This window comes from Wolbachia endosymbiont (group A) of Clivina fossor (assembly GCF_964026865.1).
Lineage (GTDB): Bacteria > Pseudomonadota > Alphaproteobacteria > Rickettsiales > Anaplasmataceae > Wolbachia.
In genome coordinates, this window is sequence record NZ_OZ034707.1 from 749,730 (window position 1) to 807,400 (window position 57,671).

Consider the following 57,671-nt stretch of genomic DNA (forward strand, 5'->3'; position numbering starts at 1 on the left):
TTAGAAGCTGTTAAGCTGGTTAAAGAAACAGAAGTAAAAAAATAGCAAAAGATCTAGGCATAGATGGCAGTATGTTAAGTAAATGGGTAAGAAAATATGATGGAAAAATGTCAGAAGCATACGCATTTCCAGACAAAGGCTCCTTATGACAAAGAAAGATTTGATCTAAAAAAAGAACTAGCAAGAGTAACAAGAGAAAGAGACATTTAAAAAAAAGCCCTGGCCAAACAAAAAGAGTAAAGTATTCTTTTATATAGAAATTGCTATAAAATACAGGAACTATGTAGGGTTTTAGACATATCTGCTGGTGGTTATTATAAATGGGTTGCTAAGGGAAAAAGCAGTAAGGAATTAGCAAGAGATGGGCTTCTAGCAGATATTCAAAAAAAGCATCCAAATGCAGATCCCTAAAATTCACGCTGAATTAAAAGCTTTAGGCAAAAATTAAAACAGTACAAAGTGTTATGCAAGCATCGAACAGACGAAATCTGTCAAATCAGAAAGAAACACACAAATTTAAGTTTTTAGTAGTTTTCAAGTATAGTTGTACAGGGAGCGCCTCTGCAGTTATGACCGACATTTTCAATGGTGCCTAAGTGCCCGTATGCAAGCATGGTTTTGGAAGGAACGGTCAAATCATTGATGGAGTCATTTAGACTACCTCGGTTAGGAGATTGTACTATCAACCGTTCCAAGCTGAAGCGTTTCCCTATTACAAATTATATGTAGGAGTTACCATGAAAAAAGCAAAAAGTAAATTAGAAATAGTGAATCCTAATGCAGCAGGAATAGACATTGGTTCAGCTGTACACTATGTGTGTGTACCTGAAGGAAGAGATGAACAACGCGTTCAGAAATTTGGCTGCTTTACTGAAGACCTTCATAACTTAGCACAGTGGTTGAAAAAGTGTAAAGTTACAACAGTAGCTATGGAATCAACAGGAGTATACTGGATTCCTTTATTTCAAATACTTGAGTCATACAAATTCGAGGTAATACCAATTCCTAAAAATAAATAGACGAATAAAGAAAAATTTCTAAAATAGAATAATTTAAGAATTAGTGGGGAGTTATGGCAGGAAAAAGTAAAGCAATAGGAGAAGAATTATATAATAAGTGTAACCTGGAATTAAAGAAGCACGGCATAAGAGGAGAGATAGGAAGAAGATTACAGGCAATAATATCTGCAAAAGAATATGGAATAACAAAAGTTGCTCAAATATACCGAATTACTAGAACTACATTGATGAAGTGGATTACAAGATTTAAGGAAGGAGGAGTCAATGCGTTTAAAATACAACCAGGACGTGGAGTAAAGCCGAAGTTGAGCTACAAGCAGCAAGAAGAAATTAAAAATGTCATAGCAGAAGAAGGAGCCAACCTAACGGCTAAGAAATTAAAAATCATAATTGAGAAAATGTTTTCTATTGAGGTAAGTAAGTCTACAGCACATAGACTGATGCAAAAGTTAGGTTTTTCGTATATTACTCCAAGGCCTGTGCACAATAAACAGGATAAAAATAAACAAGAAGAGTTTAAAAAAAAATCTTAATGAAACTATTGTCACGTATCCCGAAAAAGAGCTATTTTTCTTCGATGAGTCGCGGTTTGGCACACATTCAAAGATTGGACACGGGTGGTTTAAAAAAGGCATTAGGACACAGGTTAAGGTAAAATTAGGTAGGCAAAACTTTTATCTCTATAGTGCAGTTAATCCTAGAAATGGAGAGAGTTCTAGCTTATTCGTACCAAACGTCAATACTGATTGTATGAATATATTCCTTGAGCAGATGTCACAATATTTAGGAACAAGGGAGGCATTTCTTGTTGTGGATTGTGCAGGATGGCATAGATCCAAAGGTTTAAAAATACCACAAAATATTACCTTAATCTATTTACCTCCATATTCACCAGAGTTAAATCCAGTAGAGCGTTTATGGCAATATTTGAAAGACAATCTCATTAAAAATAGAATATATGACTCTGTTAGTTTATTGGAGGATACTGTATGTGCATTCATTCGTAATATTACGGAAAGTTCGATCAAAACCATTTGTTCTGTGAGTTATTTGCCTACTTATTTATGAGATTTAGTATAAGATTGGTAAATGCACGGCATGTAAAGAATGTACCTGGTAGGAAGTCTGACGTTCAAGATTGCCAATGGCTCCAACAACTGCATAGCTACGGACTGCTTCATGGATCGTTTAGGCCAGATAATCAGATGTGTGTATTGCGCAGTTACGTGCGGCAACGCAAAAATCTCACTGAAAGTGCATCTACACATATTCTGCGTATGCAGAAGGCATTAATTCAAATGAATATACAATTACACAAGGTTATTAGTCATATTACTGGGATAACTGGTATGAAAATCATTGAAGCTATAATTGAAGGCGAAAGAGATTCTGAAAAATTAGCAGAATTCAGGGACGTGCGAATGAAAAATGATCAGTCTACTATTGCAAAAGCGTTAGCTGGTGACTATAGAGAGGAACACTTATTCACGCTAAAGCAAGAATTTGAATTATATAATATTTATCAAGAAAAAATAGCAGAATGTGATAGAAATATTGAAGCCTATTATAAAACGTTTGAAACAAAGTCTTGTGAAAGCAAACAGCTAAGTAAGCAAAAGAATAAAAATAGCAAAAGTAAGCCAAGCTTTGCTTTGTATGAGGAACTGCACCGAATAACTGGTATGGATTTCACTAAAATTCCTGGATTTGATGTATTAAGTATACAAACCATAATTTCAGAAGTTGGTATAAACCATAGTAAATGGCCAACAGAAAAGCACTTTTCGTCGTGGTTGGGACTCAGTCCTGCTAATAAAGTTACAGGGGAAAAAGTGTTTAACACAAGAACACGTAAAGTCATTAACCGTGCTGCGAATGCTTTGCGAATAGCTGCTCATTCTGTAGGAAATAGTAAAAGTGCGTTGGGTGCATACTACAGAAGATTGAAAAAACGACTAGGAGCACCAAAAGCAATAACAGCTACTGCAAGAAAAATGGCATGCATATTTTATAGTATGCTCAAATACGGACAGGAATATGTAGAAAAAGGAATGGAATACTATGAAACACGCTATAAAGATAGAACTGTAAAAAATTTGATCAAAAAAGCGAGCGAATTTGGCTACATATTAGTTCAACAAGAAGAGTTAGTTGAGTGAGTTTCTTAGGAGAAAATGGCATTAAAGCCAAACTTAGACGAAGGTTCAAAAATAAAAAACAGCAAATAAGCAACCGAGTTGTGGCTCCGAACACATTGGATCAAAAATTCACCACTGATCAGCCAAATAAAGTTTGGGTAACCGATATTACTTATATAAAAACCAAAGAAGGATGGCTATATTTGGCAGGATCTATATTCACGCATGGTAGTTAATGAGCAGTTCAATAAATAAACAATTGATTATTGACTCTTTATTGATGGCCGTTAATAAGCACAAACCCGATAAAAATCTGCTGTTACATAGCGATCAAGGGTCACAGTATACCTCTCAAAATTACCAATTTCTATTGAATACAAAAAACATCATTTCCAGCATGAGCCATAAGGGATGTTGTTACGATAACTCTGTTGCAGAAAAGTTCACTCAAAAGGGAGCTGCTTATTGATACTTCTCGCTCAACAAACCAGAACTGCCATATTTGAATACATAGAAATCTTTTATAACAAACAACGTAGGCATTCTACTATTAATTATTGCATTCCTGCACAATTTATTCTCATGACAAAAACGTCTTAACTTTCTCTCTACTTTTTCTGGGTAAGGTCAGTCTGAAAGAACGAGAAAATTAATAGAAAGTGTTGGATGTAAAGTTTTATTTTTGCCGCCATACTCGCCTGATTTAAATCCAATTGAGAAGTTCTGGTTTGCCATCAAGCATGCCATAAAAAAAAGCGCTGCCAAGCTTTTGGCCCGATATCAATTCGGCTATTGATTTTGTTTTTCAGCACTCGGGGAAACCTTACTTAGGTTAGCTATATACAGCATATTTATAAGTATAATAAGATTATATTAAAATTTACTTACTTATTGATATGCTTAATTAGGTATAGACAAAATGTCATATGAGATGGCTTTGTTAGCTGCTTTAGGTGGTGATAAATGGATAGTCAAGCAAAATTACATTTGTAACTTTACTTGACTTGTCCGTTTTTTTATATCTTTATTACAATCATAACCTCTAGCCCTAAATTACACCTCTTGCTGTATTAGATGGACGTAGAACAGGACCCAATTTTGCGTTTAGTTGTTCTGGAAGACTTTCTAAAAGATCCATAACTAGTTTTGGCTGCTCAGGCTCAGCAGAATCAAGATTACTGCTTGGTTGTGAATCTTTCGGTTGCACGGTAGAGCAAGCTTCTTCGTATGATGGTGGTTGTTGTACTTCTGAAAGATTTGGGTACAATCTTGGCTGCTTAGGTCCATCGTATGGTGGTGCCGAAGGTTTTTTACCATAATCGCCTACTTCTGTTTCTTCTTGTTCTAATTTCTTCACATCTTCAGTATTAGTTGCTTTATCTACATATTTTGGTCCTTCTATAAAGTCTTGCATTTCTTTTGCAAAACTATGCTCTAGATAACAACTTGCTAAGTAAGCTACACCTGCTATTATAAGTGCTAACGTTGCAACAACCAAAAATGGAGTTGCTGTATACATAAGAGCCTCTAAAAAACCACCACCTTTAGTCGTTACATCAAATGCCATCAATGCTATCAATGCTATCAATGGAACAATCAATAAAGACATTGCGACAAAACCAGAAGTACAAAGTGTACGATATACTATTTTATTATAATGCTTTATTTTCTTTATTTTACTGTTAAGGCTTTGATATATTTCGTGAATGTTAGTGTTGTTAACATAATCTTCTAGTTCTTCTGAAATCTCAGCCTCTAATTCTTTAACATCATTTTTTAGTATAGAATAGTATTTTTGCTTCAATTGAACACTCAATACTGATTTACCACCATCCAGAACATTTAAAATATCTTTTTTGCATAACTCAATTTCTTTAGAAATTTCAGAATTGTGTTGTAGCTGAGCTTCTTGTATATCTTGATCCATTTTGGCCTGTAATTTTTTACTGATCTCACCAAAATCTTTGGATAAATCCCTATGAGCAAGATATTTTAATATAACAGGTAAAGCTAGTGCATTTCCTCTATAAAGTGAAGATAAAAGCTGCAAAGCGAAAGAATTAGGTATTGCTTCTCTTGGTAGAGTTAAAGTTAAAGTTGAATCGTAGGGATACTCGATAACTAACTTTACTGAAGAATCTTTGAATCCTTTTCGATCATCTATATGAAATACCCTTTCAGCAAAGAAGTTTTCTAATTTCTCAAAAGGACAACAGTTTTTCTCTAATTTTACTTTTATAATACTTCTTAACATCGTAACCTCATTAATTATTTTATGCACGCAGTTTAACACTATTTTAATTACTTGTCAAGAAAGTGTAATTATTAACTATAATATTTAATTAATAAAGCTTTGTTTTTTTAATAAAAAGCAATCTAAGAAACTCTCATCGCTGCCTTTTTGTTAACAGTGGTATTAGACTTCAAGTTACTGCAAAAAATGTTTTAAAACATAATTGACTTTATCTAGTTAATACTCCAAATTATAAAAAACAGATAGTTCTATGACAACAAGTCTATTACAAGGCAAAAAGGGATTAATAACCGGAATAATAAATAAGAGATCAATAGCATACGGTATAGCAAAAACTCTCTCAGAGCACGGAGCAGAACTTGCAATCACCTACCAGAATGAAATAATAAAAGAAAAACTATCACCAATAGCAGATGAATTAAATGTGGAGCTAATATTACACTGTGACGTTTCAAATGAAAAAATCATAGATAACGCTTTTGAAATAATAGAGAAAAAATGGGGTACTCTTGACTTTTTGGTACATGCAATAGCATTCTCCGATAAAAATGAGTTAGATGGTAAATATGTCAATACTTCACTGAATAACTTCCTCAATGCAATGCATATATCGTGCTATTCTTTCACTGCTTTAGCGCAAAGAGCTGAAAAAATGATGTCAGGTGGTGGTAGTTTACTTACTTTATCTTATTATGGCGCTGAAAAAGTTATGCCAAATTATAACGTTATGGGTTTATGTAAAGCAGCACTTGAAGCAAGTGTAAAATATATAGCATGTGATCTCGGGCCACAAAATATCAGAGTAAATGCAATTTCCGCTGGTCCAATCAGAACTTTAGCATCTTCTGGAATAAGCGATTTTCACTTCATATCAGAATGGAATAGAAATAATTCTCCGCTTAGACGCAATGTTACAATAGAGGATGTTGGCAAGGCAGCGTTATACTTATTAAGCGACTTAAGTAGTGGCACTACTGGAGAAATTTTGCACGTCGATTCAGGATATAACGTTGTGGGAATGAAGGTGATTGACTAACAAAGCACTAGTTCCTTCGGGTTCATACACAACTCTATCAGGAGTTTTGTGACTGTGATTGCAGAAAACATCGAACATAAAATTCCTATTGATAAAGTGACAGAAAAGCCTCTAATTGCTCCGCTGCCAATAATGAACATTATTCCTGCAGCAATGAGTGTTGTGATATTTGAATCCAGTATTGTCTTTATAGCGTTTTTAAACCCTTCTTCAATAGCACGTTCCACTCTCTTGCCAGATTTGATTTCCTCGCGAATTCGCTCAAATATTAAAACATTTGCATCCACCGCCATACCGACAGTGAGTGCAATACCTGCAATTCCAGGTAAAGTTAGAGTTGCTTCAAGCAGAGTGAGAATTGATAATATAAGAATTACATTAGAAAAAAGCGCAACAGAAGCTAATATACCTAATTTGCCGTAAGTGATAATTATAAATAAAGCCACGGCTATAATAGAGATTGTTGCTGCCATTTCCCCTGCCTTTATTGATTCTTCTCCAAGGCTTGGGCCAATGTTTTTTTCTTCAATTATTTTAAGTGGTGCTGGCAGTGCTCCAGATTTTAAAAGTATTGCAAGTTCGCTTGCTTGTTTTTCAGTGAAATTACCGCTAATTTCTCCCTCTCCATTTAAAATTGGCTCACGTATTGTAGGTACTGTTAAGACTGTGTTATCCAGAACAATTGCAAAAGGTTTTCCCACATTTTCTTTAGTGATTTTCGCGAATCTTTTACTCGCTATGCTGTCAAATTTAAAATGCACTGTTGGTTTACCTAAGTGACCAAATCTAACTGATGCGTTAACCAGCGAATCGCCACCTATTTCAGTTTTGCGGAATATTGGATAAGAATTACCTAAAGAATCCTTGAGCATGACAGTAGTTTCGTGATCTATATCCTGCACCTTGGCTATGTTAGTGTTTGCCAAATGAAAAGCTAGCTTAGCAGTTTTGCCAAGCAGAGATTTTATCTGCTCGGTGTCTTCTACTCCAGGCACCTGCACTAATATTTTATTCTGCCCTTGTTTTTGAACGCTGACTTCCTTTGTGCCAAGTTTGTCCAAACGGCGCTGGACATTGTTTATTGATTCTGCAGCTACTTCACTGATCAAAGAATTTTTATAATGGGGTTTATACGAAATGAGAATTGAAGAATCTTTTCTATTTAGCTCTAAATTTGGATTTATCGCATTAATCAACACAGATGCTTTTTTATAATCATCAATATTATTTAAAGTTACAATTACTTGTTCGCTATTTTGTACGTTAGATTCAATATTTTTTGTTAGCAATGTCTCTTTTATCTCACCTGCTAGCATGCCTAGCTTTTCCTTAAAATAGAAGTCTAAGTCTATGTTTAGAAGCAAAGATGCCCCTCCTTTCAGGTCAAGGCCTAAGTTTATTCTTTTTTTCGAAATAAAAAGCTTATTATCAAAGAAATTTGGCAGCGTTATGTATAAAGCAAATAAACAGATGCATAATACTGAAAAAGATTTGACTATAAGCCTGTTGTACATAAGTTGTAGGTTTAAAATTGCAGTGTAAGTTAAAAATAGATTTTTGTAAAATTCTCTGTTGCCTAAATAACCTATCCAAGTAGCTATAGAAACGAAAAACTTCCTTGACAAGTTTCGCCAGCCCCCTTATCATGATGTGTATAACAATGTTACAAAAAATAATATCATAGAATTCAGTAGGATTATTCCTAGGGTGTTTCTATGTTCCAAAAGAGGAAACTTAAATAACAAAATAAATACCCTTTAATATACACAGAAGGCATTCTATAGCTAACTTAAGTAACCAGATACAACTATAACTTTTATTGTTTAGTAACATTTGTGCCATTCTCTCTAACTTGAGCTTATGGTTTAAAGTATAGCTCTTTTCATAATAGTCCAAACGAGGTAAAATAAGTTTTTATAGTAGTGAAGGTAAGTATGCCAGCAGCATATAGTTATGATTTAAGAAAAAAAGCAATGGAAGTGCTAGAAGAAGGGGAAAGCAGAGAAACAGTGGCAGCAAGATTTAAAATTGGAAAAACTACATTATGGGAGTGGCAGCAAAGAAAAAAAGAAACAGGAGATTTTCAGTCAAAAAAACTTGGAAATGGAGACAAAATTACCGACAGGAATAAATTTACTGAATTTGCCAAAAAACATGGTGGAAAAACTCTATCGGAAATGGCTAAGCTTTGGAGCAATGTTAGTATCCCAACGATCCATCGAGCTCTTAAAAAAATTGGACTCACACGCAAAAAAAGACCTATGGATACAAAGAAAGGAACGAAGAAAAACGCGCTGAATTTTTGAAAATTATAGCAACAAAAGAACCTCAAAACTTAGTGTATATAGATGAGTCTGGCATTGATAGCACTGAGTTATGGATATTGCCAGAAGGGACAGCGGTTTTATGCTCTAAAATCTGGTAAAAAAATTCAACGAATCAGTATGATTGCAGCCTTAAACGGCAGAAAAATAGTTGTTCCGTTAACATTTGAAGGCCACTGTAATATGGATATCTTTAATAAATGGTTTGAGCAGTTTCTGACACCGATTTTGAAACCTGGACAAACTTGATAATGCTACTTTCCATAAGTCTAATAAGATTTGCTAAAGGAGTTGGTGCAGAAATTTTATATCTACCGCCTTATTCTCCCGATTTTAACAAAATTGAGCATCATTGCTTTGCTATAAAAAACAGAGCTAGAAAAAACATCCCTCTATTCACATCTTTTCGTCATGCTGTTGATTCTGCTTTTCTATAAGCTTTTCGGACTATTATGAAAAGAGCTATACTTAATGACCAAGAGCATAATTATTACTACAAATAGGTGGTCTTAGGCTTTCAAGATGACTATTTATAGCCCTTCTCATAATAGTCCAAAAAGGTCATGAGAAAGAAGAATCGACAGCATGACGAAAAGATTTGAATAAAGGAATGTTTTTCCTGGTTCTGTTTTTTATAGCAAACCAATAATGTTCAATTTTGTTAAAATCTGGAGAATATGGAGGAAGATATAAAATTTCTGCACCAACTCCTTTAGCAAATCTTATTAGACTTATGGAAAGTAGCATTATCAAGTTTGTCCAGGTTTCAAAATCGGTGTCAGAAACTGCTCAAACCATTTATTAAAGATATCCATATTGCAGTGGCCTTCAAAGGTTAACGGAGCAATTATTTTTCTTCCACTTAAGGCTGCAACCATGCTAATTCGTTGAGTTTTCTTCCCAGATTTTAGGGCATAAAACCGCTGTCCTTTCTGGCAATACCCATAGGGGTAGTCTTCAGTGTTATCAATGCCAGACTCATCTATATACACTAATTCTTTAGGTTCTTTTGTTGCTATAACCCTTGCAAATTGAGCTCGCTTTTCCTCATTTCTTTCTTTGTATCCATAGGTCTTTTTTTTCTTGTGAATCCTATATTTTTAAGTGCTCGATGAATTGTTTGTCTACTAATATTGCCCCAAAGCCTAGCCATCTCTGACTGAGTTTTGCCACCTTGCTCATTTGCAAATTCGGCAAATGCATTCCAGTCGGTAATTTTATGGTTATAGCCCACGCTTCCAGGCTTTTTTGACTGAAAATCTCCCGTTTTCTCACGTCTTTTCTTCCACTCATATAAAGTTGTTTTTCCGATCTTAAATCTCTTGGCAACAGTTTCTCCACTCTCTCCTTCATCCAATGCTTCCATTACCTTTTTTCTTAAGTCATAACTATATGCTACTAGCATCCTTGCCTTCACTACTATCAATCCATATCTTACTCTTTTTGGACTATTATGAGAAGGGCTATACTTTCAGCGAATCGTCCAAATCATGCTCTATTTTTTGTGTTTTTATCTCGAATTTAAATCCTAATTTTTCGCAGAATTTTTGAAAATATTCTTTAATAACATCAAACAAGTTTCTACTTTCCCCTTTATAATTTTTTAGTTCCTTAGGAATAGTAAGTAATAATTTGGCATCTTTATAGGTTACACCATCTTTACCATCTTGAGACTCAAGTACAAATTCAAGTGAAGTCGATAGATCGCATATTTTTTCTCCTGGGTTATCAAACTTCGTTACGAACACTAACATATCAGATTTTACTTTTGTACTGATTGGATCAGCACAATCAATACACATTGTTTTATTCTTGCTATATTCCCCTTTTAATCCATATTCCAAGAGTGAACTTTCAAGAATAGGGATGCTTACAGTAAATTCATACCCCGCTTGGTTACAATTAGTGATTATTTCTTCTAAAATAGAGTCATTTGGAACACTTGCTTCTGCGTATTGGAACATTTCCTTAAAAACTTCTTTTACAAATGGGCGATAGTTCTTATTCTCATCTCCTACTTTTAGTAATAGATGCAGATGCTCTCTTCCAGCATTGTAAAATCTCTCGAAATCTTTCCAATATGAGTTGGTTTTCTGATTATCAGGAATTTCAGAATCTTTGCAGTGACTTTCCCATAATTCACATAATGCATTATATGCAAGTTCTTTTTCAAGATCCTTGAGGACTGAATCAACAAAAGCTCTACCATAATCTGTATCTATTTCTCTTTGTTTTTTTCTTGCAGTTTCATTACTGTATATATCATAACTATTAAAAAGGTTGCTTTTGCGATATTGAGCTCCTTCCATTAACGCAGAGGTTAAAACTGTATCTATAATTTTTCCATTAATAACAAAGTTCATTCTTGGAAAATCGAAATACATTGTTTCACCAGAGTTTGCTGATTTATTGCTCTCACCAGCCTTTAATTCACTAAAACCACATTCTTTAATTTTAGCCTTCAATGTAACTATTGGATTTGCCTCACTCATACTCCCTCTTTCTTCAAAGTCAATTATACCATAAGAGTTATTAATAGATTATTGACAATATGTAAGCGTAACAAAGGCTTTACACTATCTGTATAATAAATACGCTAAGACAAAAATTTAGATCTAGAAAAGATAATTGGACTTTATTACATTCCATCTATAATAATTTAAAGTAGCAAGCCTCAAACTAGAAGCCTGCTATTACTTACTGGTTACTTTACATCAATTCTCTTGATATGTTTCTCCGACTTAGGTACGGTTACGTGCAATACTCCATCTGAAAAATTAGCAGACACTTTATCTTGCTCTACATTTACTGGAAGCTGAATAGACCTATAGAAAGATCCATAGTATCTTTCTCGATGGTAAAACTGCTTATCTTTTGACTCGTTATTACACGTCTTTTCACCCTTCACTATTAAGCTGTCGCCAGATATACTAATGTCTATGCTTTCTTTGGAAATACCTGGTAGCTCTAGCGAGAGACAATAGCTTTCTTTTGTTTCATAAAAATCGCAAGCTGGTAATAGACTACTACCTCTTCTGGAAAGCTCTGAGTCCCATCCTGTAAAGAAGCTATCAAATATGTTATCAACGGCTCTTTGTAGTCCTCTTACACTAAAGTTATCACGGTTATTGTTTTTATTTGAATGAACTATATTACTCATGTTGTACCTCCTTTCACTAATATATGCATTACGTAATCATTCTACTTACTAATTTCAATCCTAAATCTAAAGTCAGAGCTTTTGTTAGATGTGAAAAGTTGTTCCAATTTACTATGACTTGATTATGAGAAAAAAATCTTATTTGGATTACCATGGGTAATGCTATAAACTAGATTAATTGTAGTACGTAGAGTTATTACATTCCTCCCATTTCTGCGATTATTTTCTTCATCTTCATTTGATAAGTATTTTACTTTTCAAACTTACCTCCAATGATTTATTTAATATTCCCCAACTTTGAGTGCACTAAATTTGCTCATTTTCCCTTAACTTGACACGTATACTTTTTTGAATATTCCCATAAAACCTTTAAAATAATCTTTAAATTACTAAAGCCATTACTTAATGTTGAAAGTAGCTTGTTCTGCTATTTTTCCTTAACTTAAACGTACTGTACTTGAGATGTACTTGAGGTAATCACTACATCGTTAATATTAGTATTAGGATTACTGATGCTAAGAGGTTTACAAACATCCATCAAAATTTTTAAGTCTTCGTTACTCAGGTAACTAAATATTTTTTCAGTACAGTCATATGGTAACTCAGGAAAATTGTTAAAGAGAAAATGGAAAATTTTATTGCCTTGTTCAAGTAACTCTTTTCTTTCCATACCCTTTCTGAAATGACTTTCGATCATACTAGCATATATTGGAAATTTTGTTTTATAGTCGTCTGATTTTAAAACCTGCACTATATTTTCATTCCTCATATATATTGCTAATGAGCTTGTACCCTTCGCCAAGATATCATAAAATGAAATGTTAGGATTATTAATCTTCTCACTCTTCATGCTTGCTATTTCTTCCTCACATTCATCCTGAAAACCACTTATTTCACCACTGCTACTCATTGATAGTAAATTTTTTTCACTTACATATAAATTTGCGGTTTTCATTTTAACTATGTGGCGTTTCAGAGCTTCAGCAGTTACTTCACACGAACAGACACCACGATCAGGATCGTAATAACCATCATCATCAGAGCTATAGTTGTTGAGTTGACTATAGAACGACCTTATTCCAGATATAGCATGATCAAGAGGTGTATGATTATTTCTACTTGTAATATTAATATCAGAGCCATACTCCAGAAGAGTGACAACAACTTCTACGTGTCCTTCTTGAGAAGCAATGTGAAGTGCTGTTCTGCCATACTCATCTCTAGAGTCAATATTAGCACCAAATTTCAAGATAGTCTCAATAATTTCCTGATAACCTTTTTTAGCACCTAAGTGCAGTGGTGTAATGTCACTTTTAATTTTAGAATCAACTTTGGCACCGCATTCTAGCAATACTTTTACAACCTCTTTATGACCCTTTTGAGTTGCAATGTGCAGTGCAGTGATTCCATCCTTTTGCTTAGCATTTACATTAGCTCCTTTATTCGAAAGCATCGTGCTAATTTCTTCATTTCCTCTTTGAGCAGAAAGATGGAGCGGTGTAATGTCACTTTTTACTCCAGAGTTAACATTTGCATTGTATTTCAAAAGAGCTTCAACAACTTTTACATATCCTTTTTGAATAGCAGCATGAAGTGTTGTTACACCATTTTTAGTTTGAGCATCTACATTAGCACCTTTACTCAGAAGCAGTTTAGCAATTTCTCCCTTAATATTAATATCAGGATCTTCATTAGTGAGAAATCCAAAAAAACCTTCACTTTCACTTAAAGCAGTAAAATGCAATGCTGTTCTTCCATATTTGTCACTAGCATTAATATCAGCATCATGTTGCAAAAGAGCTTCAACGATTTCTATGCATTCCTTCTTAACAGCAATATTCAATAGATCAGGACTATCTTTTATATTAGCTCTATTAGTTAAAAGTAGCTTGGTAACTTTTAAATCGGCATTCTCAATAGCATAAAATATTGGAGTTTTTCCGGTTTTATCTTGAGCATTTATATCAGCTTCATAGCTTATCAACAATTTAGCTACTTCTTCCTGTTTGTTTTTGGCTGCACTATGTAAAGGTGTAAAACCTCCTTTAAATGTTGAATTGTATAACGTATTAACATCAGCACCATACTTTAATAGGTCTTCAATAATTTTCAAATATCCTTTTTCAACAGCAGCATGTAATAACTTAGGATTATTTGCATCTTCTGGGTTAACAATAAGGCCATATTCTAGAAGAGCCTCAACAATCTTTTTATACTCTTCTCCATAGCCGTGCACTGCGATTTTAAGAGAGCTTCTGTTACTTTGATCATTAATATCAGGACAGTACCTAAAACATCCTCAACAATTGTTAAATATCCTTTTTCAACAGCGAGGTGTAGTGTGGTTTTGCCATCTTTATCCTGATTATCAACTTTAGCTCCATGTTGTAAGAGCAGTTTTACAACTATTTTACGTCCTGTTTTGGTAGCAATATGAAGCGGCGTTAAATTACCATTTGTGCTAGCATTAATATCAGCACCTTTATTCAAGAATAATTTCACAGCTTCTTCATTGCCTAGTTCAGAAGCAAAATGTAGTGGCGTATATCCTTCCTTCAATGTGAAAGAATGAGTACAAGCACCATGGTTTAGAAGATCTTCGGCAATATGCATATATCCTTTCTTAGCAGCAATATGAAGAGGGGTTATACTATCTTCCCCTTTAACATCAACATTAGCACCTCTACTTAAAAGCAACGTGATAACTTCTTTACTACCTTTTTCAACAGCAAAGTGCAGTGGTGCATAACCTTTTTTCCATGTTGAAGTACACACACAATTAACATAAGCTCCATATTTTAAAAGATGCTCAACAATTTGTAAACATCCTATCTCAACTGCAACATGAAGTAGACTTGTACCATTATTGTCTCTGGCATTAACATCAGCTCTATGCTTTAAAAGTAATTCAGTAACTTCCATTTTCTTATTTTCAATTGCATTGTGAAGTGGAGTTCTACCATATTGATTTTTAGCATTAATATTAGCACCTTTGTCTAGAATCATCTTAACAATTTCTATGTCACCATTTATAACAGCAAAATGAAGAGGAGTATTAGAATGCTTTTTATTTTTGCTGTTAACTTTAGAACCGCTTGTTAAAAGTAGCTTAGCAACTGCTGCATGTTTGTTCTTAACAGCATCACAAAGTAAAACATATCCTTCTGACCATGCTTGTGAGTAAGACAGCCCAAAAGAATTGATTAACTCCCTTGCTCTTTCTAGTCTTCCTTCACGAACCGCAGAAATTAAACTGTAGTTTATATCCTGATTACCTAGCATAACTACTTGCCCTCCAGATTATAACATTTTCCTTATATTAATATAATTATAAATAGATGATATATTATCCACAGTATATAATATAAGTCAAACTAGTTTAAACATAATATTTTTACTATCTTGCAATGTTTTAGTTTCTGTAATGAATTCAGGTGTTTACATACACTCCTTTAACGCAATAAATATGTCTAATAGAATCAAATGGTAAACTTGTAGCTGTGATGCGGAGTATAAAGTAGCCCATGTACCAAAAACTTGTACTTTTTTCTACAATCTACTTTCCCTTAATTTGACTCTATGGCTTGCTGAAACTCAGATATTGTAACTGATTTAAGTATAATATAACATTAACTTAGGTTATATATAAATATTTCAATAGTATTATTCAAAGTTTCAAACTTTTAACTCCACTTTCTATATTGACGTCTTGTAAATTTTGATCTGGCTTTTTTAGCATTTCTAACAATTTACTCGCAACATTCTTATGTCCATTAGCTATAGCAACTTGCAATAATGTATTCCCTTGATTATTACGGGCGCTCGTTACAGCTAAAAATTCATCTTGCTTTACTACCCTTAACTTGTTGATAATCCCAACATTACCTTTTTTTGTATCTTCAAACAATTCTTCAACTAATTTCAGAAAGTTAGCAATTTTCTGATCTTTGGAAAGATTAATAGGTGTTTTGCCTTCTTTATTCTCAATGTTGTAAGTTGCACCATGTTTTAATAAAGATTTTACAACTTCTAAGAAGCCATTTTTAGCAGCAACATGAAGTGATGTAGTACCACCAGAAGTTGTTCTAGCATTAATAAAGTCATTTAATTCATTACGACTTACATATTGTAATAAAACTTCAACAACTTCTCTGTACCCTTTGGAAGAAGCTATATGTAATGACGTATTGCCCTTGTTAGTAATTTGAGCAACTTCAGCTCCATTTTTTAATAAGGTACTTACAACATCTATGTTGCCGTTGTTAACAGCATGGTGTAATGGTGTTCTTCCATCGATATCTTTGAAGTTAACAACTACTCCCCTTTTGATGCAATTCTCAACCGCTAAAGGATTGTCATTTTCTATGGCCTGAAGTAACTTTTCAGAAAAAGCAGACTGTAATCTCTGCTTGATTGACTCTAAAAACCTTTTTACAGGAATGTCAATATTAAGTTCAACCATTTCTATAAACGATCTTACATCTTTCTTTAACTCACTATGCAATAACTTATAATATTTTGTACCTTGCCCTTTGGAAACAAAGCATTTAGCCTTTCCACCGTAAGCTTCATCTGTATACCCTGACGTTATGTGTTTTGGATCAAATTCTAGTGCTACTAGCATATCATTTACTGACTGTATGCTTTTATTATCTATTGAACCAGGTACACAATCTTTGTATACCTCAACTAAGCGATATGCATTTCCTAGGTAATAAGAACCTTCCTTAAGAGTTTTCCAAGGAGAAGTATTTTTTTCTGAACTATATGGTTGCGACATGCTACGCAACATAGGAAGGTAAAGCTCAGAAAAACGGATATGCACCTCTGTAGCACTTTTAAGCTTCTCAAGTTGATCCAACTCACATTCAGGGCTAAACTGTGATTGAACTTGATCTGGCTCTTTCAGCATTTTTAACAATTTACTTGCGATATTCTTATGTTTATTGGCTATAGCAACTTGTAATAATGTATTCCCTTGATTATTACGAGCATTTGTTATAGCTAAGAACTCATCAGGTTTTACTGTTCTTAGCTTGCTGATAGATTCAACATTACCATTTTTTATATCTCTAAACAATTCTTCAATTAATTTCAGTAGGTTAGTAACTTTTTGGTCCTTAGAAAGATCAATAGGTATTTTACCTTCTTTGTTCTCAATGTTATAAATTGCACCATGTTTTAATAAAGATTTTACAACTTCCAAGGAGCCACCTTTAGCTGCAACATGAAGTGATGTAGTGCCACTAGAAGTAGTTTTGGCATTAACAAAGTCATTTAATTTATCACGACTGATATGTTGTAACAGAACCTCAACAATTTCTTTGTAATATTTGGAAGTAGCAGTGTGTAATGGTGTATTACCTTTATTAGTAACTTGACTAACATTAGCTCCATTTGTTAGTAAGATGTTTACAATATCTATGTGTCCATTGCTAACAGCGTAATGCAACGGTGTTCTTCCATCAATATCTTTATCGTTGGCATCAGCTCCATCTTTTAACAGACGCTGAACAGTTCGTATATCACCTTTACTAGCAGCAATGTTGATATCTTTCTGCAGATGCTGGAGAACCTCTGATGCTTCGCTACCCTCAAGCTTAAATCTAAAATTAATCATCTCTATCTTTTTTAAAATATCTAAAACACTCGGATGACTTGGTCCAAAAACAGCTTTTCTTTGATCAAAACTTTCTCTGTAGACTTTAAGTGCGCTGATCCATTTGCCTTGAGCAAAAAGTACATTTGCTATGTTGTATTGAGTATTCAAGGTTTCTGGGTGATTTTGTTGTAAAGCTTTTTTCTGTATATTTAAAACCTCTTGAAAAGCTTTCAAGGCTTCATGATATTTATTTTGATTGAAGAGTACCCCAGCAATGTTATGTAACGTTCTCAAGGTATCAGCATGATTAATACCTAAAATTATTTTCTTCTTTTCAAAAACCTCTTTATAGATTTTTAAGGACTCTTCGTATTTACCTTGGTTAGCTAGTACCATTGCTATATTATTTTTGGCACTCACAGTGGCTAGATCATGTGTACCTAGTGTTTCTTTCCTCTTTTCAAAAACTGCCCTATTGATATTTAACGCTTCTTCATATTTTCCCTGTCTATCTAATACTAATGCCATGTGAAACTGAGTATTTAAGGTATCTGAATGATTTGACCCTAGTATCTCCTTTTGTCTCTGATAGACTTCTTGATAAATATTAAAAGCTTTTTCATCTTTCCCCTGTCTATGCAGCACTAAAGCGATTGTACTTCTTGTACTTAAAGTATCCTTATCATTTAAACCCAGCATTTCTTTTTGTTTCTGAAAAATCTCTTCAAGCACATTTAAAGCTTCTTGGTAAATTCCTTGCTTATATAGCACTTTGGCTATATATGTCTGAATATCTAAAGTACCAGGATTATCTGGTCCTAGTATTTCTTTTCTTCTTTCAAATGCGCTTCTGAAAATACTTAAGGCTTTTTGGTAATTACCTTGATTCAAGAGCACTAAAGCTGTATCAATCTGAGCAGATACGTCTCTTTGCAATATCTGCTTTAACTGCTCGACTTTTGAAAAGTTACTATGTACTGCAGCAACTACTAACGTTTTGTTCTCTCTATTACGAGCACTCATCACTGCTTTTACTGTATTAATATCCTTTATCTTATTTAGGTCATTAATAACTTGAGCATTACCTTCTTTAACTTTTTTAAATGATTCACTAATTAACTTAAATAAACTAGTTATATCTCTATCTACAGTGAAGTCTGATGGTGTTTTACCGCCGTCAGAAACAGCATTATATACTGCACCATAGGACAGTAAAGCTTTTACAATTTTTAAATGTGAGAACTTAGCAGCATAATGTATAGGAGTAAATCTCTTGCTACCAACCGCATTAGGATTGGCTTTATTCTGTAATAAAATCTTGACAACTTCGTCATAGCCTTTCCATGCAGCATAATGTAATGACGTTCCACTATCAGCATTTTTTGCATTAACAAATGCTCCTGCTTTAATACAATTCTCTACCTCTAAAGAGCTATTACGTTTTACAGACTCAAATAATTCTTCAGTTGATGCTAATAAATTGATAACATCTTTGTTGTTAGCCATTTCTAAAGGTCTTCTATAAAGCTTGTCAACAGCATTATAAATTGCACCATTTTTTAATAAAACTTCAATAACGTCTTTATAACCAAAGTTAGCAGCAATATGCACAGGACTTGAGCCATTAGCATCTTTGGCGTTGACGTCAGCACCTTGCGCTATCAAATACTTTACAACTTCTAAATGACCCTTCATTGCAGCATAGTGCAGTAATGTTTGATTAGCTGCGCCAGAGTCATTAATACTTAACCCCTTACTAAGGAAAAATTCTACAGTATCTTTATGACCTTCTCTAGCTGCAATATGTATAGGCTTTGAGCCAGAGGCATTTTTAGCATTAATATTAGACCCTTCATCTACTAGACATTTTACCATTTCTAAGTTATTTTCCTGTGAAGCAATGTGCAGTATCGTCCAATCATCGCTGCCTTTAGCGTTCATATCTACTTTTTTATACTGCAGTAACATTTTCACCACTTGCAAATGACCATGTGCAACTGCTAATTCTAAAGGTGTTCTGCTCTTATTGTCCTTAACATTAACTTTTGCTCCATTACTTAATAGGACTTCAATAACATTAACATGGCCGTGTCCTGCAGCTATATGTAGTGGAGCACCTTCAACATTTACAACGTTAACGTTAGCCCTGTTTGCTATCAAAATTTCAGCAACTTCTTCATGGCCTTCTTGTGCCGCAAGATATAATGGTGTTGTACTATTAATAGTCATAGCATCAACATTGGCTCCCCTTGCTATCAGAGCATTTACTATTTCCTTGTGGCCTCTTTTAGCAGCCAAATGTAATAGTGTAGCATCTTCAGGACCTTTCATATTAATACGGGCCTTGTTTTTTAGCAAAATCTCTACAATATCCCTATAACCAGCGAGCACTGCTAATGATAAAGGTTCACCACCTTCTGCATTAACACTAGCTCCATTTTCTACAAGAACTTCAACGATCTCCTTATGATTATGCTTAATAGCAGAAAGCAATGGTGTTAGGTTGTTACTCTTAACATTAACATTGGCTCTATTTGCTACCAAAATTCCAACGATTTCTTTATAACCTCCCTCCACAGCTACATGTAATGGTGTACTACCTGCAATACCTTCCATATTAACTTTGGCTTCATTTTTTATTAAAAGGTTCACAATATCTTTGTGACCCCCTACAATAGCTGCATGTAAAGGTGTAAGACCATAATTAGCACTAGTATTGACTTCAGCTTTACTTTTGATTAGAAAAGCAATAGCGTCTTTATGTCCACTTAGAGCAGCTACATGCAATGGCGTCATGCCATCATTAGTTCTAGCATCAACTTCAGCTTTATTTTTTATTAGAAGATCAATAATATCTTTGCTACCATTCATTGCAGCTGCATGTAATGGTGTACTACCCTTAATGTCTTGAGCTCTAACTTCAGCTTTATTTCTTATTAGGAGTTCAATAATATCTTTGTGACCTTTCAGAGCAGCTACATGTAATGGTGTTAGATTATTATTGGCTTTATCATTGATTTCTACTCCATTTTTTATTAAAAGCTCAGCAACTGCCTTATGACCACTCTCTGCTGCATAGTGTAATGGCGTAGCATTATTTTTATCTTTAGCGCGAATGTTAACCCCATGCTCGAGAAGAGCAACAACTATCTTCAAGTGGCCACTCTGCACTGCAAAATGTAGTGGGGTTATACCTTCCACAGTGGCAATACTAGCATTTGCCTTATTTGTCAGTAAAGCCTTAACAATTTTCTCATGTCCATCTTTTGCTGCGTAGTGCAAAGGTGTGTTATTATAGGTTTTGTCAACAACATTAACATTAGCTCCATGCTTCAATAAAATATTAGCTATCTTTTCATGACCGTTTTCTATTGCATAGTGTAATGGTGTACAACCATCTATAACTCTGGAGTTAACATCGGCTCCTTTGAGAATTAAAGCATTCACTACTTCTAGGTGGCCATTTAGTGCTGCTGTATGTAATGGTATTCCCTCCTTATCGTTTCTTGCATTAACATTTGCCTCATTTTTCAGTAAAAAATTAACTAGCCCTAGATAACCACTTTCTGCAGCTATATGTAGTGAAGTAAAGCCACCCATAGTTTCGTTGATGTCAACATTCGCTTCTTTTTCCAGCATAATCTTAGCAACATCAATATGATTGTTTTTTATTGCATAGTGTAAAGGTGAAAAACCAGCTATATCTTTGGTATTAGTATTAGCATTATTTTTTAGTAGAATTTCAACAGCATCTTTGTGACCATTTTTAGCTGCAATATGTAGTGATGTTTTGCCACTATTATCTAGATCATCAACATATACACCTGTTTTTCCTATAAAAAATTCCACAATATTTTTCCTTCCATATGCAGCAGCAATATGTAGTGGGCTTTGACCATTAATATCTTTAACATTAACGTCTAAATTTTGATTAAGAACAAATTTTATAATTTCAAGACTAGGTCCCTTAGCAGCAAAATGTAATGTAGTCCATGAGTTAATACTTCTAGCATTGATGTCTGCTCCTTTTTTGAGATAACTCTTTAAGTCTTCAAGATTTCCTTCTTCCAACGCAGCAAACATTTTTTCCTGATTAGTAATAGTGATAAGGTTTTGATCGTATTTATCTTTCAGCTTGGAAGGATCATCTCTTACCGACTTGCCAATTTTCTTCTTACTTTTTATTACATTTTCTGAAATAAGTTTTTTAGCGTTCAAGATAACTGCTATTGAGGGATCAGATAACAATACATCAACTAAGGTATTATCGTGTGCTAAATGATTACGCAAACATTTTCCAGTTAATAAAGGAGTGTTATCATCTAAAAAAAGTAGATTGTTTTCTAGATGCTTCTCTGATCTACCTAAGATTGACATTATATCCAGAACAAGCATTTCTACTACTGCTTGCAACTTTTTATTCCTCTTGTAGGAAGGGAGCTTTTCAGTTAACTTGCCACTTAATGCGTTATCCCTCAAAATACTTTTCAGTTCAGATAACTTCAGTTCAAGCTGGTTATTGTATTTTTCTTCTGTTATATTGTAAGCCTTCCTTTGTTTATATGTAGGAATAAACGAACCTTTCTCATTCAACTTGTTCCTTAATTCCTCAATCCATTTAAGGTCACCTGTTCCAAGTTCAGCAATGTAAAAAATCTCACAAGTTAATCTATTTACTTTATCAAGGTTGTCATCCTGTATTCTTGACCTAACACTATGAGAAATTTTCATTGATAGTTCGGCAATTTCTTTAAGATTGTGAGACTCTATTTGGAAAGGAATATTCTCTAGTGTTTTATTAGCAAAGAATTTTATTCCTCTAATAACATTATGGTCAATCTTATTGTCGTTCAAACCAACATCTAAGCTCTTTAATGATATAAACGCCGTAACATAATCAGTTCTGATATTTTTTGATTTAGTTTTTACAAAATTGATTATGTTATCAATTTTATTAAATAGCTCCTTTTCATAATTCGTCTTGTCAGTTATATTATTGCTTAATTCTTTTATGAGTTTTTCAAGCTTATCATGTTCCATCACTTTAAAACTCTCTGTAATCATCTCATCTAATTCAACGTTACTAAATATTCCAGCAACTTCTTTTATCTCGTCTAAGCTTTCACTACTGGTAATTTTCTTTAGCAATATTCTGATCATTTTAATCTTGTTGTTGTAAAGAATGCCAGTAATTACATTATCGATCCTTTTAGTATCATTTTGAACACCAATAAAAAAGCTAACATCTGTATTTTCTTCAATCTCTGTTCTCTTAGAGAGCGAGTAAGCATGTGATAGTGAATTACGTAAATCTATAATGACTTCTCTTGTGTTCCTTGGTAATGATAGTAGAAGAAGCTCGCTTGTAGTGCTAGATAACTTAGGAGATTCTAGGGTGTTTTTTAAATATTCACCAATAACTTGTAAAACCCTTGTAATAATTAACTGCCCTTCCCTTTGTTTAGGATCAGCTGATAACGCCAACTTTATATAATCACTTATTTTCTCTAAAGAATGAATATCTCTAATTTGTTGATAATCGCTATACAACTCTCCAAATTGAGGATAATTTCTAACGATCTCTGCAACAACCCTCTCACGTTTTAACTTTGGGAGATCAGCAAATTTACCAATGTCCACACCTTCTATAATATCTTTTTCTTCTTTAAGTTTCTTTGCAAAATTTTCTAAGTGGTTTAGTATTTTACTTTTATTCAATGTGGCATTATAGAATAGATTCATTTCCTGTCGTTTTATGTGAGAAGAAACAAAACTGATCAAACAAAATTCCATTTCTTCCCAAGGTAGTCTATCGTAGGTTGATTTCAACTGCCGCTTTAATATATGAATATTTTGTGCAATAAACTTTGCTATGAATAAAAACTTTTCATCTACTTTTTCTGTGTTTGAATACTCTGCCTTTAACAGGCTAATATTTTGAAGTACTAACTCAATCCGCTCTCTGATGTTATTAAGATAACTCTTCACATTCTGATCTTGTCCAGAAGCACTAGAGAAAAAACGGAGGTTTATCAACTTATTTTCAACAAAAATTTCTATCTCTTCTGACAAGAATACGTTCTTTAGTTTTAATTCCTCATAAGATCGTGAAAGAATTTCATCTAATTCCCTGAAATGAACAGCAAAATAATTGCCTGGCCATTTATTAATGAGTGTATCAAGAAGTTCAACATTACCTGAACGTATAGCATAATAACACGCATTATGGCATGTTTCATCCTCATCATCTGGTAATATAGTAGTTTCTCTGATGCCAACAGATAAATTACTGAGAATTTTACTATTATTGCCAAGTAGGTATTCTAAAATCTTTACCTTATTGTGTTTACAAGCTAAGATAACTAAGTTAGTACTCTTAACAGGGTTGTTAGCATTATCATAATAGTCTCTCAAAGTTACTTGATCTTCTGCATCACTTATGTAATCAATAAAATTGCTTAATTTTTTTAAGCTATCGACATTACCATCTGATATTGCCTCTTCGAGTTCAGTTAAAACCAGGAGATAAAGTTCTTCAGCTTTTGCTTTTCTGCGGTAGAGCTTTTTATATTCTCTAATAAACTCCTCTTTTGATGTGTAAGAACGTGATAAAAACTGTTTATCTTCTTGATAAAAACTGGTTTGTTGTTTAGGTACATGCATAAACCCTCTCTGAGATATATTTACACCAGTATTAGAATAGCAAAGTTTACTTAATATGGCAAAATTTAAAATAGCATCTTTTGTTAATAAAATATTTTTGAGAGAATATCTACTAATCCTGCAATTTCAGGACGAAAAGCCTTCACAACATTTGGTTTTGGGTGTGGGAAATGTGTTGGTTGTTTAAATTTTTAGTAACACCTACTAATAATAACCCGTTTGAAAACAACAAAGAGAAATGATGATCAACTTACATAAAAAAGCACTAAGTTTAGTGTTTTGGCATTATAGCAATCTCTTATGTATCACCTCTCTGGAACCATACGACTAATTGTTGTTCATAAAAAACTCTAGTACTGACAAAAAATGTATTTATTCTAATCTTGCACGTTTGGTATCATTACTTATAGAAGTTTCATAAAGTCTTGTACCAGGCTCTACGAGATTATTTAAGGAACTTAAAGATTGAAAAGTACGTTTATTGGAATCATCAAACGCTACTATAAAGTTTAACAAGTTATCATTAGATAGATATTCAGTTATATTATATGTAGAATCATGGTCCAGAATAATTTTCTTTTCTTTGGCATCTTGATCTGCCACATCTAATTTAGTATAAAATTGTATCTTACTTAACTTATTTAACAAATCTGCTCTTTCTAAAAAAGGTTTTACCTTATCTAATATGATATCATTATATATAGGATAGCGTATGGAATAATCAATTTTTGCTAGTCTTACAGATAATTGATTATTATATAGTACATGTATGTTGAAGTTATTTGTAACAAATTCATATAGTGGAAGGCTATCTTTTATTTCATCTGTTTTCATTTGAAGAATTTCACAAACACAGTCATCTAGATAACTTGATAATTTACTGTAATTACTGCATCCTTTATAAGGAGATAAGTCAATAATTTTTCCGTAATCCTTATTGAAGTTCCTTACTAAAGTAAATTTAATCAACAATTTAGCGCATGCTAGATCACTTACAGCGTTATCTAAAGATGTGGAACAATTATCATAAAGCCGTCGTTCACGATTTCTTATGTTAATATCAGCTCCATATTCTAATAGTTCTTTAACTACTCCCAGATTTTTACCACTTTTTTTTACAGCATGGTTCAGTGCAGTATTGCCTTTACGGTTTGTTGCATTTACATCAGCACCATGTTTCAGAAGTTCTCTAACTAATTCTAATTCCTTCCCCAGTGTTATAGCAGAATGTAGTGGAGTTTCACTATACATGTTTCTTGAATTGACTTCGGCACCACCTAACAAAAGCTCTTTAGTAATTTCTACACTACTAGTAGTATGAAGTAACGTATCTCTATTCCTTTCTACTCTAAGGTTAGCATTAGCACCTGCAGACAAAAGAGCTTTAACTTTTTCTAAGTTTCGTTCATAGACTGCTTTTTCTAATTCTTTGTTAATATTATTATTTAGCATATTTTTAAAATCCTCCTAAATTTCACTATTTTGTAACAAAATTTTTGTATATTTTCTAGATCTTGGCACCCTCATTAGAGTTTCATTTAAGAGAGCTATAACTTTAAACTCTTTACTCGATTTTCTACGCTGACATCTTGTAAACTCTGATCTGGACTTTTTAATATTTCTAATAATCTACTTGCAAGGTTTGAGTGTTTATTGATTACTGCAACCTGGACTAATGACTTGTCTTGATCATTACGAGCATTTGTTACAGCTACGCGCTCATCAGGTTTTATTGCTTTCAGCTTACTGATAATTTCAACATTACCATTTTTTGCATTCTCAAACAGCTCTTCTACTAATTTCAATAGGTTAGTAATATTCTGGTCTCGAGAAAGATCAAGTGGTATTTTACCTTCCTTATTCTTGATGTTATAAATTGCACCATGTTTCAACAAAGACTTTACAGCTTCAAAAAAGCTATTTTCAGTAGCAACATGCAACGATGCAGTGCCTTTAACTATTGTTTTAGCATTAATAAAATCACTCAATTTATTGTGGCTTACACGTTGTAACAAAGCTTCAATAATTTCTTTATGACCTTTGGAAGCAGCAGTGTGTAATGGTGTATTACCTTTGTTAGTAACTTTAGTAGCATCAGCTCCATTTGCTAGCAAGATATTTACAACTTTTATGTGCCCATTATTAACAGCATAATGTAATGGCGTTCTTCCATCCACGTTTTTCGAATCAATTATTGCTCCATTTCTAATGGAACTCTCAATTCCTAAATAATTATTATCTTCTATAGCCTTAAATAACTTCTCAACCAATTTTAGTAATTTTATGACTTCTGGGTTTCCTCTTCTTTCCGCAAAGTGTAATGGTAAAACATATCTACCTCCTTCAGCTCTAGCATTAAAGTATGCTCCGCTAATAAGCAGAGACCTAACTATATCTAAATTACCAATTTGTGCCCCTAAGTGTAAAGGTGTAGCATTTTTATCCATTTTTGCATTAACATCTGCTCCACTTATAATAAGAGTTTTGACTACCTTAGGATGACCATATTGAGCTGCAAGATGTAGGGCTGTGCCTTTATTTTGATTTTCTTTTACATTTACATCAGCACCATGTTTCAATAGAACGGTTGCTATCTGATCATAACCTTTTTCTGCTGCAAAATGTAAAGGAGTCCAATTTGTGTGATCTAGAGCATTAACTTCTGCCCCTTTTTTTAAGAGCAATTCAACCACCTCTAAATGATCATGGTCTACTGCAAAGTGTAGAGGTGTAGTACTTTTAACTGTTTTAGCATTAATGTCTGCTCCTTTATTAAGCAAAGATTTAGCAACTTCTAAATTACCATCATATGCTGCACAATGTAGAGGAGTCCAACTTCTGTTATCTAGAGCATTAACATCTGCTCCATTTTCAATCAAGAAATTCATTATTTCCAAGTAATTATGTTCTGCTGCTAAATGTAGAGCTCTTCTACCATCATCCATCTTTGCATTTATATTTGCTCCTTTTGCAATTAAGCTCTCTACTATTTTTAAAGAAAAACCATTATATGCTGCATTATGTAAAGGAGTCCAATTCTGATCATCCACGGTGTTAATGTTTGCTCCATTTTTAATTAAAAAATCACTCACCTCGAAATGACTTTGCTGCATTGCTAGATGTAAAGGTGTAAAACCTTCGTTTTTTTTAGCATTAACATTGGCTTTTTTCTCTATTAGTAACTTCACTACTTCTAAGTGACCATTCTGAGATCCTATATGTAAAGCTGTGGAATTATCGTAGTCCTTAGCATTAACATCAATTCCCTTTACGAGAAGAAGAGACTTAACTACTCCAAAGTGATTACGTTCTGCTGCTAAATGTAGAGGTGTAAGATTCTCATAATCCTTAGCATTAACATTAGATTTTGCTTTTAGTAAAATGTCTACTAACTCTAAAAAGCCATTTTGAGACGCTAAATGTAGAGGTGTAATCTTATCATCTGTTTTTGCATTAACGTTTGCTCCCGCTTCAAGCAGAACTTTAACTATATCTAACCTACCAGTTTGTGTTCCCAGATGTAAGGGTGTAATGTTTGCATCAACTTTACGATTACCTATGCCTGAAGATCCAGCGTTAATATTAGACCCTTGTGAAATAAGAGCTTTAACTACTTCGAGGTTACCATTTTGTACTGCAGAATGCAAAGGTCTTGCTCGATCATTATTTACAGCATTAACATCTAATCCCTTTTCAATAAAAACATTTACTATATCTAGATGACCATTCTCTGCTGCTAGGTGTAAAGGTGTATTAAGTTTATCTGTTTTAGTACTAAGATCTGCTCCATTTGCAATCAAGGTGTTGACTATATCTAAATATCCTTGCTGGGATGCAAAACTTAAAGGTGTAAAGCCTAGAATGGTCTTATGGTTTACATCTGCTCCATGAGCAATAAGAAAGTTAACCATCTCTAAGCGATTTTTTGCAATTGCAAAATACAGTGGCGTAAAGCCATCGTACTTAATCTCTGAGTTAATATCTAAACCCTCTCCTAATAAAGTGTTGACTAAATCCAACTGACCATTTCCTGCTGCTAAATGTAGTGGTGTAAGACTAAGATGTTTCTGAGTTTCATAATTTTCATTTAAAAACTCTACAAAAAATTGTAGCTGATCCAGATTATTAGATATTCTATTAGTAAACATAAAGGCCTCGCATGAAGAATTTATGTAAAATATAGTATCTACAAGTTTTTAAGCAAGATAAATCTTCTTCTTAAAAAAGATACTGTAATCCAATCTGTGTGCTTATAACTTTTTTATTTGATCATGAGTGATCAGCTGTCTCAGCTGCAATAGAGACACCTGCCTTAAGTAGTTACATCAATTTTCTCTGTTTTTTTGCCCTTTTTTTTCGCTGATGATGATGTCTTCATTCTTCTCAGTAGCCAACATTCTTTTTAAAGTATAATCGTTACGTGCACCAAGGAACTTAGAAAGAACAATAGGAAATCCACTTAAAAAGCATTAATAATTATACATAATTCTAATGATCTTCATGAAAGGGCTTAGAATAGAATTTAATAGACAATCTGATTTTAATTGATATTAAACTGATCAGACTGAGAGTTGAAAATATGGCAATAATTCTTTTAGACACAAAAACTATAAATCGTATAGCAGCAGGAGAGGTAATAGAGAGGCCAGCAAGTGTAGTAAAGGAATTAGTAGAAAATGCAATAGATGCTGGAAGTTCAGAAATAGAGATCAAAATAGAAAGTGGTGGGCGCAATCTTATAACTGTGACAGATAATGGAAATGGAATAGAAAAGGAAGATTTGGAACTTGCGTTTATGCGCCACGCTACTTCAAAATTAAGCGATAGTGAGTTAATAGAAATCAAGCACCTTGGGTTCAGAGGAGAAGCTTTACCTTCAATTGCAGCAGTAAGTAGAATGAAATTATCGTCTAAGGCAAGTGGAGCAAAGGAAGCATGGTCTATAAGGTATGAGGGAGGAGAAAAAATAGAAGAGGTTATTCCTTGTTCTTTGCTACAGGGTACATATATTGAAGTTCGTGACTTATTTTTTGCCACACCAAATAGACTAAAATTTCTAAAAACCGAGAGGGCAGAAACACAAAGCATTGTTGACATTGTAAATAACTTAGCAATGATTAACTACAGTATTGGGTTTACTCTCACTTCCAGTAATAAAAAGCTCTTAAAATATGCTAAACAAACTTCATTCTTTAACAGACTATGTGAAACAGAAGAAGAATTTCAGAGCAATTCGCTGGAAGTTAAAGAGGAAGAAGAAGGAATCAAACTTACGGGACACATCTGTAAACCAACTATTAGTCGTGGCAATTCAACTCAGATCTATACGTTTGTTAATGGAAGGCCAATAAAAGACAATCTACTTATTGGTGCAATTAGATATGCGTATCAAGATTTTATTCTAAGTGGGAGGTATCCTTTTGCAGTGTTGCACTTAGAGATACCATACGATCAAGTAGATGTAAATGTGCATCCAAATAAATCAGAAGTAAGATTTCAGAATAAAAGGTCAATATATGAAATAGTGAGAAGAGGGATAATAAAAGCATTATCGACGAGAATAGGCACGTTCGCAGCAAGTGATGTTAAGTCTCAAAGTATTGAAGAGTTTGATAGTCAAGAGAAGGTTAATAGTGAAGAGAAAAAAAATCAAAAAGAGTTTTATGAGAAGAGGCCAAGTCTTTTAGAAAATCGTCTAATGAAAGAATTCAATGCACCAGACGAAAGAAAGCAAAGCTTATCAGGAAGTTTTAAGTATGAAGGTATAGAGAAATCTACACCACAGAAAGGAGTTATGGTTCTAGAAAGAGAGCAAATTGATTTAATAGCGGATCATCCTCTAGGGTATGCACGCTGTCAGGTCTACAATACTTATATTATTGCTGAGGCTAAAGGCAAATTGATTATAGTAGATCAGCACGCAGCTCATGAGAGATTGATATACGAGTGCTTAAAGCAAAAATCAAGCATAAAAAGACAAAAACTTCTTCTTCCTGAAACAGTTGAAATTAAAAACCAAGCTGGAATGGAGATGGTTGAAACTTATAAAGATGAGCTTTTTAAAATGGGTTTTGATATTGAAATAGAATCAGAAGATAAAGTAAGGGTGAAAGAAATACCTGCAATCTTTGGAACAATAGATGTAAAAGAGATGCTAATTGATATAATAGATAAGTTAATGGAAATGGAAGATACGTTGCCAATAGGGGATAAGGTGAATAAAATATCAGCCACAATCGCTTGCCATGGAGCAGGAAGAAAAATGAAATTGGAAGAGATGAATGAGATACTAAGACAAATTGAGAAAACTCCATATTCTGGTCATGAAAGACCAACGTATATAGAAATGAAACTAAGTGATATAGAAAAATTGTTTGAAAGGAGATGAGTTCAGTTTGTCAAAAAGGTTCCCAATTAAGTATACGTAACAGCTCTTCTGGTTATGGAGTATAAAATGTGAAAAAAGAGAATAAATGCTCTAATTTTTTAGATTACAAAGTAATAGGAAAGGAAGTAAGAAATCGTAGATTAGCAAAGGGATATACTCAAAAAGATTTAGCAAAAAAAATCGGAACAACATATCAGGTAATACTGCAATATGAAAAAGGAACACGCAGAATTTCAATTAAGAAGTTATATGAATTAGCAGAAGCATTATCAACAACTGCTAGAGATCTAGCTTGCGGACAAGAAGTATCAAATGAGAAAGGGTATGAGGGAGAAGAGATAGTAAATCTAGTAAGAAGACATAAAGAGATTAAGGATCAAGAATTACGTGAAACGTTTTACTTATTAACCAAATTCATCCGTATTAGTGAGGAAAGAAGTGGAAAAGCGGTAAAAATAGAAGTAGCAAAGGGTTTAGTTAAGGAAGGAGTTTCTGCTCATGTTATCTCTCAAACGACCAGTTTATCTATTGATGAATATGATAATGATGAGAAAAAAATTTCTATTCCGTATAAAGTAGGTCAAAGAATAAAAGAATGGAGGTTGAGAAGAGGATACACACAAGAAGATTTAGCAAGTAAAGTGGGCATAATAAATCAAAGAATATATGAATATGAACAAGGACGAGCTGCTGTTTCACTTGAAGTGTTAGATGAAATAGCAAAGGTACTATTAATTAATATTACAGATCTGCTTCCAGAAACAACAGAAAATGAGAATAGTGAAGCAGAGCTATCAAGGTTAATAGAAGAATACAAAAAGATTAAAAGCCAAGAGCTACGTCATGTACTAATAAAATCTCTGTTTGAAAGCATACAAATTTGCAAAGAGAAAGTGAAGAAAGTAGAAAAGATGAAAATTGCAAAGAATTTAGTTAAGGAAGAAATTTCTATCAATATTATTTTAAAAACAGTAGGCATCTCTTTAGACGAAATTCAACAAATTTAAAATAAAAAATCAGTACCTATTAATATCCTTACTTTTTGATGAAAAAATAAGTAAAAAAGATTTAAAAATTGATTTGACTTCACTCAAAAGCTATGGCTTTATGCCAATGCTGACAAAAAACAGCAGTAAATATATAAAAACATTTTGTTATTAGTGAAGGGTAATTTTTATGAATAATAAGAAAGATCGTAGAGAAGAAATAGAATTCAGAGCATTAGAAAGCAACGGTAAAGCTCTACTTGATCGTGAAGTAATAGAAACGTTTCTAAGTGCAGTGCATGACAGGGAAGAAGCTCGAATTATTGCTAGAAAGCTAATAGATAGTTTTGGAATAGGAGGAGTTTTAGGCCAGGAAATAGATGACTTGAAAACTATAGAAGGGATAACTGACTCTACAGTAGCAGTAATTTTATGCCTAAAGGAAGCTTCAAAGAGGGTACCAAGAGAAGAGTTAAAGAAAGGACCTGTAATGGATAACTTGGAAACCATCGTAAAATATTTAAGAGTGAGTATTGGTTATTCAGAGGAGGAAAAGATGAAAATAATATATTTTGATCAAAAGTGCCATTTAAAGGGGGAAGAAGTGTTTACTGGTACAGTAGATAAGGTACCTTTTTACATAAGAGAAGTAACAAGAAAGGCATTAATAAGAAAAGCGACGTCAATAATAATATCTCATAACCACTCAGAAGGAAGGTTAAAGCCATCTGATGAGGATCAAGCTGTAACTAAAGACTTGGCTGCAGCTTGTCAGACTATAGGGATTAGGTTACTGGATCACATTATCATTACAAGTGTTGGATATTTTAGTTTTAAAGAGCAAGGACTGTTATAAAGCAGATGTTTGAAGATTTTCATGAGTTGTTTAACTATTTGAATGAAGAAAGTATTTGCAAGTACATTAATCATTCTCTATAATTAATGAGAAAATATATATTGAATTAATTATAAAGTAATAAAGTCGGTTGTAAACTTAGTAAAGTATATTTAATAGCGGAGGCTAATATGAGTAATAAAATAATTGTACCTTTTAATGATCAAGAAGGAGGTACTTACGAGTTAAACATTGATCTTGATAGATTATCAAAAGGTGAGGTATTAAATGCTATTGTAGGAATTGGTCGTACTAAGGAGCAGTCCACCTTTGTAAGCAAAACTAATAAGGCTAAAAAGCTTGGAGAGGTGCCTTTTCCTAGCAGAGACGTTCGCGAAAACAAAATCAACTACGGAAAAGGACTTGATTATATATATGGCACAAAACCTATAAGCAATCAAGCAGATTATCAAAATCCATTTTCTTCATCTTTGCAAAAAATAAAGCCAAGCGCAGAAACTTTAAGCTGGTTAAAAAGTGAAGTGGTAGAGGCAAAGAATGTAAATGAATTGCACAAAGTTATAGACAAAGTACTAGCTTCTGGAGGAAGGCTAAATGCATGTAATGATGGAGAGTGGAGCTTTGCTGAATATATAGTATTGGGTACACATTTTCATAAATTAGAAAAAAGTGATCGAAAAAAGATAATGCGTAAATTAATGCTAAGCGGTGCAGAGTTTCATGATACTTTATTGGAGAATAAATTGATAGGTGAAATCTATAATGAGCTACAACCAGAAGTTCAGCCACAGATAGATAAGCAACTAGAAGAACTAGAGAAAGCTGGCGGAAGTGCTGTTCAGGAAGGAGAATTAATAGATATCGAGATAGATAATAAAATGCTTTTTATGGAATTCTCTGAAGATAGCAAGGTAGAGGTAGCCAAAATACTGGAAGCAAACAGAGAGTTAGGAAGTAATATTTTAAAAATTGGCAATGATGCAGTTGAGGTTAAAAGTGAGAAAGGAGGTGTAAGAAACTATACCGATATGTCATACCAAATCTCATAAATAAGTAGGCAAATAACTCACAGAACAAATGGTTTTGATCGAACTTTCCGTAATATTACGAATGAATGCACATACAGTATCCTCCAATAAACTAACAGAGTCATATATTCTATTTTTAATGAGATTGTCTTTCAAATATTGCCATAAACGCTCTACTGGATTTAACTCTGGTGAATATGGAGGTAAATAGATTAAGGTAATATTTTGTGGTATTTTTAAACCTTTGGATCTATGCCATCCTGCACAATCCACAACAAGAAATGCCTCCCTTGTTCCTAAATATTGTGACATCTGCTCAAGGAATATATTCATACAATCAGTATTGACGTTTGGTACGAATAAGCTAGAACTCTCTCCATTTCTAGGATTAACTGCACTATAGAGATAAAAGTTTTGCCTACCTAATTTTACCTTAACCTGTGTCCTAATGCCTTTTTTAAACCACCCGTGTCCAATCTTTGAATGTGTGCCAAACCGCGACTCATCGAAGAAAAATAGCTCTTTTTCGGGATACGTGACAATAGTTTCATTAAGATTTTTTTTTAAACTCTTCTTGTTTATTTTTATCCTGTTTATTGTGCACAGGCCTTGGAGTAATATACGAAAAACCTAACTTTTGCATCAGTCTATGTGCTGTAGACTTACTTACCTCAATAGAAAACATTTTCTCAATTATGATTTTTAATTTCTTAGCCGTTAGGTTGGCTCCTTCTTCTGCTATGACATTTTTAATTTCTTCTTGCTGCTTGTAGCTCAACTTCGGCTTTACTCCACGTCCTGGTTGTATTTTAAACGCATTGACTCCTCCTTCCTTAAATCTTGTAATCCACTTCATCAATGTAGTTCTAGTAATTCGGTATATTTGAGCAACTTTTGTTATTCCATATTCTTTTGCAGATATTATTGCCTGTAATCTTCTTCCTATCTCTCCTCTTATGCCGTGCTTCTTTAATTCCAGGTTACACTTATTATATAATTCTTCTCCTATTGCTTTACTTTTTCCTGCCATAACTCCCCACTAATTCTTAAATTATTCTATTTTAGAAATTTTTCTTTATTCGTCTATTTATTTTTAGGAATTGGTATCAGATGGAAGTTCTGTTGTATTAGAATTTCCTACAAGCATTGGTGAGCTAAATATTATATTGTACCAGGACGTAAAAAATTGCAATCAAGTACAAGTAAAAGTAGCGGATAAGGAACTATGGGCTGAATTACAAAAAAGGGGGGAAGAAATAGGAAAAAATTGCCTTTTCGGTGGAGTAAAACTTAAAGAAGCAGTAGAGAGAGGTAATTTCACTAGATGTGGCATATGGAGTGAAAAGTGTGCTATAAAAGAGGTTAGCAATAATGAAGTATTGTCTCCGTGGGTAAATAGAATACGTGAAGGTAGTAAAGAAACCTTTAGAGAACTTTAATACGTCTACAGCTAACTTTAAGGTTCCAGAGGTTTGTTATATCTGAGCTATAGTAGAAAATATTATATATGGTTCTTTGCATGGAAAAAAGTCTAGACTGTGAAGTAGGGCAAAAAGTGAAAAGTTGGAGGTTAGAGAGAGGGTATACTCAAAAGGATTTAGCGGAGAAGGTTGGTGTAAAGTACTGGGCAATACTGCAATATGAAAAAGGGAGTCGTAAAATTCCAATTAAGAAGTTATATGCCATAGCAGAAGCACTATCAGTGAATGTGAGAGGTCTAGTTTGTGGAGAAACACTACCAAATGAAAAAAGATATTTTGAAGATGAAGAAATATTAAATTTAGTAAAGGGATATAAAGATAAAGAATTAAGCGAGGTATTTTATTTATTAACCAAATTTATTCGTTTGAGTGAGGAAAGAAGCAGAAAAGCGGTAAAAATAGAAGTAGCAAGGGGTTTGATGAAAGTAGGAGTTTCTGCTCATGTTATCTCTCGAACAACTAACCTATCTATTGGTGAGTATGAGGAGAACAAAATTCCGGTTCCATACAAAGTAGGGCAAAGGATAAAAGAGTGGAGATTGATACGAGGATATACTCAAAAAGATTTAGCGAATAAAGTTGGCATAACAAATCAAGGAATATACGAGTATGAACAAGGGAGAGCTGCTGTTTCACTTGAAATGTTAGATGAAATAGCAAAGGTATTATCAATCAGTATCATAGATCTACTTCCCGAATCAGATGAAGATAGTGAAGTGGAAGAAAAGCTATCAAATTTGATAGAAGAATACAAAAAGATTGAGAGTCGGGAATTACGAAATGTGCTAATCAAGTCTTTATTTGAAGGTATACATGTTTGTAGAGAAAAGGTCAGAGAGGAAAAGAAGATTGAAGTTGCAAGGAATTTAGTGAAAGAAGGAATTTCTGTTGATATTATCTTGCAAACGACAGGCTTATCAAATTATATGATTGAGAAATTTTTGTGATTTCATAAAAACTTAGCCAATAGTGGATTTTTTTGTGATAGAATATATGTTTGCTTCTGTAGGAAAAACAGCTTTTAGAGGATTTATCTATGATAATTCAGAGCATGTTGGCTCAGTAAGCTACGAGCTAGGGAAAAAAATAGAAGGTTGTAGGATAGTACAAGGGTATACTCAGGCAAAATTAGCAAGCAAAATTGGTTTAACACATAAGGAAATACATAACTTTGAACTAGGGTGCAAGGCTATTACAATCAAAGAATCTTATATAATAGCAGGAGCATTGTCAGTTAATGTTATAGATCTACTTCCAGGACCAACAGTACTAAGAGAAAACAGTTGGTATGAAGATGAGGATAAAGAAATAGTCTACCTAACAAAAATACATACAGAAATTAAGGATCAGGAATTACGCAAGAAGCTGTATCCATTAGTAAGGTTTGTATATATTAGCGAGAAAATTAGTCAAGAAGAAGCAAAAATAGAAGTAGCAAAGAATCTAGTGAAAGAAGGAGTTTCAGTTGATATTATTTCCCAAGTGACTCGCTTATCTACTTACGAATATGATGATATAGAGAAAGAAATTTGTACTGATTCTATACTCTACAAAGTGGGGAAAAGGATAAAAGAGCAGAGATTAATACGGGAATACACTCAGGAGGACTTGGCAAATAAAATCGGTTCAACACCTAAAGAAATACACGACTATGAACGAGGATATACAGACATTCCAATTGAAATATTATATAAGATAGCAAAGACATTATCAGTTAACATTAAAGCTCTTGGACTAACAGAATATGAAAATGAGCCAGTTTTGAGGTTTGTAGGTAAATGCGAAAAAATTGAGGATCAAGAATTACTGGATACGGTAGCCAGATCTTTATCTGAAGGAATGCAAACTGGTAAAGAAAAGGTTAAAAAAGCAGAGAAAATCAAGATTGCAAAAGATCTAGTTAAGGAAGGTGTTGCTATTGATATTATTGTGCGAGCAAGTGGCCTAACTGCTGATGAGTGTGAAAATTGAATTGTGTTAAACAATATATCAAGATATAAGTAAAAATAGTTATATATTTAATACTTCTATACAGAATTTGTTTATCACTTTTTGATTATCCTCTATCATTGCATTTGCCTCCTCCTGCAGAGATTTGATATTTTTTGATGTAATGTTATCCATGTCAGCCGACGCTAGCTTCAATTGCGATTGTATTCTTACGTATCTATTGCCTATTACTTGATTCATCTGATAATTTACGCAGTCCAATCCAGAGGCAAACATCACATTTAACAAAGGTTTTATCCAGCCTATTTTTCCAAATCTCTTTGAATTGGCATACTCTATGCTTCTATCTGTTCTGCCAGTACCTATCGATAACAATAGAATATCATCATTTGGAAATAACCTCTTACCACTCGCATATGCACAAGCCGCTGGATTATTGGCAAACACCCCGCCATCCACTAATACTCTTTTTATCTGGTTAATTTTGAGATGTTTTGGTATGAAATAAGTAGGTGCAGCCGTTGCAGCTCTGAGTGCATCTTTCAGCTTAATATTACCTTCTTTCCAGCTTTTGAAGAAAAATGGGCAATTATTCTGAATGTCGTAACTGGTAAGCAGTACATTATTTAAAGTGTTTTGTAGAGTATCATCACCAAAATATTTTTCTAATATCGATTCGATGTTTTTGTGTGGATATTGTGCACAGTTAAACCAAGATAATATTGATCGCCTAAAAAATGAAGACTTAAAAATATATGGTCCATATTCCCGATAGAACTCGACTAAATCATTAGCAGAATATTGAGGTTTATCTTTTTTACATAATCCTGCTATAACAATTCCACCAGTTGAGGTTCCTGCCATAAGATCAAAGATTTCAGCTACCCTCTTTCTTGTTCTTTTTTCTATTTCTGCTAGAATAATGGCTGGTATGATGCCCCTTATGCCTCCGCCGTCAACAGACAAGATATATCTAGTCATTGTGAAATTCAGTCGTTATTTGTGTTTGTGAATAGCTTCAAGTTCGTTGACTTCTTCAGTGAGGTTTTTCACTCTCTCTTCAAGTCGATAGACTATTTCGATTAGTCCTTGGTTTTTTTCTATAAATTTATCATAGATGTGTACACGTAATACCAAATCTCATAAATAAGTAGGCAAATAACTCACAGAACAAATGGTTTTGATCGAACTTTCCGTAATATTACGAATGAATGCACATACAGTATCCTCCAATAAACTAACAGAGTCATATATTCTATTTTTAATGAGATTGTCTTTCAAATATTGCCATAAACGCTCTACTGGATTTAACTCTGGTGAATATGGAGGTAAATAGATTAAGGTAATATTTTGTGGTATTTTTAAACCTTTGGATCTATGCCATCCTGCACAATCCACAACAAGAAATGCCTCCCTTGTTCCTAAATATTGTGACATCTGCTCAAGGAATATATTCATACAATCAGTATTGACGTTTGGTACGAATAAGCTAGAACTCTCTCCATTTCTAGGATTAACTGCACTATAGAGATAAAAGTTTTGCCTACCTAATTTTACCTTAACCTGTGTCCTAATGCCTTTTTTAAACCACCCGTGTCCAATCTTTGAATGTGTGCCAAACCGCGACTCATCGAAGAAAAATAGCTCTTTTTCGGGATACGTGACAATAGTTTCATTAAGATTTTTTTTTAAACTCTTCTTGTTTATTTTTATCCTGTTTATTGTGCACAGGCCTTGGAGTAATATACGAAAAACCTAACTTTTGCATCAGTCTATGTGCTGTAGACTTACTTACCTCAATAGAAAACATTTTCTCAATTATGATTTTTAATTTCTTAGCCGTTAGGTTGGCTCCTTCTTCTGCTATGACATTTTTAATTTCTTCTTGCTGCTTGTAGCTCAACTTCGGCTTTACTCCACGTCCTGGTTGTATTTTAAACGCATTGACTCCTCCTTCCTTAAATCTTGTAATCCACTTCATCAATGTAGTTCTAGTAATTCGGTATATTTGAACAACTTTTGTTATTCCATATTCTTTTGCAGATATTATTGCCTGTAATCTTCTTCCTATCTCTCCTCTTATGCCGTGCTTCTTTAATTCCAGGTTACACTTATTATATAATTCTTCTCCTATTGCTTTACTTTTTCCTGCCATAACTCCCCACTAATTCTTAAATTATTCTATTTTAGAAATTTTTCTTTATTCGTCTATTTATTTTTAGGAATTGGTATAAGTCAAGTTTTGCCAACCACCATATGAATCCTACAGTCTGTAGAACTATTGTTATTATTACCGCTATTGGGATTTTTTGCTTTTTCATGTGAAAGTATTAATCTATTATGGATGGTTTTGGGAGTTTATATAGAGATCATAAAAAACTTACAGCTTTAGTGATTTCTTTATGTTATCGGTTCTCTGCTTCTGCAAGTAGCTTTATTATTTGATCGTAGGGCTTGTCTTTGTTTTGCCTTGATTCTATTACAGCTACATCTCGAGGGTTTTTTCCACTTCTATCTCTAACATTAGGATTTGCACCTCTTTCCAGTAAAAAACTCACTACTTCTAAGTGCCCTTCTAATGCAGCAAAATGTAATGCTGTCCATCTTTCATTTTCACCTAATGCACTAATGTCAGCTCCTTGGTATACTAAAAATTTAGTAACTTTCAAGCATCCTGAATCAGATGCATGATGTAATGCTGTTAATTTAGGAACTCGTGTGTTAACACTTAATAAATCTTCTACTGAAAACTTTACTACATCTAAGTTACAATTTTGAGAAGCAATGCGTAGTATCGTTTTATAATTACCTTCAGCTTTTGCCTTCATGTAGGAATAGGTAGCAATAATACATACTATTACTGTTATAAGCCACCAAAAATGCAGCTTGTTTTTTGTATCTTGACCCAATTTATCCATATTCAACATCTTTTTAATATTAAATAGATCATTTACTCATTTTTTCTTAACATTACTTACTCAAAGATGCTGACAACATAGTAAGGTAACCTGAGCTATTTAAAGTATGCTCCGCTCTATTAACTATCCATTTACCATCTACCGCTTGATTAAAACCTATAAGATTAAGTTTAGCTTCTGCAAATAACTCTGGATTACCAGGCATAGTTATATCTAAAGTTTCATTGTTACGCTTCAATTGTTTTAACTTGGCATTTGCTGCACTTAGTGCTGACTCTGCATTTGGATAGATTTCTAGCATAATATAACTTGGTTCTCCGCTACCAACTGTTTCTTTAATAGTTTTACCCTTTTCATAGCTATGCCACTTTGCTACTACTGAATTATACTTATCACGTACAGTAAAATGCACTTTCCAATTAATTGTGTCTTGAGGTCTAATAGTCGTTGTTCCTAAAGCTTTTCCTGTGGCTGATTTTGCCATGTTTTTTGAAATAAATAATATGTACCCACCAGCTAATTTTGCCATTGCTTCACGCTCTGTTGCGATCTTTGTTAACAGACTTATATCACTTTCATCTACCTGATTAATATGGGGTATTAATACATTCTTAAATTCCTCAGCGACTTTGTATCCATATCCATGTTTTTGGGCTATTTCTTTTACTAAGTTTTCTATGGTAATTTGGCGCCATTCTTTTGATACTTTTGCCTTCAAAGATATTCTTAAATTTGTTGCATGAGCTTTGATTAGTAGAGTCTTAGGTGGGCCTTGTATCGTAACTTCGTTGACTGTATATACACCCATTGGAAAGATTCCCGTTTCCTTATAACCTAGTGCTATGTTCAATTCATTTGGAATTTCTACATTTTCATTGCCATAATCAGTACATATCTCTGCAACATCATCTATAGTACCAGATTCATCAGTAAGATGAACCGATATTACAGGATCTTTTATTCCTTCAATGCTAAATTCAGGTTTCATTTATTCCCACACTTTTAACTTCGATTTTTTTAATTGCTTTTGTATTATAGGTAACCTGATCTTTAATCCTGCAGGCAAAAAACTTCCATACTCCGCAAGTCCAGGGTTTTCCTCCAATACTATTTCTACTGCTCCAGAGCTATGTCCATAGTGTTTAAAGCATATGTAATCCAACATTTCATTTTCTCGTGCTATATAATGTACTGTCATACATAACTCCTTAAACTTAAGCTAAATTCAACCTTTTTTGGTAATCCACAGGGAAAATAAGACGTTTGCTTTTCTTCTAACCGCACAACAACAAATCTTCCCAAAACATTTCCTAAATTGTCTACTAAGATACTTGGTTCCTGATTTTTCTCAGCTTCTTTCATACTTTTTAATTGATTTAAATCATTGAGATTATGGAAATAAATTACTCCTTCTAAGTCTATATTTTCTGCACCTTGACCAATATTTTGTAATGAAGGTATTTTACCAATACACTCAATAGTACTCCAACGATTTTCTTTACTATACCTTAAACTTGTTGGAGAAAGCTTATGTTGACCAAGTGATAGCATTAGTAAATCGGTTCTATTGAATCAAACAGAACGTCACGCGATTTTTCTCTTATTCTTTTTATTACTGCATCAGTAAGACTACGTACATCTTGGTTAGGTTCTGCTTTAATACTTATATTAAATGTAAAAGTTTGATTGAAAATTTTTTGTTCACACTTTTCACAGTCTTTTAAAACTTTCTCTGAATTATCTGCTATAGAACCTTTTTCTGTAATCACACTTTCAATAATATTCGTTCTACTATTCGAAACTCCACTAAAAGCATTATTATTCAATAAAGGATTTCCTTTACTAAAAACATTTCTATTTTCACTAGTTGCACTGCCTATTTTTGCTTCTACTGGTATCTCTAATGCTTTTATTGGATTATCATTAAACAATTTTCCTATACCAATCCAATTTTCTATAGGTTTTGTAATTGATTTCCAGATACTTGAGAAAAAGTTCTTTACCTTTTGCCAATTAGCAATTACAAGTGCTGCACCAACTGATAGTCCAGCAATAGCAGCTCCTATAGGATTGGTAACCACAGCTAGCGTTAAAGCTTTCAGTCCCATGATCACTGCTGGAATTACTCGCGCTGATAACGAAGTTAATACTGGCAAAAGTGTTCCATGCAAAATAGCCTTAAAAGTTAATATTCCACCTCCAGCCAATGCAAATGCATAACCAAAACCTACTACTGCAATCTTGCTAATAATAAGAGCTGAAATTATGCTCATAACTCCTGTAGTCAAAATTGGACACTTCTCTGCGAACCAAGCTATACCTGTAGATATAGACCTCAAAATCTTACTTATCCAATTTAAAGTAGGTAGCATAACTGACCCTAAGTTCATTCCTAGCTCTGCTATTGTATTTTTAAGTAGCTGCAAATTATTTGCTGTAGTACTTGCACGGTTATTAAATTCCTTTTGCATAGATCTATTATACTTTTCTTTATCAGCCACAAAACCTATTGCTTTTTTATATTCTTCCAAACTTCCAACTATCAATGCAATATCATCTTGATATTCTTGACCAAAGAGATTGAGAAGGATTTGTGAACGTTCCTGTCTATCTACTTTTTCTAGAGTTTCAAAAAAATAAAGTAGAGCGTTTTGCCCGTTTTCAGCAACCTTTTGTGACATTTCCTCTGCAGTGATACCTATCGATTCCAATGCTGCTTTGAACTCTTTTCCTTGCCCTTCAGCAGTTTGAAGTTTAGAAAGCAGAGCATTGACAGCAGTTGCTGCTTTTTCAGGTTGTTTACCTAAACTAATGAAGGCATTTACTAAACTACTTGTCTGATTAATATCTAAACCAAATTGTTTTGCATTACCACCCACTCTAGCAAGTGCTTCAATCATATCGTTTGCCTTAGCTGCAGTATTATCTGATAGGTAATTTATAACATCACCAACTCCTTCCATCTTCTCTACTGCAATTCCATAAATGTTAGCGAGTTTAGCTATGGAATCACCAGCTTGTTCGGCAGACATATCAAATGCTGTGGCCATTTTAGCTACTGTTGTGGTAAATTCAAGTAGCTTACCTTTGTTGATACCAAGCTGTCCACCACCTACCCCTACAACAACATTGCAAGCATTGATTTTTCTCCATATGAAAAGAGTCTGGAAGCTCTTTTACTCTAAACACGATGTTTATACCAATTCTCAATAATAATGAGACAAATGAAAAAGAGTGCTTTCCGCCTATAACTGGAGGTTTAAGTGAATTTATCGTATATTCTATTTGTCTTCCCAATAACGAAGTTTGGTATTACATCCTCAAAATTAATCTCAATTCGCTTAACTAACGTTCTAATAATATCACGTTTAGTTAGCCAGTCTGCATTATTAAGACTTGAGTTAATACTAGAGGAAAACCCCTCTAAATTTGTTACTACTAGAGTTAACTCTTGTGTGAGTTTTTTCTGATCAAATATCTTTTTCTTTTGTTCTTCAACCATTTTTAAGTTTTGTTTCATTGCTTTAATTCTTGGCTCAAATTCTTCTTGATCAATATATTCTTGAGTATAACTATCAATTAACCTTGCAATACCTCGTTTTAATTTATCTTCTTGTGTTTCAAGCAAAGCGCTTTTTTGATCTAGTGGTAAGTTCTGAAAGTCTACGTTTATACTCCTCTAATATTCTATTCGGATTTTTTAATAGATGTTTCACCTCTTCCCACACAGCCATGTCTAATGTATCTGTACGAATTAATTTGTTGTTACACATTTTATTACCGCCAAAACGGTATGAATCCGTGCCAACACAACGATAATATACCTGATTATTAGTTTTTTTCCCCTCCTTATTCCTTGCAGTGCTAGTACCATAATATGCATAATTGCAAAGCTTACATACTACTAAACCTTGCAATAAATGTCTTGCTCCTCTTTGTCTTGTTCTTGCTATTTTTCTATTCTCAGCTAATTGTTCTTGAACGATTTCAAATAAATCTTCGCTTACTATACTAGGTACTTTAATATAAATCCAATCCTCTTTTGGAACAGGATAAGTAGAATAATTATCTTTTGGATGCTCGCAGGAGTTTTTTTTCGGTCTTATATGTTTTAGTTTTACGCCAAACCTTGTTTTACCAAAAGCTGCTTGTCCTTTATAAGCAGAGTTTTTTAACATACTCAAAACTACAGCCCTATCCCAATACTCTTTTCCAGTTCTCGTCATAATGGACATAGCACTTAGCCTACGACATACTTCTCCTATACTGGCTCTTTCTCTTCCTACCAAAGAAAATACTTTACGAACAACTTCAGCTTCTTCTTCATAAATCTCAAATAAGGCCTGTCCTGTTTCTGTATTTTTGTTTATATAACGATAGCCATAAGGAGCAGCACTCATTACACTTATACAACCCTTATTTGCTGCATAAATCTTTCCTCGACGACTTCGTTCCATGATTTTTGCACGTTCGTATTCTGCTATCATACCTTGCATTTGTAATAGTAATTGAGATTCTGGATTATCGCTAATTTGATAATTTAAAAAAATGACTTCCACTCCTAATTTCTTAAACTCTTCAAGTAATATCATCTGATATGCATACTTACGAGATAAACGATCAGGAGAATGAATATAAACCTTATCAATGTTACCTTCTGCTATTTTATCACGTAATTTTTCCAAACCAGGACGGATTATGTTAGAACCACTATAACCATTATCAATAAATTTATATTCATTTAATAATTTATGTCCATCCATACTAATTTGATTCTCTATAGCAGCAATTTGGCTTGCTATTGTATCTTCTTGTGCTTGCCTACCTGAAGAAACTCTTGCATATAAACTAACTGTTACCATTTTACCGTCCTCAAATCTACTTTCTTATATTCAGAGTTTTCTTCCTTTTTGCTCGCTTTTATTGGTTTACTTAACACTAATTTTTCATATGCATCTAATAGATACAACTCTGCTAATCGATTTACTTCATAACTACAACTAATCCGAACTATTAATTTTTTGTTGCCCATGAGCTCTACCATATATTATTCATCGAGACATATGGTTATTTGATCATTAGCTCTATAAATAAATTCAACTCTCCGTTCTTTTTGTAGAAGCTTTCGAGAAATAGTCTTCTCAAGTTTCAGGTTTATTGCAATATTGTTGGCGGAGTCCCGCCGCGGTATCTCCTTAGCATAGATCCCGCTAACAAGCAGCGGGATGACGAGGTTATCTTCATACTGCCGCGAACCGTCATACCGCCGCGGCGCTAACAAGCAGCGGAATGACGATTGTCGATAAATCTAAGTTACTTTAGCAACAGTTATTCTCCACCAAATTACTCCGAATTTTAGTTGTATTATTTGCGGATTTCACTGCTGAAATCTCAAATTTTGAGCTTGTGTTCAAAAATGATTCAACTGACCTGCCAAAAAAATCGTGTCTCCACCCCTTGAATAGTTTATCTATCTGCCCAGATATTGACCTGGTTAACTCATCTTTTGAAGAAACTAATTTCCTTGATATGTTACTTTCTTTACATTTACTATCTAAAATAATTGAGAGTATATCGAATACAGATTTGTCATAATTATTCGGTAAGATGTTGTTTTGCTGCATCCAATTTTTTTCATTTTCATTAAAAATATTCACAAACTCTAGTAAATCTGCATCTTTTATATTTTTTGCATTCCTCTTGAGATCATCTAAAATCTCATCAACATGCTCTACATTTTTTTCAATAAAACCAGCTATTACAGCATTATTAATTACTTTATTACGATTCATATTATAGCGCTGTGCTAAGGTCTCTTGCCATTCACTAACTGCTTTAACAGTTAATACCAATCTTGGATTTGCTTCATAATTAAATTTAATTCTCTTCCATGCATCTTTTGGACTATGTAAATACTTATTTATATTAACTATTGATTCCATCTCTTCTTGAAACCAACACATCCTATTATTTTCTTCAAGTTTATTGCACAATATTTGGTATAAGTCATATAGGTGTACCACGTCGTTTATTGCATAGTCTAACTGATCCTCGGACAACGGACGCCTTAACCAATCTGAATTTTTAGCTTTAATTTTATCCAGCACTACTCCTTGATATTGCTCTACTACTTTTGAGTAACCAATAAAGTCATGATAATAATGACAAAACATAGCGGCAACTTGGGTATCAAAAATGGGAGTGGGAATACATTTAAACACAGTGAGTAAGGATTCTATATCCTGCCTGCAGCTATGAAACACTTTGGTTATCCCCTGATTTAGCATTATTTTCTTAATGAATGATAAATCAATTTCTGGCACTAATGCGTCTACAATAAAACTCTTCTCTCCGTAAGAAATTTGAATTAACGATAATTTTGGGTAGTAGGTTAAATTATTTCTAATGAACTCCGTGTCAACTGCTATAAATTTCGGCTTTTTTGCTATTAATTCTTCACACGTATCTTCCAGCTCTGATGTTGTACTAATTAGCATATATTTTTCACTTGGTGGTTCTACTTTATCTGACCTTACCCAGAAAAAGTAGAGAGAAAGTTAAGACGTTTTTGTCATGAGAATGATGCATCAAATTGTGCAGGAATGCAATAATTAATAGTAGAATGCCCACGTTGTTTGTTATAAAAGATTTCTATGTATTCAAATATGGCAGTTCTGGTTTGTTGAGCGAGAAGTATCAATAAGCAGCTCCCTTTTGAGTGAACTTTTCTGCAACAGAGTTATCGTAACAACATCCCTTATGGCTCATGCTGGAAATGATGTTTTTTGTATTCAATAGAAATTGGTAATTTTGAGAGGTATACTGTGACCCTTGATCGCTATGTAACAGCAGATTTTTATCGGGTTTGCGCTTATTAACGGCCATCAATAAAGAGTCAATAACCAATTGTTTATTTATTGAACTGCTCATTAACTACCATGCGTGAATATAGATCCTGCCAAATATAGCCATCCTTCTTTGGTTTTTATATAAGTAATCCCATATTTTATTTGGTTGATCGACAATAAAGTTTTGGTCTAATATATTGAGAGCTACGACTCTATTGTCCGTTTGTTGCTTCTTAGTTTTAAATTTTCTTCTCAATATAGCCCGAATACCATTTTTCTGCATAACACTTTGTACTGTTTTAATTTTTGCCTAAAGCTTTTAATTCAGCGTGAATTTTAGGGATCTGCATTTGGATGCTTTTTTTGAATATCTGCTAGAAGCCCATCTCTTGCTAATTCCTTACTGCTTTTTCCCTTAGCAACCCATTTATAATAACCACCAGCAGATATGTCTAAAACCCTACATAGTTCCTGTATTTTATAGCAATTTCTATATAAAAGAATACTTTACTCTTTTTGTTTGGCCAGGGCTTTTTTTTAAATGTCTCTTTCTCTTGTTACTCTTGCTAGTTCTTTTTTTAGATCAAATCTTTCTTTGTCATAAGGAGCCTTTGTCTGGAAATGCGTATGCTTCTGACATTTTTCCATCATATTTTCTTACCCATTTACTTAACATACTGCCATCTATGCCTAGATCTTTTGCTATTTTTTTACTTCTGTTTCTTTAACCAGCTTAACAGCTTCTAATTTGAATCCTGCTGCTTCTATTTGCCATATTTTGAAAAAACGTTTTATTTTACTCCAAAAACGTCTTAACTTTCTCTCTACTTTTTCTGGGTAAGGTCAGAGTATCCACTTTAACCTCTCTAAATTTGCTCATAACCTCTTAACTTGACGCGTATGACTCCCTACTTGGATGACAGATAGTAGTGCGAAAGCCTCTTACAACTTACTTTTAATTAGTCTAACCCATGCGTGCCAATCCCTCTCACCAAGATTGCTTTCAAAAGATAGGAGATCCTTTACAGCTTTTGAGCAAATTTCTTCACTTGGAATTGATAACTCCCTATTCATTGCTAACGTTAAACATTGAGTTTTGCACGCTCGTTCTAAATGATACGTGTAAAACATTGCTTCTTGTATAGTCCGACCACACGTTATAGATCCATGATTGCGCATTAACATGACAAAATTTTCTTTCAGATCAGCTATTAACCTCTTTCCTTCTGTATTGCTAAGTGCTAGGGAATTATAATTATGGTAAGAGATTTTATTGTAAAAGTGCAGTGCCCATTGACTTATTGGAAGTAGTCCATCTTTTAGAGAAGAAACTGCTACAATAGAAGGTGTATGCAGGTGAAAAATTGCTTGAATGTCTTTCCTTGCTTGATAAACAAAACCATGAATTATATAGCCAGTTTTATTATATTGATATTCTGTACCCTCAATCACATTTCCATCTAGTGATACTCTCATCAATGAATTTTCATTCACTTCGTCAAAGCGTATACCAAATGGGTAAATATAAAACGACTTTTGATCTTCAGAACATACCGAGAGGTGAGTATATGTATGATCATCCAGTTTAAGGTAAGACAAAATCTGATAGGCATAGACTAGATCCCTTTTTACTCTGCTCTTTGTTAACAACACAATCCTCTGTTAGAATCTTCTGAAGATTTATACACGAAAAAAGGCTTGTAGTAAACTAATAAGTCTATGCCACTCTGTCTTGCTTTCTGAATACCAAACACTTTTGTGTTGTAGCTTGCTTAAAAATAGTTATCGTTATTATAGAGTTTATATACAGAATTTATGTTTCTAAATTACATAATATCTTAACTATAAAAATAATTTTCTATGTAATATTTCATATGTTTTAAAGCTTTGTTTTTATGTTATTATAAATGTAAGTTTCAAGATTGAAAATAATATGGTAAATATTAACACAAAAAAACAGCCAGCAGGATTTTTCATATATCTCTCTGGTCTTTCAGGAAGTGGTAAACTTTCCACAGCAATAGAATTGTCCAATATGATAGACGCATTAATTGTAAATAGTAAGTTCTATAACAATGTTCAAGTTTGCTCTATATACAATGGTGTCTTTGAACGTGATCAAATACCTAAAGAAGTTCAAGATAGAATATATGACATTATGCAAATTATGCTTCAGGTAATAGAAAATTATCCGATTCACTCAAAAAATTACATATTTATTGATGAGTTGATGGAAAATAATGACCAGAACATGAGGATGTATGATTCAATAGTAAGGCTTAGTAAAAAAATGAACACAGAAATCCTTCCTGTGGTACTTATACCAAATCTCATAAATAAGTAGGCAAATAACTCACAGAACAAATGGTTTTGATCGAACTTTCCGTAATATTACGAATGAATGCACATACAGTATCCTCCAATAAACTAACAGAGTCATATATTCTATTTTTAATGAGATTGTCTTTCAAATATTGCCATAAACGCTCTACTGGATTTAACTCTGGTGAATATGGAGGTAAATAGATTAAGGTAATATTTTGTGGTATTTTTAAACCTTTGGATCTATGCCATCCTGCACAATCCACAACAAGAAATGCCTCCCTTGTTCCTAAATATTGTGACATCTGCTCAAGGAATATATTCATACAATCAGTATTGACGTTTGGTACGAATAAGCTAGAACTCTCTCCATTTCTAGGATTAACTGCACTATAGAGATAAAAGTTTTGCCTACCTAATTTTACCTTAACCTGTGTCCTAATGCCTTTTTTAAACCACCCGTGTCCAATCTTTGAATGTGTGCCAAACCGCGACTCATCGAAGAAAAATAGCTCTTTTTCGGGATACGTGACAATAGTTTCATTAAGATTTTTTTTTAAACTCTTCTTGTTTATTTTTATCCTGTTTATTGTGCACAGGCCTTGGAGTAATATACGAAAAACCTAACTTTTGCATCAGTCTATGTGCTGTAGACTTACTTACCTCAATAGAAAACATTTTCTCAATTATGATTTTTAATTTCTTAGCCGTTAGGTTGGCTCCTTCTTCTGCTATGACATTTTTAATTTCTTCTTGCTGCTTGTAGCTCAACTTCGGCTTTACTCCACGTCCTGGTTGTATTTTAAACGCATTGACTCCTCCTTCCTTAAATCTTGTAATCCACTTCATCAATGTAGTTCTAGTAATTCGGTATATTTGAACAACTTTTGTTATTCCATATTCTTTTGCAGATATTATTGCCTGTAATCTTCTTCCTATCTCTCCTCTTATGCCGTGCTTCTTTAATTCCAGGTTACACTTATTATATAATTCTTCTCCTATTGCTTTACTTTTTCCTGCCATAACTCCCCACTAATTCTTAAATTATTCTATTTTAGAAATTTTTCTTTATTCGTCTATTTATTTTTAGGAATTGGTATTAGGTGTGATCTACCGACATTACAAAAGCGTATTGCATTAAAAAGGCAAAGAAAAAATAGGAAGGTGACTAATGTAAATAGCATGATAGATCAATTTAGGATTAACAATTTATTTATACCACCGAGTGCCATAGAGATAGAAAATTCAGATATGAGTATAAAAGAAGTAGCTCAAGAGATAGTAAACCAGATGCACAGGCTTAGCCACATTGTATGTACGCGAAAGAATAGTCTATAATGATTTCATATACTGAGGCTCATTTAAATATAGAGCCTCAACTTCATTTAATTTTTGCTTGTTCTTCAGTCTATAATGAACCAATAGTCCTGCATGGCTAGCATTTAAATTGCAATCCATATGTGTAATGCAGTCACTGCTTGTAGCGTGACACTTGGATCCAGGGTCACGTGCTGCAGTTGGACCAGATAGCGGCAATAAATTGAAATCAAATAACTGCGTATAAAACCCTTGAGCATTTTTGATTATAGCTCTGATATTTTTTTTGCTATTCGTACAAAGCAAAGATATTGTGTAAGCTTGAACTTCCAGCGCATTAACTCCGTATAATGGCTTATTTGTAGCAAGATTTATACCTTGTGCTGCTGATATACCAACTCTAATTCCAGTGAAACTTCCTGGTCCAACTACTACCGCTAAATGATCTATTTTATCATAATTATAATTGTGCTTATCAAACAAAGTATTCAGAATTTGAAAAAATGATTCTACATGATTGTTGCTGGCGGAATTGCGCTCTACAAAACAATTACCATCATAATCAACTATTGCTATTGAACTACCAGTACCTACAGTATCAATCGCTAAAATAGACATTACTTAAGCTTATCATAGAGTTTTGTAAACATCATAGTAAAGGCACCATTACCCATAACATTTGCTGAAGTGATTATTGGATCAAACACTATATACAAGGCTGTGATTAACGAAAGCATTTCTGGAGAAAATTTGAGGTATTTCTCAAGAATAGGTAGCATTACCATAATTCCTCCTGCCGGCACTGCAACGATAGCAAACTTAAATAACAAAAAATAGAGAAGAAAAGTTACATAGTCCGTTGTGGACAATAAATAACCAGAAGTAATTACCATTGATAATATTATAACAAAAAAGCAATCACCTACTAAATGGAAGCTAGCAGTTATTGGTATAACAGACGATGCTATATCAGGTTGCTTTACATTTTTTTTGCTTCCTTCAAGAGTAAGCGGCATAGTTGCATTACTAGACATTGTGCTCATCGCAGTAATAAATGCCGGTATCATATTGCTTATACTAGCTATCCAGCTTGTGATCTTGAATGAATTTGCTGCTCCATATAAGAGGAAAACATAAAGGTAGGTTGCAGATGCTATAATAATAAAAATTATTGAGTAATCCTTAAATATTATAGATAAAACTTGATCATGCTGCATTTTTAAAGCAAGCCCAAGTACAAATATTGGAATAATCGGCGTCAAAAACGTCCTCAAAATAAAGAGAGTTAAATCTAACATTTTGTTCGAAAGCTCTTTGCTTTTCTTAGGTAGCAGTATAGACACTACTATGCTGGACACAAATCCACAAGCAAGAGCATGAAAGTTAGAAAGGAGTAGCGGAAGCCTAAACGACCATAAAGGAACAATTGTTTCTTCATACGTTATATCTTGTATTGAATAAGTGTTTTGTATGATAAAATGCCCAACAGAATAAGCTATTAAACTTGAAGCCAGATTCGATAAGAAGATCATTATAATAAGTAACAATATAAACTTTATAGCTGACTGCTTAAGATTGTTAACACTGCTAAAGATTAACGCAAAAATAATAAAAGGCATTATAAATAGCAAAACCTCTTTTATACTCAGGCTCGTTGAGTACAAGAAGGTTTTTGCTTCCATTGGAACTAAATGACCAAAGAATGCAACTGAAGTGATGACCGTGAGTAAGATTAATAGTTGTAGCACGTTCTTATATACCAATGTCCTATGGACATATATATGGTAAGTTGGTTGTTAAGTAAAGCAAAACTGCCTATTGCTACGAAACATTATGAAAGACAAGCAGCTTTTGTTACTCCCGCGCGTACTGCACGAATATTATCTATTAGATCCCAGTGCCTTGACTACTTCGATCCAGGAAAATTGATTATGCACTATACAACATTCTCGATCAAAAAACTGATTCCAGTGTCAGCTACTTGCATGACAAAGAAGAGTGAAATTAGCACTCACCTATTATTCGTGTCGTTTTCAGTAAAAGCCTCCTCCCATGTGCCTTGAGTTGCTGCACGACTATACTCTGTTACTCTATTTTCAAAGAAATTCGTATGTTCAACGCCATTTAGTATTTCATCGAGCCATGGAATAGGATTATCATTGACATCATATATGGACTCAAGACCTAATTGCATTAACCGTCTGTTTGCTACGTAGCGTATGTAATTGCGCACTTCTTCTGCGGATAGTCCTTCAACATCTCCTAAATCAAAGGCAAGCTTTATGAATTCGTCCTCAAGCTCAACAATAGTGCGGCATGCAGAATATAATTCCTCTTTAAACTCGTTGTCCCAAATTTCATTATTCTCTTTAATAAATGTATTAAATAACATAATAATTGAATTGGTGTGCAAAGTTTCATCACGGGCTGACCAGGCGATTATCTGCCCCATGCCTTTCATTTTTCCAAAGCGTTGGAAATTGAGCAAAATTGCAAACGATGCGAATAACTGCAACCCCTCGGTAAATGCACCAAACACTGCTAGAGTTTTAGCTACATGTTTTTTATCGTGTTTTTTGCTTTCCTCAAATTCCAGCATGTATTCATATTTCTTTCTCATAGCATCATACTTTAAAAATGCTTGATACTCGCTTTCTGGCATGCCAATTGTGTCTAAAAGATAAGAATAAGCTGCAATGTGTATGGTTTCCATATTGGAAAAACTTGCAAGCATCATGCATATTTCTGTTGGCTTAAATATATTTGAATAATGCCTCATATAGCAGTTATTTACTTCAATGTCCGCTTGAGTAAAGAATCTAAAAATCTGAGTTAGTAGATTTTTCTCTACGTTTGAAAGTTTAGTTTTCCAATCCTTCACGTCATCAGCAAGCGGAACTTCCTCAGGTATCCAATGGATTCTTTGTTGCTGCAGCCACGCATCATACGCCCAAGGGTAATTAAAAGGTTTGTATATTGGATCTGCTTCTAACAATGACATAAGACACCTATTATTTTCTAGAGTAAATATTATATTAAGTGATATTGAGAATCAGTCAATTTAACTTTTTGAAATTTGACGGCAGGTAATTTATTAGTGTATTATAGCTTCAAGTAATTTATCAACAGAAATGCGAGTATTAATATCTTTTATTTTATTATTTACAGTGAGCTGCACACACACTATTCACAACCACGGAGCTCCTGGCATTAGTGTTGAATTGTGGAGCAAGATAAAAGCAGGTGACGATAAAGAAAAAGTGGTTCACACTTTAGGATCACCAACATTAGTATCAAAGTTCGATGACAATGTTTGGTACTATGTCTCATATAAAATTAAACAAGCTGACTTCTTAGGAAAAAGGAAGTATAGCAGTAAGTCTCTGCAAATTTCATTTGATCAGAACGGTAAAGTTGCAGATACAAAAGAAACTGACATCTTAGAGAGATCTTTGGCTGTTCCTGATTGAAAATCTGCTGACTACAGAGTTTTTCCCGCCCTTCTTTGTCATCCAAGAACCGTATTACGTCATCCCAGTGCCCAGACACTGGGATCTATTTTTTTTCTGGATGCCAGTGTCACGCACTGGCATGACAAGAAAGGAGCGCTGGAATGATAATGTGAAGTGTCTACTTCTGTCATCCAAGTAGCCTGACTACTTGGATGACAGAAGGTAATATAAGAGGTCTATTGTAAGATTTTACCCATTTAGAATAAAGTCTAGTGTTACTTCACGCCAAATGTGGTGGTGCTGAGTAGGCAAGCCAGTCAATGGGCTACATTTATATACTGCACGCATTGCATTATCTGCTATCGACCTGAAAAGTGGATTATTTCGATAGGAATCACTGTCTGCTACATCGGCCATAATTATCTCGCCTTGACTGGATAATAATAAGTTAATTTTTATATTAAAATTTTCTTTGTAAGCTATGCTTTCAGGAATGCTCCAGCATTTTGTAAGTTTGTCTCTTATAGAGTTAATAATTTCTGTTACAACTAATTCATCCTTTTTATTCTCAACGCTTTTTTCGTTTCCTATTTCATTTTTTGCCTCTCTAACATCCCTTCTTAGTTTCTTCCCTACACTTTTTTTTCTTTTTGGAACTGGAATGAATTCTTTACCCTCGTTAATAATGACTTCTTCTTGCATTTCGATAATTTGCCTCGGTTGTGCTACAACAGTGTGCTCAACTGTTTCTTTTTTCCTTTGTGGTATAGGAACAACTGACGTATCATTCGTTTGGGCTTTTGTTGAAGGTAACGAAAAAAGCAGAAAACAACATAAAGATAAAAAAAGAATGTAATTAGAATAGAAAAAACGCATATGTTAAGCAGTTTGTTTTACTGGTTTAAAGCTAATATTGCACGTAAAGTCAATATATTTTAGTTGATTTAAGCTCAAAGACGTAGTTTTTGCTGTACTAATTTTACTATTTCTATAATATCATACGGTCAATACGGTCAATATACTCTAAATGAGATGGAAAGATGAAGGCATCATTATAGCTGCTAAAAAATACGGCGATAAAAACTTAATTCTTTCTCTGTTTACAAAAAATCATGGAAAGCGCAGGGGATTAACTAAGCTAACAAACAATAGCAATTATAAGTTTCAGATAAGTAATCTATTACATGCAGAATGGAGTGCTAAGTTACCTGAAAATCTGGGTTTTTTAAAGTGCGAATTAATCGAATCTCCATTCCATCATTTCTTTCAAGATAGGTTAAAAAGCATTACTATTGTCTCTTTCTCCTCTATTTTAGAAAAAGTGCTTCCAGAAAGTGAACCCTGTGCCATGCTGTATGACAATTTTCGATATTTCATCGATGTAATTAAACACAACAATCAGTCTTGGCAAAGCCATTATCTTAACTTAGAGCTTCTGCTTCTTACGCAATTGGGATTCAAGTTAGACTTATCCAAATGTGCTGTAACAGGTGTTAAGGAAAACTTACAATTTATTTCTCCAAAAACTGGTAGAGCAGTGTCAAAAAAAGCAGGAGATTATTATGCAGATAAACTCCTACCTTTTCCACAAATGTTGCATGATGTATACAATAATAACCTACAAAACAGCTATTCATTCCAAGAATTTCAGTTAGGACTGAAAGTCACAGGATATTTTTTAAATAAGTATCTATTTTTGCAGTTAAACATGAAATTTCCAGAGCTGAGAAACCTCATGTTGTCGCTTTAACCTTAGTTATCATTTTTTTGAAATCATTTCAGAAATCTATAGCTAACCCAAGCAACACGTCATACCGCGATTCATTCGCGGTATCTCAGCATAGATTCCGCTAACGAGTAGCGGAATGACGGTTGTCGGTAAACTTAAGCCACTTTAGCTATAGCCAGTAACCACTCTATTTCTACCACTGTTTTTTGCCTTATATAAATATTTGTCAGCACGTACTACAAATTTTTTAATATCGTCAAGGTCAGATCCTTGCATTTCTGCAATTCCAATGCTCACAGTTATGTTATGGGTTGTATTTTTGTCCGCAAGTATAAAAGGTTCTTTAGCAATAATTTTTCGTATTCTCTCCGCAATAGTGTACGCATCTGATACATTGGTATCTGGCATTACAACAACAAACTCCTCACCACCAAACCTAGCTAGTAAATCTGTCACTCTGATATTTTCAGAAATTCTTTTCTGTACTTGCTTTAAAAGTTCATCTCCAGCACTATGCCCAAAACTGTCATTCACCATCTTAAAATAGTCTATATCAAGTATCATAAGAGACAACCTTCTATCCTTTTCCACAGAGTCCTTAACAATGTTTCTTAAGTGTGCATCAAAATATCTTCTATTATAACAGTTAGTTAATGGGTCCTTTATAGACATTTCCGCATTATTAAATAAATTCATTCTCAAGGCATCTTGATATCTTTTGCGTTTTACTTGCGAATTAACCCTTGCTATTAACTCACCCTCATCCAAAGGTACTGTTAAATAATCATTAGCACCTACATCAAGTGCTTTTACTAAATTGTTTTTATCATAATCCTCAGAAAGAATCAGAATTGGTGTATAGCGTGTTTCTACTTTACTACGAAACTCAGAACACAAACGCAGGCCGTCAGTTTTTGAAAACTGCATATCAGAAATGATCAGGTCGTAATTATTCTTAATACCAACCTTTAATGCCTCCACTGGATCACTCAGTATTTTAATTGACCTAAAGCGGTGCTTTAGTACATTATATATCTGCTCTGCTTGAAAGACATCTTCATCTACAACAAGTATGTTAGCATCAAAAATCTGATTAGAATAATCCATAATACTGTTTCCTGCTACTCCGCCAATCTCAGCGTTGGTTTCTCCTCTTAAACGCAATTCATCTATAATCATTTTTAAGCGCGTGAGAGACTTGATCCTTGCAGATAAAGCAGTTTCGTCTATTGGTTTAGTCAGAAAATCATCTGCACCAGCATTAATGCCCTGTACTCTATCATGAGCGTCATGCAGCGCAGTTACCATAATTATTGGAATATGGGTTGTCAAGGGATCATTCTTTAGCTCCTTACAAACTTCAAAGCCATTCATTTTTGGCATCATAATATCGAGTAATATAATATCGGGCTGCTGTTTTGCTACTAAATCCATGGCTTCCTCACCATCATAGGCCACGATAACCGTATAGTACTCTGCTTTTAGTCGAGCTTCTAAAAGCTTGACATTAGATAGTACATCATCTACTACTAGAATCTTCGCTGTCATTATCTTTAGATGTATTATCTATATCGTAAGTAGGATAAAGCTTACCATTTTTACCAACTATGTAATTTACTTTCTCAGTATTACACTCTTTATATAAGTCTTCAATTCCTGCGTCTTTCAATAACCTCCTAGCTTTTGATTTTATAATCATAAGATACTTATATGTATTCCTAATAAGATCAATAAATACAGGCACCTTATTTCTATCAAGAACAATTATGCTCACTAAAGCAACGACCAAAATTTCTGAAAGACCTATATTAAACATTTTTCCTCCTAAGAAACTCCCTCAACTAGCTCTTCCTGTTGCACCAAGATATAACCAAAATCCCGTGCCTTTTTGATCAAATTTTTCACGACTCTCTCTTTGTAACGTATTTCGTAATAGTTCATTCCTTTTTCTACATACTTTTGTCCGTATCTCAACATTTGATAGAAGATACACGCTAATTTCCTTGCTGTAGCAGTAATTGCTTTTGGGGATCCTAGTTGCTTTTTTAATCTTCTATAATATGCACCCAATGCACTCTTACTTTTTCCCACGGCATAAGCAGCCATTCGAAAGGCATTTGCAGCACGATTGATAACCTCACGAGTTCTTGTCCTAAATACTTTTTCCCCTGTAATCTTATTAGCAGGACTTAGCCCTAAC

At 33.7% G+C, this 57,671-nt stretch carries 48 protein-coding genes and 9 pseudogenes (1 of these 57 only partly in view); 22 read left to right on the top strand and 35 right to left on the bottom strand.

Translation table 11 applies throughout. From position 1 onward, the window contains the following. The first annotated feature begins 737 nt into the window (after positions 1–737). The 7 genes and pseudogenes from AAGD99_RS03890 to AAGD99_RS03915 all read left to right on the top strand — a co-directional run. Entirely contained in the window at positions 738–1,019 is a 282-nt protein-coding gene (locus tag AAGD99_RS03890; protein WP_341822641.1) for an IS110 family transposase, read from the top strand. A 53-nt stretch (positions 1,020–1,072) separates the two neighbouring features. Next, a protein-coding gene (locus AAGD99_RS03895) for an IS630 family transposase (protein WP_341822214.1) occupies positions 1,073–2,087 on the top strand; the annotation gives its coding sequence in 2 pieces (ribosomal slippage) (positions 1,073–1,537 and positions 1,539–2,087; 1,014 coding nt in all). Positions 2,088–2,089: 2 nt separating this feature from the next. Beyond that, positions 2,090–3,178, top strand: a pseudogene (locus AAGD99_RS03900) (IS110 family transposase); the annotation flags it as partial. Next, positions 3,175–3,393 carry a transposase gene (locus AAGD99_RS03905; protein ID WP_341822642.1) on the top strand — a complete coding sequence of 73 codons (219 nt, stop codon included), beginning with the start codon at positions 3,175–3,177 and terminating at the stop codon, positions 3,391–3,393. The pseudogene AAGD99_RS03900 and the gene AAGD99_RS03905, both read left to right, overlap by 4 nt. Beyond that, positions 3,393–3,626 carry a DDE-type integrase/transposase/recombinase gene (locus AAGD99_RS03910; protein WP_341822643.1) on the top strand — a complete coding sequence of 78 codons (234 nt, stop codon included), beginning with the start codon at positions 3,393–3,395 and terminating at the stop codon, positions 3,624–3,626. Before AAGD99_RS03905 ends, AAGD99_RS03910 begins: the two co-directional genes overlap by 1 nt. Next, positions 3,623–3,757 (top strand): IS3 family transposase, encoded by a 135-nt coding sequence (locus AAGD99_RS09000; RefSeq protein WP_353272951.1) that lies wholly within the window; start codon positions 3,623–3,625, stop codon positions 3,755–3,757. Before AAGD99_RS03910 ends, AAGD99_RS09000 begins: the two co-directional genes overlap by 4 nt. 43 nt (positions 3,758–3,800) lie before the next feature. Continuing rightward, positions 3,801–3,953, top strand: a pseudogene (locus AAGD99_RS03915) (transposase); the annotation flags it as partial. A 252-nt stretch (positions 3,954–4,205) separates the two neighbouring features. On the opposite strand, the gene AAGD99_RS03920 reads toward AAGD99_RS03915, so the two are convergent. After that, entirely contained in the window at positions 4,206–5,411 is a 1,206-nt protein-coding gene (locus AAGD99_RS03920) for a hypothetical protein (protein WP_341822644.1), read from the bottom strand. A gap of 250 nt (positions 5,412–5,661) precedes the next feature. On the opposite strand from AAGD99_RS03920, the gene AAGD99_RS03925 reads away from it, so the two are divergent. Next, on the top strand, positions 5,662–6,447 hold the full coding sequence (locus AAGD99_RS03925; RefSeq protein ID WP_341822645.1) for an enoyl-ACP reductase: 786 nt from the start codon (positions 5,662–5,664) through the stop codon (positions 6,445–6,447). Here the strand turns inward: AAGD99_RS03925 and secD are convergent. Further along, positions 6,444–7,811, bottom strand: a complete 1,368-nt coding sequence (gene secD / locus AAGD99_RS03930) for a protein translocase subunit SecD (protein ID WP_341822646.1) — start codon at positions 7,809–7,811, stop codon at positions 6,444–6,446. The genes AAGD99_RS03925 and secD overlap by 4 nt on opposite strands. On the opposite strand from secD, the gene AAGD99_RS03935 reads away from it, so the two are divergent. Together AAGD99_RS03935 and AAGD99_RS03940 are read left to right on the top strand one after the other, a co-directional pair. Continuing rightward, complete coding sequence (locus AAGD99_RS03935; RefSeq protein ID WP_341822647.1) at positions 7,798–7,989, top strand: hypothetical protein; 192 nt, start codon at positions 7,798–7,800, stop codon at positions 7,987–7,989. The two genes, secD and AAGD99_RS03935, sit on opposite strands and share 14 nt — an antisense overlap. Before the next feature lie 392 nt (positions 7,990–8,381). Continuing rightward, positions 8,382–9,208, top strand: a pseudogene (locus AAGD99_RS03940) (IS630 family transposase). 124 nt (positions 9,209–9,332) lie between these two features. On the opposite strand, the pseudogene AAGD99_RS03945 reads toward AAGD99_RS03940, so the two are convergent. The 8 genes and pseudogenes from AAGD99_RS03945 to AAGD99_RS03980 form a co-directional block, all read right to left on the bottom strand. Next, positions 9,333–10,176 (bottom strand): annotated as a pseudogene (locus AAGD99_RS03945) (IS630 family transposase). A 58-nt stretch (positions 10,177–10,234) separates the two neighbouring features. Then, complete coding sequence (locus AAGD99_RS03950) at positions 10,235–11,263, bottom strand: hypothetical protein (RefSeq protein ID WP_341822648.1); 1,029 nt, start codon at positions 11,261–11,263, stop codon at positions 10,235–10,237. Between the two features lie 212 nt (positions 11,264–11,475). Next, complete coding sequence (locus tag AAGD99_RS03955) at positions 11,476–11,931, bottom strand: Hsp20/alpha crystallin family protein (protein ID WP_341822649.1); 456 nt, start codon at positions 11,929–11,931, stop codon at positions 11,476–11,478. A gap of 442 nt (positions 11,932–12,373) precedes the next feature. Beyond that, positions 12,374–14,167 carry an ankyrin repeat domain-containing protein gene (locus AAGD99_RS03960; protein WP_341822650.1) on the bottom strand — a complete coding sequence of 598 codons (1,794 nt, stop codon included), beginning with the start codon at positions 14,165–14,167 and terminating at the stop codon, positions 12,374–12,376. Then, complete coding sequence (locus AAGD99_RS03965; protein WP_341822651.1) at positions 14,119–15,213, bottom strand: ankyrin repeat domain-containing protein; 1,095 nt, start codon at positions 15,211–15,213, stop codon at positions 14,119–14,121. The genes AAGD99_RS03960 and AAGD99_RS03965 overlap by 49 nt, the downstream gene beginning before the upstream one ends. Before the next feature lie 385 nt (positions 15,214–15,598). Continuing rightward, the gene (locus tag AAGD99_RS03970) at positions 15,599–24,196 is read right to left on the bottom strand and encodes an ankyrin repeat domain-containing protein (RefSeq protein ID WP_341822652.1); all 8,598 of its coding nucleotides are present in this window, start codon (positions 24,194–24,196) and stop codon (positions 15,599–15,601) included. A 372-nt stretch (positions 24,197–24,568) separates the two neighbouring features. Then, complete coding sequence (locus tag AAGD99_RS03975; RefSeq protein ID WP_341822653.1) at positions 24,569–25,648, bottom strand: ankyrin repeat domain-containing protein; 1,080 nt, start codon at positions 25,646–25,648, stop codon at positions 24,569–24,571. 95 nt (positions 25,649–25,743) lie between these two features. Further along, positions 25,744–28,344, bottom strand: a complete 2,601-nt coding sequence (locus AAGD99_RS03980; RefSeq protein WP_341822654.1) for an ankyrin repeat domain-containing protein — start codon at positions 28,342–28,344, stop codon at positions 25,744–25,746. Positions 28,345–28,775: 431 nt separating this feature from the next. Between AAGD99_RS03980 and mutL the strand changes: the two genes are divergently transcribed. The 4 genes and pseudogenes from mutL to AAGD99_RS04000 form a co-directional block, all read left to right on the top strand. Beyond that, a complete protein-coding gene (gene mutL, locus AAGD99_RS03985; protein ID WP_341822655.1) occupies positions 28,776–30,584 on the top strand; it encodes a DNA mismatch repair endonuclease MutL in 1,809 nt (602 codons plus the stop codon). A 68-nt stretch (positions 30,585–30,652) separates the two neighbouring features. Beyond that, on the top strand, positions 30,653–31,591 hold the full coding sequence (locus AAGD99_RS03990) for a helix-turn-helix transcriptional regulator (RefSeq protein ID WP_341822656.1): 939 nt from the start codon (positions 30,653–30,655) through the stop codon (positions 31,589–31,591). 169 nt (positions 31,592–31,760) lie between these two features. Further along, entirely contained in the window at positions 31,761–32,426 is a 666-nt protein-coding gene (locus AAGD99_RS03995) for a RadC family protein (protein ID WP_341822657.1), read from the top strand. A 170-nt stretch (positions 32,427–32,596) separates the two neighbouring features. Beyond that, a pseudogene (locus AAGD99_RS04000) lies at positions 32,597–33,460 on the top strand (hypothetical protein); the annotation flags it as partial. 9 nt (positions 33,461–33,469) lie between these two features. Here AAGD99_RS04000 and AAGD99_RS04005 read toward each other — a convergent pair. Further along, a protein-coding gene (locus tag AAGD99_RS04005; RefSeq protein ID WP_341822214.1) for an IS630 family transposase occupies positions 33,470–34,484 on the bottom strand; the annotation gives its coding sequence in 2 pieces (ribosomal slippage) (positions 33,470–34,018 and positions 34,020–34,484; 1,014 coding nt in all). A 73-nt stretch (positions 34,485–34,557) separates the two neighbouring features. Here AAGD99_RS04005 and AAGD99_RS04010 point away from each other — a divergent pair. The 3 genes and pseudogenes from AAGD99_RS04010 to AAGD99_RS04020 form a co-directional block, all read left to right on the top strand. Continuing rightward, a pseudogene (locus AAGD99_RS04010) lies at positions 34,558–34,893 on the top strand (hypothetical protein); the annotation flags it as partial. 80 nt (positions 34,894–34,973) lie between these two features. Further along, entirely contained in the window at positions 34,974–35,882 is a 909-nt protein-coding gene (locus tag AAGD99_RS04015; protein ID WP_341822658.1) for a helix-turn-helix domain-containing protein, read from the top strand. 46 nt (positions 35,883–35,928) lie between these two features. Further along, the gene (locus AAGD99_RS04020) at positions 35,929–36,906 is read left to right on the top strand and encodes a helix-turn-helix transcriptional regulator (protein WP_341822659.1); all 978 of its coding nucleotides are present in this window, start codon (positions 35,929–35,931) and stop codon (positions 36,904–36,906) included. A gap of 39 nt (positions 36,907–36,945) precedes the next feature. Here AAGD99_RS04020 and AAGD99_RS04025 read toward each other — a convergent pair whose 3' ends face one another. The 16 genes and pseudogenes from AAGD99_RS04025 to AAGD99_RS04095 form a co-directional block, all read right to left on the bottom strand. Next, positions 36,946–37,866, bottom strand: coding sequence for a patatin-like phospholipase family protein (locus tag AAGD99_RS04025; protein WP_341822660.1), 921 nt, complete (start codon positions 37,864–37,866; stop codon positions 36,946–36,948). A 15-nt stretch (positions 37,867–37,881) separates the two neighbouring features. Beyond that, complete coding sequence (locus tag AAGD99_RS04030; RefSeq protein ID WP_341822661.1) at positions 37,882–38,022, bottom strand: hypothetical protein; 141 nt, start codon at positions 38,020–38,022, stop codon at positions 37,882–37,884. Positions 38,023–38,025: 3 nt separating this feature from the next. Next, positions 38,026–39,040 (bottom strand): IS630 family transposase gene (locus AAGD99_RS04035; protein ID WP_341822251.1). Its coding sequence is split into 2 segments (ribosomal slippage): positions 38,026–38,574 and positions 38,576–39,040, totalling 1,014 coding nucleotides; the frame shifts between segments, so codons are not numbered across the junction. 250 nt (positions 39,041–39,290) lie between these two features. Then, on the bottom strand, positions 39,291–39,803 hold the full coding sequence (locus AAGD99_RS04040; protein WP_341823205.1) for an ankyrin repeat domain-containing protein: 513 nt from the start codon (positions 39,801–39,803) through the stop codon (positions 39,291–39,293). A 52-nt stretch (positions 39,804–39,855) separates the two neighbouring features. Continuing rightward, positions 39,856–40,791 carry a phage tail protein gene (locus AAGD99_RS04045; protein ID WP_341822662.1) on the bottom strand — a complete coding sequence of 312 codons (936 nt, stop codon included), beginning with the start codon at positions 40,789–40,791 and terminating at the stop codon, positions 39,856–39,858. Continuing rightward, entirely contained in the window at positions 40,792–41,001 is a 210-nt protein-coding gene (locus AAGD99_RS04050) for a tail protein X (protein WP_341822663.1), read from the bottom strand. Further along, the gene (locus AAGD99_RS04055) at positions 40,998–41,354 is read right to left on the bottom strand and encodes a phage tail protein (protein WP_341822664.1); all 357 of its coding nucleotides are present in this window, start codon (positions 41,352–41,354) and stop codon (positions 40,998–41,000) included. Before AAGD99_RS04055 ends, AAGD99_RS04050 begins: the two co-directional genes overlap by 4 nt. Then, a pseudogene (locus AAGD99_RS04060) lies at positions 41,354–42,925 on the bottom strand (phage tail tape measure protein); the annotation flags it as partial. The gene AAGD99_RS04055 and the pseudogene AAGD99_RS04060, both read right to left, overlap by 1 nt. Next, positions 42,885–43,100 carry a hypothetical protein gene (locus tag AAGD99_RS04065; RefSeq protein ID WP_341822665.1) on the bottom strand — a complete coding sequence of 72 codons (216 nt, stop codon included), beginning with the start codon at positions 43,098–43,100 and terminating at the stop codon, positions 42,885–42,887. The pseudogene AAGD99_RS04060 and the gene AAGD99_RS04065, both read right to left, overlap by 41 nt. Further along, positions 43,063–43,431, bottom strand: coding sequence for a hypothetical protein (locus AAGD99_RS04070; RefSeq protein WP_341822666.1), 369 nt, complete (start codon positions 43,429–43,431; stop codon positions 43,063–43,065). The genes AAGD99_RS04065 and AAGD99_RS04070 overlap by 38 nt, the downstream gene beginning before the upstream one ends. After that, positions 43,424–44,665 carry a recombinase family protein gene (locus AAGD99_RS04075; RefSeq protein ID WP_341822336.1) on the bottom strand — a complete coding sequence of 414 codons (1,242 nt, stop codon included), beginning with the start codon at positions 44,663–44,665 and terminating at the stop codon, positions 43,424–43,426. Before AAGD99_RS04075 ends, AAGD99_RS04070 begins: the two co-directional genes overlap by 8 nt. After that, a complete protein-coding gene (locus tag AAGD99_RS04080) occupies positions 44,659–44,835 on the bottom strand; it encodes a hypothetical protein (RefSeq protein ID WP_182319925.1) in 177 nt (58 codons plus the stop codon). The genes AAGD99_RS04075 and AAGD99_RS04080 overlap by 7 nt, the downstream gene beginning before the upstream one ends. A gap of 286 nt (positions 44,836–45,121) precedes the next feature. Next, a complete protein-coding gene (locus tag AAGD99_RS04085) occupies positions 45,122–46,300 on the bottom strand; it encodes a ribonuclease D (protein WP_341822667.1) in 1,179 nt (392 codons plus the stop codon). Positions 46,301–46,374: 74 nt separating this feature from the next. Beyond that, positions 46,375–46,503, bottom strand: coding sequence for an IS3 family transposase (locus tag AAGD99_RS09005; RefSeq protein WP_410529924.1), 129 nt, complete (start codon positions 46,501–46,503; stop codon positions 46,375–46,377). Then, complete coding sequence (locus AAGD99_RS04090; RefSeq protein WP_341822668.1) at positions 46,500–46,733, bottom strand: DDE-type integrase/transposase/recombinase; 234 nt, start codon at positions 46,731–46,733, stop codon at positions 46,500–46,502. The genes AAGD99_RS09005 and AAGD99_RS04090 overlap by 4 nt, the downstream gene beginning before the upstream one ends. Positions 46,734–47,593: 860 nt before the next feature. Beyond that, entirely contained in the window at positions 47,594–48,304 is a 711-nt protein-coding gene (locus AAGD99_RS04095; protein ID WP_253307196.1) for a class II aldolase/adducin family protein, read from the bottom strand. Between the two features lie 280 nt (positions 48,305–48,584). On the opposite strand from AAGD99_RS04095, the pseudogene AAGD99_RS04100 reads away from it, so the two are divergent. Further along, positions 48,585–48,971, top strand: a pseudogene (locus AAGD99_RS04100) (hypothetical protein); the annotation flags it as partial. 10 nt (positions 48,972–48,981) lie between these two features. Here AAGD99_RS04100 and AAGD99_RS04105 read toward each other — a convergent pair. Beyond that, a protein-coding gene (locus AAGD99_RS04105; protein ID WP_341822251.1) for an IS630 family transposase occupies positions 48,982–49,996 on the bottom strand; the annotation gives its coding sequence in 2 pieces (ribosomal slippage) (positions 48,982–49,530 and positions 49,532–49,996; 1,014 coding nt in all). Between the two features lie 63 nt (positions 49,997–50,059). On the opposite strand from AAGD99_RS04105, the pseudogene AAGD99_RS04110 reads away from it, so the two are divergent. Then, positions 50,060–50,311 (top strand): annotated as a pseudogene (locus AAGD99_RS04110) (hypothetical protein); the annotation flags it as partial. On the opposite strand, the gene tsaB reads toward AAGD99_RS04110, so the two are convergent. Then, positions 50,306–50,908 carry a tRNA (adenosine(37)-N6)-threonylcarbamoyltransferase complex dimerization subunit type 1 TsaB gene (tsaB, locus tag AAGD99_RS04115; protein WP_264328800.1) on the bottom strand — a complete coding sequence of 201 codons (603 nt, stop codon included), beginning with the start codon at positions 50,906–50,908 and terminating at the stop codon, positions 50,306–50,308. The pseudogene AAGD99_RS04110 and the gene tsaB overlap by 6 nt on opposite strands. Next, positions 50,908–52,038: a cation:dicarboxylate symporter family transporter gene (locus AAGD99_RS04120; protein ID WP_341822669.1), complete on the bottom strand. Its 1,131-nt coding sequence runs from the start codon at positions 52,036–52,038 to the stop codon at positions 50,908–50,910. The genes tsaB and AAGD99_RS04120 overlap by 1 nt, the downstream gene beginning before the upstream one ends. Positions 52,039–52,071: 33 nt before the next feature. Between AAGD99_RS04120 and AAGD99_RS04125 the strand changes: the two genes are divergently transcribed. Next, a complete protein-coding gene (locus AAGD99_RS04125; RefSeq protein ID WP_341814155.1) occupies positions 52,072–52,353 on the top strand; it encodes a hypothetical protein in 282 nt (93 codons plus the stop codon). Here the strand turns inward: AAGD99_RS04125 and AAGD99_RS04130 are convergent. Then, a complete protein-coding gene (locus AAGD99_RS04130) occupies positions 52,302–53,291 on the bottom strand; it encodes a ribonucleotide-diphosphate reductase subunit beta (protein ID WP_253307200.1) in 990 nt (329 codons plus the stop codon). The genes AAGD99_RS04125 and AAGD99_RS04130 overlap by 52 nt on opposite strands. A gap of 130 nt (positions 53,292–53,421) precedes the next feature. On the opposite strand from AAGD99_RS04130, the gene AAGD99_RS04135 reads away from it, so the two are divergent. Next, complete coding sequence (locus AAGD99_RS04135) at positions 53,422–53,760, top strand: outer membrane protein assembly factor BamE (RefSeq protein WP_341822670.1); 339 nt, start codon at positions 53,422–53,424, stop codon at positions 53,758–53,760. A gap of 231 nt (positions 53,761–53,991) precedes the next feature. Here AAGD99_RS04135 and AAGD99_RS04140 read toward each other — a convergent pair whose 3' ends face one another. Further along, positions 53,992–54,618, bottom strand: a complete 627-nt coding sequence (locus tag AAGD99_RS04140; RefSeq protein ID WP_253307187.1) for a hypothetical protein — start codon at positions 54,616–54,618, stop codon at positions 53,992–53,994. 151 nt (positions 54,619–54,769) lie between these two features. On the opposite strand from AAGD99_RS04140, the gene recO reads away from it, so the two are divergent. Further along, positions 54,770–55,492: a DNA repair protein RecO gene (gene recO / locus AAGD99_RS04145; RefSeq protein WP_253307186.1), complete on the top strand. Its 723-nt coding sequence runs from the start codon at positions 54,770–54,772 to the stop codon at positions 55,490–55,492. A gap of 144 nt (positions 55,493–55,636) precedes the next feature. Here recO and AAGD99_RS04150 read toward each other — a convergent pair whose 3' ends face one another. The 3 genes in view from AAGD99_RS04150 to AAGD99_RS04160 are tightly spaced (at most 8 nt apart) and all read right to left on the bottom strand, a layout consistent with a single transcriptional unit that may run on beyond the window. Further along, positions 55,637–57,019, bottom strand: a complete 1,383-nt coding sequence (locus AAGD99_RS04150) for a PleD family two-component system response regulator (protein WP_341822671.1) — start codon at positions 57,017–57,019, stop codon at positions 55,637–55,639. Then, complete coding sequence (locus AAGD99_RS04155; RefSeq protein WP_341822672.1) at positions 56,991–57,287, bottom strand: hypothetical protein; 297 nt, start codon at positions 57,285–57,287, stop codon at positions 56,991–56,993. The genes AAGD99_RS04150 and AAGD99_RS04155 overlap by 29 nt, the downstream gene beginning before the upstream one ends. An 8-nt stretch (positions 57,288–57,295) precedes the next feature. Continuing rightward, positions 57,296–57,671 carry the 3' portion of an IS110 family transposase gene (locus AAGD99_RS04160; RefSeq protein WP_341822673.1) on the bottom strand. 971 nt of this gene lie beyond the right edge of the window, so 376 of the gene's 1,347 nt are visible here — the last part of the coding sequence; its start codon lies off the right edge, out of view; its stop codon occupies positions 57,296–57,298.

Excerpts from the sequence above, each read along its gene's own strand:
- AAGD99_RS03890 (WP_341822641.1), top strand. The coding sequence starts at position 738 with ATGAAAAAAGCAAAAAGTAAATTAGAAATAGTGAATCCTAATGCAGCA.
- AAGD99_RS03910 (WP_341822643.1), top strand. The coding sequence starts at position 3,393 with ATGAGCAGTTCAATAAATAAACAATTGATTATTGACTCTTTATTGATG.
- AAGD99_RS03920 (WP_341822644.1), bottom strand. The coding sequence starts at position 5,411 with ATGTTAAGAAGTATTATAAAAGTAAAATTAGAGAAAAACTGTTGTCCT.
- AAGD99_RS03925 (WP_341822645.1), top strand. The coding sequence starts at position 5,662 with ATGACAACAAGTCTATTACAAGGCAAAAAGGGATTAATAACCGGAATA.
- AAGD99_RS03935 (WP_341822647.1), top strand. The coding sequence starts at position 7,798 with ATGTTTAGAAGCAAAGATGCCCCTCCTTTCAGGTCAAGGCCTAAGTTT.
- AAGD99_RS03950 (WP_341822648.1), bottom strand. The coding sequence starts at position 11,263 with ATGAGTGAGGCAAATCCAATAGTTACATTGAAGGCTAAAATTAAAGAA.
- AAGD99_RS03955 (WP_341822649.1), bottom strand. The coding sequence starts at position 11,931 with ATGAGTAATATAGTTCATTCAAATAAAAACAATAACCGTGATAACTTT.
- AAGD99_RS03965 (WP_341822651.1), bottom strand. The coding sequence starts at position 15,213 with ATGCTAGGTAATCAGGATATAAACTACAGTTTAATTTCTGCGGTTCGT.
- AAGD99_RS03970 (WP_341822652.1), bottom strand. The coding sequence starts at position 24,196 with ATGCATGTACCTAAACAACAAACCAGTTTTTATCAAGAAGATAAACAG.
- AAGD99_RS03975 (WP_341822653.1), bottom strand. The coding sequence starts at position 25,648 with ATGCTAAATAATAATATTAACAAAGAATTAGAAAAAGCAGTCTATGAA.
- AAGD99_RS03980 (WP_341822654.1), bottom strand. The coding sequence starts at position 28,344 with ATGTTTACTAATAGAATATCTAATAATCTGGATCAGCTACAATTTTTT.
- mutL (WP_341822655.1), top strand. The coding sequence starts at position 28,776 with ATGGCAATAATTCTTTTAGACACAAAAACTATAAATCGTATAGCAGCA.
- AAGD99_RS03995 (WP_341822657.1), top strand. The coding sequence starts at position 31,761 with ATGAATAATAAGAAAGATCGTAGAGAAGAAATAGAATTCAGAGCATTA.
- AAGD99_RS04015 (WP_341822658.1), top strand. The coding sequence starts at position 34,974 with ATGGAAAAAAGTCTAGACTGTGAAGTAGGGCAAAAAGTGAAAAGTTGG.
- AAGD99_RS04020 (WP_341822659.1), top strand. The coding sequence starts at position 35,929 with ATGTTTGCTTCTGTAGGAAAAACAGCTTTTAGAGGATTTATCTATGAT.
- AAGD99_RS04025 (WP_341822660.1), bottom strand. The coding sequence starts at position 37,866 with ATGACTAGATATATCTTGTCTGTTGACGGCGGAGGCATAAGGGGCATC.
- AAGD99_RS04040 (WP_341823205.1), bottom strand. The coding sequence starts at position 39,803 with ATGGATAAATTGGGTCAAGATACAAAAAACAAGCTGCATTTTTGGTGG.
- AAGD99_RS04045 (WP_341822662.1), bottom strand. The coding sequence starts at position 40,791 with ATGAAACCTGAATTTAGCATTGAAGGAATAAAAGATCCTGTAATATCG.
- AAGD99_RS04050 (WP_341822663.1), bottom strand. The coding sequence starts at position 41,001 with ATGACAGTACATTATATAGCACGAGAAAATGAAATGTTGGATTACATA.
- AAGD99_RS04055 (WP_341822664.1), bottom strand. The coding sequence starts at position 41,354 with ATGCTATCACTTGGTCAACATAAGCTTTCTCCAACAAGTTTAAGGTAT.
- AAGD99_RS04075 (WP_341822336.1), bottom strand. The coding sequence starts at position 44,665 with ATGGTAACAGTTAGTTTATATGCAAGAGTTTCTTCAGGTAGGCAAGCA.
- AAGD99_RS04080 (WP_182319925.1), bottom strand. The coding sequence starts at position 44,835 with ATGGGCAACAAAAAATTAATAGTTCGGATTAGTTGTAGTTATGAAGTA.
- AAGD99_RS04085 (WP_341822667.1), bottom strand. The coding sequence starts at position 46,300 with ATGCTAATTAGTACAACATCAGAGCTGGAAGATACGTGTGAAGAATTA.
- AAGD99_RS04090 (WP_341822668.1), bottom strand. The coding sequence starts at position 46,733 with ATGAGCAGTTCAATAAATAAACAATTGGTTATTGACTCTTTATTGATG.
- tsaB (WP_264328800.1), bottom strand. The coding sequence starts at position 50,908 with ATGTCTATTTTAGCGATTGATACTGTAGGTACTGGTAGTTCAATAGCA.
- AAGD99_RS04125 (WP_341814155.1), top strand. The coding sequence starts at position 52,072 with ATGGTAAGTTGGTTGTTAAGTAAAGCAAAACTGCCTATTGCTACGAAA.
- AAGD99_RS04130 (WP_253307200.1), bottom strand. The coding sequence starts at position 53,291 with ATGTCATTGTTAGAAGCAGATCCAATATACAAACCTTTTAATTACCCT.
- AAGD99_RS04135 (WP_341822670.1), top strand. The coding sequence starts at position 53,422 with ATGCGAGTATTAATATCTTTTATTTTATTATTTACAGTGAGCTGCACA.
- AAGD99_RS04140 (WP_253307187.1), bottom strand. The coding sequence starts at position 54,618 with ATGCGTTTTTTCTATTCTAATTACATTCTTTTTTTATCTTTATGTTGT.
- recO (WP_253307186.1), top strand. The coding sequence starts at position 54,770 with ATGAGATGGAAAGATGAAGGCATCATTATAGCTGCTAAAAAATACGGC.
- AAGD99_RS04150 (WP_341822671.1), bottom strand. The coding sequence starts at position 57,019 with ATGACAGCGAAGATTCTAGTAGTAGATGATGTACTATCTAATGTCAAG.
- AAGD99_RS04155 (WP_341822672.1), bottom strand. The coding sequence starts at position 57,287 with ATGTTTAATATAGGTCTTTCAGAAATTTTGGTCGTTGCTTTAGTGAGC.